This window comes from Paracoccus sp. (in: a-proteobacteria) (assembly GCF_030538695.1).
Taxonomy (GTDB): domain Bacteria; phylum Pseudomonadota; class Alphaproteobacteria; order Rhodobacterales; family Rhodobacteraceae; genus Paracoccus.
The window spans coordinates 54886-101263 of the sequence record NZ_JAUNTN010000014.1 but is presented as its reverse complement, the minus strand read 5'-3'; the positions used below and the strand labels follow the sequence as shown (position 1 = coordinate 101263).

Annotated in this window: 55 protein-coding genes (1 of these 55 cut by a window edge); 29 read left to right on the top strand and 26 right to left on the bottom strand. The window is 64.4% G+C overall.

The window, feature by feature from the left end; genetic code table 11:
* From Q4G24_RS09695 to Q4G24_RS09665, 7 genes are all read right to left on the bottom strand, one after another.
* On the bottom strand, positions 1–437 hold a 437-nt coding region (locus tag Q4G24_RS09695; RefSeq protein ID WP_303366320.1), incomplete at its 3' end, for a sulfite oxidase heme-binding subunit YedZ.
* 648 nt (positions 438–1085) lie between these two features.
* Positions 1086–1961 (bottom strand): protein-methionine-sulfoxide reductase catalytic subunit MsrP, encoded by an 876-nt coding sequence (gene msrP, locus Q4G24_RS09690; protein WP_303366319.1) that lies wholly within the window; start codon positions 1959–1961, stop codon positions 1086–1088.
* A gap of 48 nt (positions 1962–2009) precedes the next feature.
* Positions 2010–4052: a DNA helicase RecQ gene (recQ, locus tag Q4G24_RS09685; protein ID WP_303366318.1), complete on the bottom strand. Its 2043-nt coding sequence runs from the start codon at positions 4050–4052 to the stop codon at positions 2010–2012.
* Positions 4049–4396: an alpha/beta fold hydrolase gene (locus Q4G24_RS09680; protein ID WP_303366317.1), complete on the bottom strand. Its 348-nt coding sequence runs from the start codon at positions 4394–4396 to the stop codon at positions 4049–4051. The genes recQ and Q4G24_RS09680 overlap by 4 nt, the downstream gene beginning before the upstream one ends.
* A 7-nt stretch (positions 4397–4403) precedes the next feature.
* Entirely contained in the window at positions 4404–4697 is a 294-nt protein-coding gene (locus Q4G24_RS09675) for a YggT family protein (RefSeq protein WP_303366316.1), read from the bottom strand.
* A 3-nt stretch (positions 4698–4700) separates the two neighbouring features.
* The gene (asd, locus tag Q4G24_RS09670; protein ID WP_303366315.1) at positions 4701–5888 is read right to left on the bottom strand and encodes an aspartate-semialdehyde dehydrogenase; all 1188 of its coding nucleotides are present in this window, start codon (positions 5886–5888) and stop codon (positions 4701–4703) included.
* A gap of 196 nt (positions 5889–6084) precedes the next feature.
* Positions 6085–6732, bottom strand: coding sequence for a hypothetical protein (locus Q4G24_RS09665; RefSeq protein ID WP_303366314.1), 648 nt, complete (start codon positions 6730–6732; stop codon positions 6085–6087).
* Positions 6733–6857: 125 nt separating this feature from the next.
* Here Q4G24_RS09665 and Q4G24_RS09660 point away from each other — a divergent pair, with 125 nt between their 5' ends.
* The 8 genes from Q4G24_RS09660 to Q4G24_RS09625 all read left to right on the top strand — a co-directional run bounded on the left by Q4G24_RS09660 (position 6858) and on the right by Q4G24_RS09625 (position 13791).
* Positions 6858–7412, top strand: coding sequence for an acyl-CoA thioesterase (locus tag Q4G24_RS09660; protein ID WP_303366313.1), 555 nt, complete (start codon positions 6858–6860; stop codon positions 7410–7412).
* Positions 7413–7468: 56 nt separating this feature from the next.
* Positions 7469–8818 carry an MFS transporter gene (locus tag Q4G24_RS09655; RefSeq protein WP_303366312.1) on the top strand — a complete coding sequence of 450 codons (1350 nt, stop codon included), beginning with the start codon at positions 7469–7471 and terminating at the stop codon, positions 8816–8818.
* Between the two features lie 13 nt (positions 8819–8831).
* On the top strand, positions 8832–9707 hold the full coding sequence (gene mepA, locus Q4G24_RS09650) for a penicillin-insensitive murein endopeptidase (protein ID WP_303366311.1): 876 nt from the start codon (positions 8832–8834) through the stop codon (positions 9705–9707).
* Positions 9680–10582: an esterase-like activity of phytase family protein gene (locus tag Q4G24_RS09645; protein WP_303366310.1), complete on the top strand. Its 903-nt coding sequence runs from the start codon at positions 9680–9682 to the stop codon at positions 10580–10582. The genes mepA and Q4G24_RS09645 overlap by 28 nt, the downstream gene beginning before the upstream one ends.
* A gap of 82 nt (positions 10583–10664) precedes the next feature.
* Positions 10665–11279, top strand: coding sequence for a VUT family protein (locus tag Q4G24_RS09640; protein WP_303366309.1), 615 nt, complete (start codon positions 10665–10667; stop codon positions 11277–11279).
* A gap of 73 nt (positions 11280–11352) precedes the next feature.
* Positions 11353–12087, top strand: a complete 735-nt coding sequence (locus Q4G24_RS09635) for a glycosyltransferase family 2 protein (RefSeq protein ID WP_303366308.1) — start codon at positions 11353–11355, stop codon at positions 12085–12087.
* On the top strand, positions 12084–12392 hold the full coding sequence (locus tag Q4G24_RS09630; RefSeq protein ID WP_303366307.1) for a lipid-A-disaccharide synthase N-terminal domain-containing protein: 309 nt from the start codon (positions 12084–12086) through the stop codon (positions 12390–12392). Before Q4G24_RS09635 ends, Q4G24_RS09630 begins: the two co-directional genes overlap by 4 nt.
* A complete protein-coding gene (locus Q4G24_RS09625; RefSeq protein WP_303366306.1) occupies positions 12367–13791 on the top strand; it encodes a glycosyltransferase family 39 protein in 1425 nt (474 codons plus the stop codon). The genes Q4G24_RS09630 and Q4G24_RS09625 overlap by 26 nt, the downstream gene beginning before the upstream one ends.
* A 33-nt stretch (positions 13792–13824) precedes the next feature.
* Here the strand turns inward: Q4G24_RS09625 and Q4G24_RS09620 are convergent, their stop codons facing one another.
* On the bottom strand, positions 13825–15000 hold the full coding sequence (locus tag Q4G24_RS09620; protein WP_303366305.1) for an acetyl-CoA C-acyltransferase family protein: 1176 nt from the start codon (positions 14998–15000) through the stop codon (positions 13825–13827).
* 146 nt (positions 15001–15146) lie between these two features.
* On the opposite strand from Q4G24_RS09620, the gene Q4G24_RS09615 reads away from it, so the two are divergent.
* A complete protein-coding gene (locus Q4G24_RS09615) occupies positions 15147–15734 on the top strand; it encodes a lytic transglycosylase (protein ID WP_303366304.1) in 588 nt (195 codons plus the stop codon).
* 113 nt (positions 15735–15847) lie between these two features.
* On the opposite strand, the gene Q4G24_RS09610 is transcribed toward Q4G24_RS09615, so the two are convergent.
* From Q4G24_RS09610 to rbfA, 4 genes are all read right to left on the bottom strand, one after another.
* Entirely contained in the window at positions 15848–16441 is a 594-nt protein-coding gene (locus Q4G24_RS09610; RefSeq protein WP_303366303.1) for an outer membrane lipoprotein carrier protein LolA, read from the bottom strand.
* A gap of 124 nt (positions 16442–16565) precedes the next feature.
* On the bottom strand, positions 16566–17459 hold the full coding sequence (gene truB, locus Q4G24_RS09605; RefSeq protein ID WP_303366302.1) for a tRNA pseudouridine(55) synthase TruB: 894 nt from the start codon (positions 17457–17459) through the stop codon (positions 16566–16568).
* Between the two features lie 32 nt (positions 17460–17491).
* Positions 17492–18205 carry a phosphodiester glycosidase family protein gene (locus Q4G24_RS09600; protein ID WP_303366327.1) on the bottom strand — a complete coding sequence of 238 codons (714 nt, stop codon included), beginning with the start codon at positions 18203–18205 and terminating at the stop codon, positions 17492–17494.
* A 37-nt stretch (positions 18206–18242) separates the two neighbouring features.
* Positions 18243–18674: a 30S ribosome-binding factor RbfA gene (gene rbfA, locus Q4G24_RS09595; RefSeq protein ID WP_303366301.1), complete on the bottom strand. Its 432-nt coding sequence runs from the start codon at positions 18672–18674 to the stop codon at positions 18243–18245.
* Positions 18675–18749: 75 nt separating this feature from the next.
* On the opposite strand from rbfA, the gene dapB reads away from it, so the two are divergent.
* Genes dapB through rfbA form a run of 5 tightly spaced genes read left to right on the top strand, consistent with a single transcriptional unit; the run spans position 18750 to position 22903 of the window.
* Entirely contained in the window at positions 18750–19559 is an 810-nt protein-coding gene (gene dapB, locus Q4G24_RS09590) for a 4-hydroxy-tetrahydrodipicolinate reductase (protein ID WP_303366300.1), read from the top strand.
* Between the two features lie 27 nt (positions 19560–19586).
* Complete coding sequence (gene rfbC / locus Q4G24_RS09585) at positions 19587–20141, top strand: dTDP-4-dehydrorhamnose 3,5-epimerase (protein ID WP_303366299.1); 555 nt, start codon at positions 19587–19589, stop codon at positions 20139–20141.
* Positions 20138–21175, top strand: coding sequence for a dTDP-glucose 4,6-dehydratase (gene rfbB, locus Q4G24_RS09580; protein WP_303366298.1), 1038 nt, complete (start codon positions 20138–20140; stop codon positions 21173–21175). Before rfbC ends, rfbB begins: the two co-directional genes overlap by 4 nt.
* A gap of 4 nt (positions 21176–21179) precedes the next feature.
* Positions 21180–22034 (top strand): dTDP-4-dehydrorhamnose reductase, encoded by an 855-nt coding sequence (rfbD, locus tag Q4G24_RS09575; RefSeq protein ID WP_303366297.1) that lies wholly within the window; start codon positions 21180–21182, stop codon positions 22032–22034.
* Positions 22031–22903 (top strand): glucose-1-phosphate thymidylyltransferase RfbA, encoded by an 873-nt coding sequence (gene rfbA / locus Q4G24_RS09570; RefSeq protein WP_303366296.1) that lies wholly within the window; start codon positions 22031–22033, stop codon positions 22901–22903. Before rfbD ends, rfbA begins: the two co-directional genes overlap by 4 nt.
* A 58-nt stretch (positions 22904–22961) precedes the next feature.
* Here the strand turns inward: rfbA and Q4G24_RS09565 are convergent, their stop codons facing one another.
* Positions 22962–23135, bottom strand: a complete 174-nt coding sequence (locus Q4G24_RS09565; RefSeq protein ID WP_303366295.1) for a DUF1674 domain-containing protein — start codon at positions 23133–23135, stop codon at positions 22962–22964.
* 94 nt (positions 23136–23229) lie between these two features.
* On the opposite strand from Q4G24_RS09565, the gene Q4G24_RS09560 reads away from it, so the two are divergent.
* The 7 genes from Q4G24_RS09560 (at position 23230) to Q4G24_RS09530 (ending at position 31672) form a co-directional block, all read left to right on the top strand.
* On the top strand, positions 23230–24456 hold the full coding sequence (locus Q4G24_RS09560) for an RsmB/NOP family class I SAM-dependent RNA methyltransferase (protein WP_303366326.1): 1227 nt from the start codon (positions 23230–23232) through the stop codon (positions 24454–24456).
* Between the two features lie 28 nt (positions 24457–24484).
* Positions 24485–26122: a heparinase II/III family protein gene (locus tag Q4G24_RS09555; RefSeq protein ID WP_303366294.1), complete on the top strand. Its 1638-nt coding sequence runs from the start codon at positions 24485–24487 to the stop codon at positions 26120–26122.
* 32 nt (positions 26123–26154) lie between these two features.
* Entirely contained in the window at positions 26155–27744 is a 1590-nt protein-coding gene (purH, locus tag Q4G24_RS09550) for a bifunctional phosphoribosylaminoimidazolecarboxamide formyltransferase/IMP cyclohydrolase (RefSeq protein WP_303366293.1), read from the top strand.
* Between the two features lie 6 nt (positions 27745–27750).
* A complete protein-coding gene (gene lspA, locus Q4G24_RS09545; protein WP_303366292.1) occupies positions 27751–28332 on the top strand; it encodes a signal peptidase II in 582 nt (193 codons plus the stop codon).
* Positions 28333–28362: 30 nt separating this feature from the next.
* On the top strand, positions 28363–28917 hold the full coding sequence (locus Q4G24_RS09540; protein ID WP_303366291.1) for a DUF3035 domain-containing protein: 555 nt from the start codon (positions 28363–28365) through the stop codon (positions 28915–28917).
* Between the two features lie 155 nt (positions 28918–29072).
* Positions 29073–30374 (top strand): pitrilysin family protein, encoded by a 1302-nt coding sequence (locus tag Q4G24_RS09535; RefSeq protein WP_303366325.1) that lies wholly within the window; start codon positions 29073–29075, stop codon positions 30372–30374.
* On the top strand, positions 30371–31672 hold the full coding sequence (locus tag Q4G24_RS09530; protein WP_303366290.1) for a pitrilysin family protein: 1302 nt from the start codon (positions 30371–30373) through the stop codon (positions 31670–31672). Before Q4G24_RS09535 ends, Q4G24_RS09530 begins: the two co-directional genes overlap by 4 nt.
* Before the next feature lie 21 nt (positions 31673–31693).
* On the opposite strand, the gene Q4G24_RS09525 is transcribed toward Q4G24_RS09530, so the two are convergent.
* Positions 31694–31870, bottom strand: coding sequence for a hypothetical protein (locus Q4G24_RS09525; RefSeq protein ID WP_303366289.1), 177 nt, complete (start codon positions 31868–31870; stop codon positions 31694–31696).
* A 123-nt stretch (positions 31871–31993) separates the two neighbouring features.
* Here Q4G24_RS09525 and mutL point away from each other — a divergent pair, with 123 nt between their 5' ends.
* From mutL to Q4G24_RS09510, 3 genes are read left to right on the top strand one after another with little or no spacing between them, the layout of a single operon-like run.
* Positions 31994–33841: a DNA mismatch repair endonuclease MutL gene (gene mutL / locus Q4G24_RS09520; RefSeq protein WP_303366288.1), complete on the top strand. Its 1848-nt coding sequence runs from the start codon at positions 31994–31996 to the stop codon at positions 33839–33841.
* The gene (locus Q4G24_RS09515; RefSeq protein ID WP_303366287.1) at positions 33838–34527 is read left to right on the top strand and encodes a sulfotransferase family 2 domain-containing protein; all 690 of its coding nucleotides are present in this window, start codon (positions 33838–33840) and stop codon (positions 34525–34527) included. Before mutL ends, Q4G24_RS09515 begins: the two co-directional genes overlap by 4 nt.
* Positions 34528–34554: 27 nt before the next feature.
* The gene (locus Q4G24_RS09510; RefSeq protein WP_303366286.1) at positions 34555–34926 is read left to right on the top strand and encodes a DUF3775 domain-containing protein; all 372 of its coding nucleotides are present in this window, start codon (positions 34555–34557) and stop codon (positions 34924–34926) included.
* 1 nt (position 34927) lies between these two features.
* On the opposite strand, the gene Q4G24_RS09505 is transcribed toward Q4G24_RS09510, so the two are convergent.
* From Q4G24_RS09505 to Q4G24_RS09485, 5 genes are all read right to left on the bottom strand, one after another.
* Complete coding sequence (locus tag Q4G24_RS09505; protein WP_303366285.1) at positions 34928–35581, bottom strand: pseudouridine synthase; 654 nt, start codon at positions 35579–35581, stop codon at positions 34928–34930.
* Positions 35578–36204, bottom strand: a complete 627-nt coding sequence (locus Q4G24_RS09500; RefSeq protein WP_303366284.1) for a LysE family translocator — start codon at positions 36202–36204, stop codon at positions 35578–35580. The genes Q4G24_RS09505 and Q4G24_RS09500 overlap by 4 nt, the downstream gene beginning before the upstream one ends.
* The gene (locus Q4G24_RS09495; RefSeq protein WP_303366283.1) at positions 36201–36593 is read right to left on the bottom strand and encodes a GFA family protein; all 393 of its coding nucleotides are present in this window, start codon (positions 36591–36593) and stop codon (positions 36201–36203) included. Before Q4G24_RS09495 ends, Q4G24_RS09500 begins: the two co-directional genes overlap by 4 nt.
* A complete protein-coding gene (locus tag Q4G24_RS09490; protein ID WP_303366282.1) occupies positions 36571–37026 on the bottom strand; it encodes a GAF domain-containing protein in 456 nt (151 codons plus the stop codon). The genes Q4G24_RS09495 and Q4G24_RS09490 overlap by 23 nt, the downstream gene beginning before the upstream one ends.
* A gap of 128 nt (positions 37027–37154) precedes the next feature.
* A complete protein-coding gene (locus Q4G24_RS09485; RefSeq protein WP_303366281.1) occupies positions 37155–37463 on the bottom strand; it encodes a hypothetical protein in 309 nt (102 codons plus the stop codon).
* A 167-nt stretch (positions 37464–37630) separates the two neighbouring features.
* Here Q4G24_RS09485 and Q4G24_RS09480 point away from each other — a divergent pair, with 167 nt between their 5' ends.
* The 4 genes from Q4G24_RS09480 to Q4G24_RS09465 all read left to right on the top strand — a co-directional run bounded on the left by Q4G24_RS09480 (position 37631) and on the right by Q4G24_RS09465 (position 40152).
* Positions 37631–38149, top strand: a complete 519-nt coding sequence (locus Q4G24_RS09480; RefSeq protein ID WP_303366280.1) for a DUF2478 domain-containing protein — start codon at positions 37631–37633, stop codon at positions 38147–38149.
* Positions 38139–38369, top strand: coding sequence for a sulfurtransferase TusA family protein (locus tag Q4G24_RS09475; RefSeq protein WP_303366279.1), 231 nt, complete (start codon positions 38139–38141; stop codon positions 38367–38369). The genes Q4G24_RS09480 and Q4G24_RS09475 overlap by 11 nt, the downstream gene beginning before the upstream one ends.
* A 61-nt stretch (positions 38370–38430) precedes the next feature.
* Entirely contained in the window at positions 38431–39357 is a 927-nt protein-coding gene (locus tag Q4G24_RS09470) for an AEC family transporter (RefSeq protein ID WP_303366278.1), read from the top strand.
* Positions 39358–39360: 3 nt separating this feature from the next.
* Positions 39361–40152: a crotonase/enoyl-CoA hydratase family protein gene (locus Q4G24_RS09465; protein ID WP_303366277.1), complete on the top strand. Its 792-nt coding sequence runs from the start codon at positions 39361–39363 to the stop codon at positions 40150–40152.
* Here the strand turns inward: Q4G24_RS09465 and Q4G24_RS09460 are convergent.
* The 3 genes from Q4G24_RS09460 to Q4G24_RS09450 form a co-directional block, all read right to left on the bottom strand.
* Positions 40149–40466, bottom strand: a complete 318-nt coding sequence (locus Q4G24_RS09460; protein WP_303366276.1) for a DUF2794 domain-containing protein — start codon at positions 40464–40466, stop codon at positions 40149–40151. The two genes, Q4G24_RS09465 and Q4G24_RS09460, sit on opposite strands and share 4 nt — an antisense overlap.
* Positions 40467–40507: 41 nt before the next feature.
* Positions 40508–40789 carry an I78 family peptidase inhibitor gene (locus tag Q4G24_RS09455; RefSeq protein WP_303366275.1) on the bottom strand — a complete coding sequence of 94 codons (282 nt, stop codon included), beginning with the start codon at positions 40787–40789 and terminating at the stop codon, positions 40508–40510.
* Positions 40790–40885: 96 nt separating this feature from the next.
* On the bottom strand, positions 40886–41524 hold the full coding sequence (locus tag Q4G24_RS09450) for a TetR/AcrR family transcriptional regulator (protein ID WP_303366274.1): 639 nt from the start codon (positions 41522–41524) through the stop codon (positions 40886–40888).
* Positions 41525–41731: 207 nt separating this feature from the next.
* Between Q4G24_RS09450 and Q4G24_RS09445 the strand changes: the two genes are divergently transcribed.
* Positions 41732–43159, top strand: a complete 1428-nt coding sequence (locus Q4G24_RS09445) for a Glu/Leu/Phe/Val dehydrogenase (protein WP_303366273.1) — start codon at positions 41732–41734, stop codon at positions 43157–43159.
* On the opposite strand, the gene Q4G24_RS09440 is transcribed toward Q4G24_RS09445, so the two are convergent.
* From Q4G24_RS09440 to Q4G24_RS09425, 4 genes are all read right to left on the bottom strand, one after another.
* Positions 43156–44397: an adenosylmethionine--8-amino-7-oxononanoate transaminase gene (locus Q4G24_RS09440; protein WP_303366272.1), complete on the bottom strand. Its 1242-nt coding sequence runs from the start codon at positions 44395–44397 to the stop codon at positions 43156–43158. The genes Q4G24_RS09445 and Q4G24_RS09440 overlap by 4 nt on opposite strands.
* The gene (bioD, locus tag Q4G24_RS09435) at positions 44398–45009 is read right to left on the bottom strand and encodes a dethiobiotin synthase (protein WP_303366271.1); all 612 of its coding nucleotides are present in this window, start codon (positions 45007–45009) and stop codon (positions 44398–44400) included.
* Between the two features lie 49 nt (positions 45010–45058).
* Positions 45059–46042 carry a biotin synthase BioB gene (gene bioB / locus Q4G24_RS09430; RefSeq protein WP_303366270.1) on the bottom strand — a complete coding sequence of 328 codons (984 nt, stop codon included), beginning with the start codon at positions 46040–46042 and terminating at the stop codon, positions 45059–45061.
* A gap of 67 nt (positions 46043–46109) precedes the next feature.
* On the bottom strand, positions 46110–46378 hold the 3' portion of the coding sequence (locus Q4G24_RS09425) for a hypothetical protein (protein ID WP_303366269.1). It continues 91 nt past the right edge of the window; only the last 269 of its 360 coding nucleotides appear in the window; its start codon lies beyond the right edge, outside the window; it ends in the stop codon at positions 46110–46112.

Here is a 46378-nt window from a genome sequence, read left to right as displayed (position 1 = left end):
CCCAACAAACAACGCGCAGATGAAGGAGACGTAAGAGCAAGAAGCAGCAGAATCACGAAACCGGCCATGCCGAATCCCAGATAGAGGCGTTTCAGGATGTCCCCCGCCATCTGCCCCCAGCGCAGGCCCATATCCAGAACCACCCAAACGACGACATGCAGCGCGGCATAGGTAAAACTCAGCAGCCCCAGCGCCTGGCGATAGCGGATCAGGTTCAGCCCCAGCCGTCGCAGCGGCGTCACCGCAAGGCTGGCGATCAGGAAATACAGCGCGGTGCGTCCCAAGCGATGTTCGATCATCCGCACCGGGTCCGCCCCCAGCGCCCCGATCAGCGCATCCCAAACCAGCAGCACCAGCGGAATTAACCCGGCCAGCCAGACGCACCAGACCGGCAAGCGGCGCAGACGAGTCAGATAAATGCTTAAAACTTTATGCATCGGTCGTTTGTTGATGGTTTCTTAACCTCTCTACCCTACCCTGCATATCGTAACAGGAAAGGGTTTACCCATGCGCCGCTGCTGGATGGTGCTTTGCGTTTTGCTGGCGGGCCTGCTGCCTGCCGGGGTCGGTTTGCGGTCGATTCGCTGCCGCATCGCGCTTTTCATTGTGGCACTTTTGCGGGGCTTGCCGCGCTGGTCCGTAAAACCTGCCCGGTTGGGATACCGCCAGCTTTACAAGGTGAACGCACCCTCACCCGAATCAGTCGTCTGGATAACGGAACCAGTTCTCCGCTCGCTGACACACGCGGCGTCCGCAGCACTTACCAGTCTCGTGATAATGCAACCCATCAAGCACAGCGGGCGCGTTCAGGCCCGCCATAACCCCAGCATAAAGCGTCGGATCGGATGCGAAAGGCAACGCTATGTCCCTGCGGATGCAAATATGACCTCTATGGCCTTGCCGAAGGATGGCCGCGCCCGCGTGCTGATTGCCCCATTGGGGTGAAGAGACGCGCGTAACCTCAAAGGTGTTTGCCGCATCGAATGTGCGACGTCTGATTGTGCCGTGACATCCCTACAGAACCGCGGGCCGTTGCGGATCAGCACGAGGTCGGGCGAACAGCGTGCCGCCTGAAAGCTGCGCCCTTAGTAATGTGTCGTCAGATCCATCCCGGCATAAAGCCCCGCCACCTGATCGGCGTAGCCGTTGAAGGGCAGCGTGTCCTGGCGCCCGCCCAGAAGGCCCGCGCCGATGACACGCTCCGACGCCTGCGACCAGCGCGGATGATCCACCGCCGGGTTCACATTGGCATAATAGCCGTATTCCTCGGGTTGCATCTGCTGCCAGGTGGTTTGCGGCTGATCCGCCGTCAGGGTGATGCGGACGATCGACTTGATCGACTTGAACCCGTATTTCCACGGCACCACCAAACGGATCGGGGCGCCGTTCTGCTTCGGCATCGGCTGGCCATACATGCCGGTCGCCAGCAGGGTCAGCGGGTGCATGGCCTCATCCAGCCGCAACCCCTCACGATAGGGCCAGTCAAGCTGGCGGCTGCGCTGACCCGGCATTTCCTCGGGGCGCAGCAGGGTTTCAAAGGCGACATGCTTCGCACCCGGTTGCACCCCCACCCGCGCCAAAACCGAAGCCAGCGGAACCCCGATCCACGGAATCACCATCGACCACGCCTCGACACAGCGCAGACGATAGATGCGTTCCTCTTGTGCGGTTCCGGGGGCGATGTCCTCCAGCGCATAGCTGCCGGGGCGATCCACCAGCCCGTCGATCTGCACCGGCCACGGGTCGGTCGTCAGCGCCGGGGCAAAACAGGCGGGGTCGCCCTTACCAAAACCAAACTCGTAGAAATTATTGTAATTCGTCGCATCGGCAAAGCTGGTCGGCACCAGCCCGGACGTCCCCGCCACAGCGGGCGCGGCGGCCATAGCCCCCAAGCCGGCGATAATCTGGCGGCGATTCAGCCATAGGTGGCGCGGGGTGACATCAGACCAGTTCAGCTTCATTGCGGGTCTCCTTTGCGCTGTCTTAACACATCCCGCGCGGTTGTCGTTTCAGCTTTCCGCGATGGCGTCCAGAAACGCCGTGCCGAAACGGTCCAGACGCGCCTCCCCCATGCCCTGAATCCGGGCCAGAGCCACAAGCGTGGCCGGGCGGCGCTCGGCAATCTGGCGCAGAGTGGCCGTGGAACAGGACAGCGGCTTGCTGATTCCATCCGCACCATGGGCCAGACCGCGCTGGATTTCATCCAGCCGGTCGAACAGGCTGCCCGCCGCGCGACCCGCCAGCTTGCGGCGAGCCGGGTGCATCTGCCCCACCTCTCCGGCGATGACAGTCAGGAAATCCGCACCATAGCGTTCCAGCTTTTTCGCACCCACGCCGCTGATCCGGGCCATATCATCCAGCGTCTGCGGGCGGGTCTCGGCCATCTCGATCAGGGTGCGGTCGGGAAAGATCACATAGGCCGGGACACGGGCCGATTCCGCCAGTGCCCGGCGCTTGGCTTTCAGCGCGGACAGCAGCGGCGCGTCCTCGTCCGAAACCAGCGTGCGCACCACCACCGCAGGGGCTTTGCCGCGCCGGATCAGGTCGCGACGCAGGATAACCGGGATCTCACCGCGCAGGACCGGGTGCGCGGCCTCGGTAATATGCAACCCGCCGTGGCGTTCGGGATCGGGACGGCACAGATCCAGACCCAGCATCTGCCGCAAGACGGCCTGCCACTCGCCACGCGACAGCGCCTTGCCCACGCCAAAGGTCGGCAGATGGTCATGGCCCCGCTGCGCAACCTTATCCGTCGCATTGCCGGTCAGCACGTCGATAATATAGCCCGCGCCGAACCATTCTCCTGTGCGCAGCATGGCCGACAGGGCCATGCGCACCGGATCGGTGGCGTCAAAGGTTTCCGGCGGGTTGTCGCAAAGGTCGCAATTGCCGCAAGGGGGGCTGTCCTCACCGAAATAGGCCAGCAGGCGCTGGCGGCGGCAGGCCGTGGCCTCGGCCAGACCCAGCAGGGCGTTCAGCCGCGCGTGGTCCGCCTGTTTCCGGGCGGCATCGGCCAGCCCCTCGTCGATCTGGCTGCGGCGCAGGCGGATGTCGTCGGGACCGTAAAGCGTCAGCGTCTCGGCCGGGGCGCCATCCCGTCCGGCACGACCGATTTCCTGATAATAGCTTTCGATGCTCTTGGGCAGGTCCGCATGGGCGACCCATCGAATATCCGGCTTGTCGATCCCCATGCCAAAGGCGACGGTGGCGGCGACGATCAGCCCGTCCTCGCGCTGGAAACGCGCCTCGACCTCGCGCCGCGCATCGGGGTCCAGCCCGCCGTGATAAGCAACCGCCGGGTGTCCCTCGGCCATCAGCGCGGCGGCCAGAGTCTCGGTTTTCGCACGGGTGCCGCAATAGACGATCCCCGCCAGCCCGCGCCGGTCCGCGACAAAGTTCAGGATCTGCGCCCGTGGCCCGTCCTTGGGCTGAAACGCCAGATGGATATTCGGGCGGTCAAAGCCGCGCAGGAACACCTGTGGCTGCGCCCCCGCGAACAGGCGGGTCACGATTTCTGCCTGGGTTTCGGGATCAGCGGTGGCAGTAAAGGCCGACAGCGGCACGTTCAGCGCCCGCTTCAGATCCCCGATACGCAGGTAATCGGGACGGAAATCATGGCCCCACTGGCTGACGCAATGCGCCTCATCCACGGCAATCGCCGTCACCCCCGCGCGGCGCAGCAGAGGCAGCGTCCCGCCCGAGGCCAACCGTTCGGGCGCCATATACAGCAACCGGATTGCACCCCGGTCCAGCGCCTCGAAGACCTCGCGGGTCTCCTCCTCGGTGTTGCCGCTGGTCAGCGCCCCTGCCGCAACCCCTGCTTCACGCAGCGCCCGGACCTGATCGCGCATCAGGGCTATCAGCGGCGAGATCACCACCGTCACCCCGTCCCGCATCAGGGCGGGAAGCTGATAGCACAGCGATTTGCCACCCCCCGTCGGCATGATCGCCAAGACGTCGCGGCCACCCGCCACGGCGCTGACGATCTCGGCCTGTCCGGGGCGAAAATCGTCGAAACCCCAAACCTGACGCAGAAGGGTTGCTGCGCTCATCCCGCGTCCTCAACCCGGCGCAGGAAATCGTCCACAAGCGCATCAAGCAATGGCTTCTGATGTGACAGCGGCCATTCATGGCCCGCCGCGTCCAGCACCGCAAAACTGGCCCGAGACCAGCCCGAAAAGGCCGCCAGCGCATCCAGAAACCCGTCAAGATCATGGGGAACAGGCACAGCATGGCTGTTTCCCATGACAGGCAAGTCGCAATAAAGCCGTGCGAAACCCGCCTGCGCAAAGGCCCCGTCAAACGCCGCCTTTTCGTCGTAGTGATCCATCAGCCAGCCGTGCAGGAACAGGGCCGCCGGGCGGTCAGCCCCGCCCTCTGTCCACGCCCGCCACATCGCCGCCTCAGTAGCCGACGAACATGCCGATATTATTGGCCAGCGCCTGCCGGACGATAATCAGGATCACGAACACCACCAGCGGCGCGAAATCCACGCCTCCGGTCGCTGGCAGGATGCGGCGAACGGGGCCGTAGATCGGCTCCAGCAGGCCGGAAAGCCCGGTCCAAAGCTGCGCCACAAGCGGCTGGCGCAGGTTCAGCACCTGAAAGTTAATCAGCCATGACATGATGATATGCGCGATCATCACGAACCACAGAATATCCAGAATCAGCATCAAAGCCTGATAAACGGTCAGCATGGATCAAGCCTCGATCAGAATACGCAACATCCGGCGCAGCGGTTCGGCCGCGCCCCACAGCAGTTGGTCGCCAATGGTAAAGGCACCGACATATTCCGGCCCCATGGCGAGCTTGCGGATACGCCCGACCGGAATCGTCAGCGTGCCGGTGACGGCCACCGGGGTCAGGTCGCGCATCGTGTCTTCGCGTGTGTTCGGCACGACTTTGGCCCAGGGGTTATCCTCGGCGATCATCGCCTCGATCTCGCCCACGGGAACATCGCCGCGCAGCTTGAAGGTCAGCGCCTGCGAATGACAGCGCATCGCGCCGATGCGGACGCAGAAGCCATCAACCGGAATCGCCGCCTCGGCCGAGCCGCCAAGCGCGTCGGGACCAAGACCGAGGATCTTGTTCGTTTCGGCCATGCCCTTCCATTCTTCCTTGGACATGCCATTGCCCAAGTCCTTGTCGATCCACGGAATCAGGCTGCCGCCCAGCACCGCACCGAATTGCCGGATCTCATCGCTGCCCAGCATCGCCTGCTGACGGGCCAGAACTTTGCGGTCGATCTCAAGAATGGCGGATTTCGGATCGTCCAGCAGATCGCGGACTTCGGCATTCAGGGTGCCGTATTGGGCCAGCAGTTCGCGCATGTGCTGCGCACCGCCGCCGGATGCCGCCTGATAGGTCTGCGTAGACATCCATTCCACCAGCCCGGCCTTATACAGCGCGCCCACGCCCATCAGCATACAGGACACGGTGCAGTTGCCACCAACCCAGTTCAGGTTGCCCGCCGCCATCGCATCCTTGATCCCCGGCATGTTCACCGGGTCCAGCACGATCAGCGCGTCCTTTTCCATCCGCAGGGTAGAGGCCGCGTCGATCCAGTGGCCGTTCCAGCCATCAGCCCGCAGCTTTGGGAACACCTCGGACGTATAGTCGCCGCCCTGACAGGTCAGGATCGCATCGCAGCGCTTGAGCGTGTCCAGATCATAGGCATCCGCCAGCGGCGCATCGCCCCGAGGGGCCGCGCCACCCGCGTTCGAGGTCGAAAAGAACAGCGGTTCGATCAGGTCGAAATCGCCCTCGGTTGCCATCCGGTCCATAAGAACCGAGCCAACCATGCCCCGCCAGCCGACCAGCCCGACCAGCGGTTTCTTTCCATTTGCACCCAGCATCGCATCCGCCCGTTCATCGAAAAATTGCGCCATACCTAGTGCAAGGGGGGATTCGGCGCAATGGCCGGTTAAGGGATCAGGGATCGGCACATTTTCGTTTGCAGCACCTTCGCTTGTCAGCGCAGCCCGCATCCCAAAAAATCGCGGGACAAGCCTTGGCCGCCGCCATACCGGGGTTCCGCCCTGACGCCATGCCGCGTCAATCAGGGCATGAAACAGGGGTCACACCCTATCGTTGCGGGATCGGGGCCGCGATTTCAGCGCAATTCAAATCGTTGTAAAGTTTGACGAAAGCGGCCCTTGTGTCCTCCGCCGAGGTCCGCCATTGCCCGTTGTCGTCACGATAGCCGACCGTCGAGCCGCTGGCGGCCGGGGCAATGGCCTGCTGCATGATCTCGGCACATTTGGGACGGGTGCCTGCCTCCAGCGCCGCGATGCGCTGGGCCATGGCGTCCAGATCAGCGATCTTGCCTTGCAGATCATCCAGCCGGGTCTGGCTGTCGTCGCCCTCGGTCTCCAGATCGGTCAGTCGGGCGGACAGCCCGCTTGCCTCGATACTGCCGAGCTTGTCCGACAGATCCCTGAGGGAACCCGTCAGGTCTTCCAGCCAGACATCAATGTCCTTGGCCCTGCTCTCCAGCGATTGCAGACGGATACGGGCGGGTTCATCCTGCATGGGCTGCCTGCTGCCGTCTTGCAGCCGGGCCAGCGCCGTTTCACTTTTGGCAAGAGCCTGCTCCAGTTGCGCAATCCTGCTGCCGTGGTTTCGTGTATCCCAAAGGCGCGTCACCGCCGCGCCGATAACAAGCAGGACCAGCCCACCCAGGACCGTCGCCCAAAGCGGTTGATGCCACCACGACTGTTCCGTCTTGCTCATATGCGCTCCTGCTGTATTTACTCCGTTATTATGGCGTATGGCGCAAAGTCAACGCGTCACCGCCGCGTCACCATTGACGCGGGCGGCAGGGGCTGGTTCGGTGGCGGTAAAGACATGAGGTTTTGATGTATCCTTTCGCCCGCCTTGCAAAAGAAATGTTCAAGTTCCGCTCGGCCCCGCCGCTTGGGGTGCTGGACACGCATGTGTCGCATCATATCTGCTGGCCCTGGGATCTGGACCCGTGGATCGAGCTGAACAACGGCCGCACGCTGACGCTTTATGACCTTGGCCGTATCCCACTGGCGCAACGCACCGGGCTGGTTCACATTCTGAAGGAAAAGAAATGGGGGCTGACGGTGGCGGGGAACTCGACCCGATACCGGCGGCGGGTCAAAGTGTTTCACCGCTTTACCATGCTGTCGCGGGTGCATGGCTGGGATCAGCGGTTCGCCTATATCGACCAGTCGATGTGGCGCGGCGGTGAATGTTGCAACCATATGCTGCTGCGTATGGCCTTTACCGGCGCGAACGGGATCGTGCCGCCCGCCGAGGTGATGGCCGCCATGGGGCTGGCAGTGGACAGCCCCGCCCTGCCCGACTGGGTGCAGGCGTGGATCGCGGCGGATGCCGGGCGGCCATGGCCGCCGGTTGTCATGCCAGATGCACAAGGGGCAGTTTAGACTGCGGCGCAGAACCGGGGCGCTGCCCCGGACCCCGGGATATTTAAGGACAAAAGATGGACAGAAAGCGCATCTGGGGTTGGTGGTTCTTTGACTGGGCCAGCCAGCCTTATGCGACATTACTGCTGACCTTTATCTTTTCGATCTATTTTGCCGAGGTCGCGCAGGGGCATTTCATTGCGCAGGGCCTCAGCGCCGAAGCGGCCGGGGCGCGGGCGCAAAGCCTTTGGGGCATGGGCCTGTCGGTCAGCGGGGTGGTGATTGCGGTTCTGGCACCGGTTTTGGGCGCGATTGCCGACACATCCGGGCGGCGGATGCCGTGGATCTGGCTTTTCTCGGGACTGTATGTGATCGGCGCGGCAGGTCTTTGGGGGCTGGTGCCGCATGATCCGGGATTGCGCATGGCGCTGGTGTTCTTTGGCATCGGTCTGATCGGGATGGAGTTCGCCACCATCTTCACCAACGCCCTGTTGCCCGGTATCGCCCCCGAGGATGAGATCGGGCGGGTGTCCGGTTCCGGCTATGCCTTTGGCTATGCGGGCGGGGTGGTGGCGCTGGCCATCATGCTGTTGCTGTTTGCCGAGAACCCGGCGACCGGGCGCACGCTGATCGGGATTGCGCCCATCTTTGGGCTGGATGCAGCGGCGCGTGAGGGGACGCGATTCGTCGGGCCGCTGACGGCGATCTGGTATGTTGTGTTCATGGTGCCGTTTTTCCTGTGGGTGCGCGAACCCGCAAGTGCCGGACGGGTGCGGATCGGGCCAGCGATGCGCGGGTTGTGGGCGTTGATCCGTAGCCTGCGCGACCGGCGCAGCCTTACGGCATGGCTGCTGTCGTCGATGTTTTCCCGCGATGCGCTGAATGCGCTTTATGGGTTCGGTGGGGTCTATGCCGGCACGGTGTTGGGCTGGCCGGTGTTTCTGGCCGGGGTGTTCGGCGTGGTCAGCGCCATTGCCGCCGCCATCATAAGCTGGATCGGGGGTCGCGCCGACCGCCGTTTCGGACCAAAGCCGGTGATTATCGCCTGCACGCTGGTGCTGATCGGGGTCTGCGTGGTGCTGGTCGGAATGGACCGTCATTCGATCTTTGGCATTGCGCTGGCGGAAGGCTCGCGTCTGCCCGATGCAACGCTGTTCGTGCTGGGTGCCGCAATTGGCGGCGCGGGCGGGGCGTTACAGGCCGCCAGCCGCACGATGATGGTGCGCCACACCACGCCGGAGCGTGCCACCGAAGCATTTGGCCTTTACGCCTTGTCCGGCAAAGCCACCGCTTTTCTGGCGCCCGCCACGATTACCGCCGTCACCCTTATCAGCGAATCACAGCGCATTGGCATATCGCCGCTGATCGTGATGTTCCTTCTGGCGCTGGTGCTGTTAAGATGGGTCAATCCGAATGGCGAAAAATAACGGAGCCAGAGCAGTGATCCGCAAAATCCTGACAACCATAAGTGCCGCCGTGCTGGCGACGGGCCTTGCCCTGCCCGCCGATGCACAGCAGCTTGCGAAAGACGTGTTCGGCAGCTTTGCCGCCGCAAACCAGGGGCCGGCATCGCCCATCGGCGGCTATGCGCGGGGCTGCGCCTCGGGCAATGTGCAACTGCCGGAAACCGGGCCAAGCTGGCAGGCTATGCGACTGTCGCGCAACCGCAACTGGGGCCAGCCCGAGCTGGTGGATTTCCTGATCGGCCTGTCCCGCGCCGCGCAGCAGGTCGGCTGGCAGGGGATTTACGTCGGTGACATGAGCCAGCCGCGTGGCGGCCCCATGACCAGCGGCCATGCCAGCCACCAGCTTGGGCTGGATGCCGATATATGGATGCTGCCACCGTCCTCGCTGAGCCTGACGCGAGCACAGCGCGAGAATTTGTCCTCGCAATCCGTTGTCGCCCGCAACGGGATCGAACCATCGGGCCTGTGGTCGCCGCAGCATATGGCGATCATCCGGGCGGCGGCGCGTGACCCTCGGGTGCAGCGGATCTTTGTCGATCCGGTGGCGAAATGGGCCATGTGTCAGACGGAAACCGGCGACCGCAGCTATCTGCGCAAGATTCAGGTGGTGAACAACCACGACTATCATTTCCACGTCCGGCTGCGCTGTCCGGCGGGCAACCGTGCCTGCGACGGTCAGGCCGAGGTGCCTGCGGGCGACCATTGCGGGGCGGCGGCGGATATGATCCGCGACCGTATCGACCCCAGCCGGGTCAAGCCGGTGCCAGCTGATCCCAACTATCGCCACCCGCGCAGCTTTACGATGGCGGACCTGCCGAACCAATGCCAATCCGTCGCAGCCTCGCGCTGATTCTTGCAGCTTTCGGACTGATGGCGGCACCCCCTGCGGGTGCCGTCTCTGTCGATTATATCGCCACCTATGTCTGGTCTGAAAACGACCCGGATTTCGGCGGCTATTCCGCCGTCGAGATTTCCGAGGACGGCGACCAGATCACCGCCCTGTCAGATCGCGGCACCCTGCGCTGGGGCCGGATCGAGCGGGACACGGCGGGCCGGATCAGGGGCGTTGAAACCCTGGGCCAGACCCGGTTGCGCGACAGCAAGGGCCAGCCGCTGAAACCCGGCTGGCAGGGCGATTCCGAAGGGCTGGCGATTGCCCCGGATGGCACGCTTTGGGTCAGTTTCGAGGGGCTGAACCGCATTGCCGGTTACATCACCCCCGCCAGCCCGGCGCGGCGCATCCCGTCGCCGCCCGCCTTTGCCGATCTGATCCCGAATGCCAGCCTCGAATCGCTGGCGATGGAACCGAACGGCTGCCTGCTGACCATGCCCGAGGATTCCGGCAGCCGCGATACAGCCTTTCCGATCTGGCGCTGGTGCGATGATGGCGAGGATGGCGCATGGGATCAGCCCTGGTCGATCCCGCGCGATGGCGACTGGCTGGTGGCCGGATCAGATTTCGGCCCCGATGGACGGTTCTATATCCTTGAGCGCCGCTTTCTTGGCATCCGCGGATTCTCCAGCCGGGTCAGGCGGTTTGACTTTGGCCCCAAAGGCCCCGGCCAGCCGGAAACCGTGCTGGAAACCCGGCCGCTGCATTATGATAACCTTGAGGGGATTTCCGTCTGGCAGGACGATCTTGGCATCCGGCTGACGATGATTTCCGACGATAACTTTCTGTTCATCCAGCGCACGGAAATCGTCGAATACCGCATCCGCGATTGACAGCCCCGCCCAAGGTCGCGTAAGGCCCGCGCTGCCCCATCGGGGGCCGAGTTCTTCCGCTACCTTGTAAAACGGATATACCATGACCCGCTTTTTGCCCGGCATCCTTGCCATGGCCGCCGTTGTGCTGGCCTCGAACATCCTTGTCCAGTTTCACCTTGGCAATTTCATCACCGGCGGCACGCTGACCTATCCGCTGGCCTTTCTTGTCACCGATGTGATGAACCGCGTCTATGGCGCATCCGCTGCGCGGCGTGTGGTGCTGGCCGGGTTCATCTTTGGGGTCATCGCCTCGCTGGTGGCAGCGGGCTTTGGCCAGACCACGCTTCGCATCGCCATTGCATCCGGCACCGCCTTCCTGATTGCGCAACTGACCGATGTGGCGGTGTTCGACCGGCTGCGGGCGCGGGCGAAATGGTGGCAGGCGCCGCTGACCTCCTCGGTCGTGGGTTCGGCACTTGATACGGCGCTGTTCTTCTCGATCGCGTTTTCCACCACCTTTGCCTTTATCGACCCGGCGGCGGATACGGCCTGGGCCACCGAGATGGTGCCGCTGCTGGACTTTGGCCCGAGTGCGCCCTTCTGGGCCTCGCTGGGGCTGGCCGACTGGCTGGTGAAAATGGCGATGGCGGCGCTGTCGCTGGTGCCGTTCCGCATGATCGTGCAATATCTGACCACGCCACGGCAGGCCGCCTGACCGTCACAGAACCGTCACTTGTGAACCTCCTCCGGCTATGCTTTGCCCTGCGCAGACACAGCCGGGGGCAGCATTGCAGGAACCAGTTTTTTCCGTCGTGATTCCAGCGCGTAACGAATCCGGCAACCTGCCCGCGCTGATCGACGGGATCGAGGCCGCCTGCATCCCTTTGGGCCGGTTCGAGGCGCTGATCACCGACGACGGATCGACCGATGACAGCGTGGCCGTGATCCGCGCCATGCAGGCCGACCGCCCATGGCTGCGGCTGCTGCGCCACCCGGTCAGCGGCGGCCAGTCGGCAGCGGTTCACAGCGGGGTCCGCGCCGCCCGCGCCCCGATCATCGCCACGCTGGACGGCGACGGCCAGAACCCGCCCGACCAACTGCCGCTGGTGCTGACGCCCTTGCTGCGTGACCCGGATCTGGCACTGATCGCCGGACAACGTATCGGGCGCAGGGACAGCCTGTCACGGCGGCTGGCCTCACGCATCGGGAACGGGCTGCGCCGGGCGCTGCTGCGTGACGGCACCCGCGACACCGGCTGCGGCCTCAAGGCGTTCCGGCGCGACGCCTATCTGGCGCTGCCCTATTTCAACCACCAGCACCGCTTTTTGCCGGCACTGTTCGCCCGTGACGGCTGGCGCATCGCACATATCGACGTGACCCACGCCCCGCGCCGGGCGGGAGTGTCGAACTATTCCAATCTGCAACGCGCATTGGTCAGCATCCGCGACCTGTGCGGCGTCGCATGGCTGATCGCGCGGCGCAAAACCGTCCAGCCCCTGCCCGAAAAGGAGCGCCCCGAATGATCGACTGGCTGCGCGAAGCGTTTCACGTCCCGACCAATTATGAACTGGCATGGGTCATCTTTGGCCTGCTGGCCCAACTGATGTTCACCTTTCGCTTTGTGATCCAGTGGCTCGCATCGGAACGGGCGCGGGAATCGGTGGTGCCGGTCGCTTTTTGGTATTTCTCGCTGGCGGGCGGGCTGACCCTGCTGGCCTATGCCATTCACCGGCGCGACCCGGTGTTCATTCTTGGTCAAAGCCTTGGCACCTTTATCTATATCCGTAACCTGTGGCTGATCTATGCAAACCGCGCCCGTCAAGCCTGACCCGATCCGGCTGGCCGCCGCCGCCATCCTTGGGCTGACCCTGTATCGGCTGGCGCTGATCCCGTTTTCGTCGCTGGAGCTTTACGTCGATGAGGCCCAATACTGGCTTTGGGGGCAGGAACTGGCCGCCGGAGCCTATTCCAAGCCGCCGCTGGTCGGCTGGCTGATCCGGCTGGCGAATGAGATCACCGGCAGCAACGCACCATGGGTCGCGCGGCTGCCGTGGCCGCTGGTCCATGGCGCGGCGGCGCTGGCGGTGCTGGCGCTGGCCCGGCGGCTGGCCCCGGCACTTATCGCGGCACCCGTCGCGGCGCTGGCCGGGGTCAGCTATGCCACCCTGCCCGCCGTATCCACCGGCAGCCTGCTGATTTCCACCGACAGCCCGATGATGCTGGCCCTGGCGCTGAGCCTCTGGCTGTGGCACCGGCAGGCGCAGGGCGCGGGCCGCGTGGGTGCGGTGCTGCTGGGGCTGGCCATCGCCGCCGGGTTCTGGTCGAAATATGCCATGGCCTTTCCGCTGGTCGGAATGGCGGTCACGCTGGCGCTGTTCCCCGGCTGGCGGCTGCGCTGGTGTGATGCGCTGATCGTCGCGGCTACGGCGCTACTGGCTTTTGCGCCGAATATCGCGTGGAACATGGCGCATGACATGGCCACCGTCCGTCACACGGCGGAAAATGCCGATTATCAGGGTGTCAGCCTGCATCTGGACAAGGGGCTGCGATTTCTGGCCGAGCAATTCGCCGTTGCCGGGCCGTTGGTCTTTGCTGCGTTGCTGCTGGCTTTTGCCAAGGCCCCCGCGGCACTGCGTCCGCTGATCCCACTGGCTGCCGCGCCGCTGCTGATCTGCACCGCGCAGGCGTTCAACGCCGGGGCCAACGCAAACTGGGCCGTTGGCGCCTATGTTCCGGGGGTCACCCTTGCGGCGGCGCTGCTGGCGCGGCGGCGGTGGGCATGGGTGGCATCACTCGGGATCAGCGGAGTGCTGGCACTGGCCCTGCCGCTGCTGGCCGTCTTCGGCGGCCAGATCCGCCTGCCCAACGGCCAGCCGTTGCTGGCCCGCTATCAGGGCTTTGCCGCGCCGATCCGTGCGGCACTGAAACAGACCCCGCATGGTGGTCAACCGGCGCTGGTCGTCGCCAGCGACCGCGATGTGCTGGCGCAACTGTTCTATCAGAACGGGGGCAAACAGAACGAGGACAGGGCGCTGATCCGCGCCCTGCCCCCGAAAAACCGCCCCGCCGACAGCCATTATGAGCTGATCTATCCGCTGACCACGGAACCCGGTCCGGCGCTGTTTATCGGCCGCAACCTGCCCGGCTGCGCCAGCAATCCGCAGGTGCTGACCGGCACAGTCCAGACCGCCACTTTATCAGATGCCTGCCTGAACAGCCTGCGCTAAGGCCCGGCCCCTTGCGGGAACCGGGCCTTGGCGTCAAAGCCGTTCGATGGCGATGGCGATACCCTGACCGCCGCCAATGCACATCGTAATCAGCCCTTTCGAGCCGCCGGTCCGCTCCAGCTCATACATGGTCTTGACCATCAGGATCGCGCCGGTGGCCCCGACCGGATGGCCCAGCGCAATCGCACCGCCATTCGGATTCACCTTGGCCGGGTCCAGCCCCAGCTCCTTGGTGACAGCCAGCGCCTGCGAAGCGAAAGCCTCGTTCGATTCGATCACGTCGAAATCGCTGGCTTTCAGCCCGGTTTTCTCCAGCAGCTTGCGCACGGCAGGGATCGGACCATAGCCCATCACCTCGGGTCGGACACCGGCCACGGCATAGCCCAGAATCCGGGCGCGTGGCTTCAGCCCCGCCGCCTTGGCCGCATCCGCGCGGGCCAGAACCACGGCGGCAGCACCGTCATTGATGCCGCTGGCATTGCCCGCCGTCACGCTGCCGTCCTTTTTGAACACGGCTTTCAGACCCGCCAGCTTTTCAAGGCTGGTTTCCTTGGGGTGTTCGTCGGTGTCAAAGGCGACCACGCCCTTGCGGGTCTTGATCTCGACCGGAACGATCTGATCCTTGAAATAGCCCTCGGCAATCGCCCGCGCCGCCCGTTCCTGCGATTGCAGGGCAAAGGCGTCCTGTTCTTCGCGGGTGATCTCGGATTCACGGGCGACGTTTTCCGCCGTCACGCCCATATGGCCGGTCCCCATCGGGCAGGTCAGCGCGCCGGTCATCATGTCCAGCATCTGCACATCGCCCATTTTGGCCCCGAACCGCGCCGAAGGCACCGCATAGGGGGCGCGGCTCATGGATTCGGCACCGCCCGCAACGGCGAAATCGGCGTCACCCAGCATCAGCGCCTGTGCGGCCGACACAATGGCCTGCGCGCCCGAGCCGCACAGCCGGTTGACGTTCATCGCCGGGGTGGTGTTCGGCACACCCGCATTCAGCATCGCCACCCGCGACAGATACATGTCACGCGGTTCGGTATTCAGCACATGGCCAAAGACCACGGTGCCAATGGCATCCGGGGTCAGACCCGCCCGCTCGATCGCGGCACGGGTCACGGTGCTGGCCAGATCAATCGGCGCCACCGCCGCAAGGCTGCCACCAAAGCCGCCGATGGCAGTGCGCGCACCAGACAGGATCACGATGTCGGTCATGGGGTTTCCCTCCTGAGTCTCATACCGATTCCCGCCACAATAAGCACCCCACAGCGTCAGCGCCAAGCCGCTTGGGCAGGAATACGCGCATTTCCCTTCCGTCACGAATAGGCTAAAATCACCCAAAAAGAACCCGAGGCAGCAGCATGAACAACTATCTGAAACTGGCCATCGTGATGCTGGTGGCCTCTTGCGGGGGCGGGGGCGGCAATTACAAAGCCCCACGCGATCTGGAAAACGCCTGCGCCATTCTGGCCGAGCGTCCCGCCTATTTCCGCGCCATGAAACGCACCGAACAGCGCTGGGGCATCCCTGTTCACGTCCAGATGGCGACGATTCATCAGGAATCAAAGTTCATCGGCAACGCCAAAACCCCGCATCAATATGCGCTGGGGATTATCCCCATCGGTCGGCAATCCAGCGCATATGGCTATTCGCAGGCGCTGGATGGCACCTGGGAAGAATATATGAAGGAAACCGGCAACCGCCGGGCGCGACGCGACAATATCAATGACGCCACCGATTTCATGGGCTGGTATATGGACGGCAGCAGCCGCCGGCTTGGCCTGTCGAAATGGGATGCCGGGTCACAATATCTGGCCTATCACGAGGGCCGCAGCGGCTTTGCCCGCGGCAGCCACAACAGCAAGCCGTGGCTGATGACCGTATCCAATCGGGTGCAGTCCCGTGCGGCAACCTACCGCGGCCAGCTTCAGGCTTGCGGGCGAACGTAAAAAGGGGGCGCTCGCGCCCCCTCTGGCCTGCGGCCATTCACCCCCGAGGATATTTGGATGAAGAAGAAAGCGGCTTCTTCTTCACTTAAATATCCCCGCCGGAGGCTTCTGCCCTAGCGACGGCGCTGTTCGCGGGAAATATCGAACTTGCTGGACGGGATCGAAACGCCCGTAGCCATTTCACCCAGAACGACGGTGGTTTTCATCCCGGCATTATCCGTCACCACCCATTGCCGCAACTGCGTCGGGTTCGAGGTGAAGCGCATCTGGATGTTGCCATATTCAGGATGCGCCGGGTCTTGCGCGGTCACGACGGTGGCGTTTTCCGATTCGGTATGATTCGTCACCATCCGGGCCTGACCCAGATTGACGTTTTCAGCCAGAATGATCGACAGCGGCGTGGTGTTCAGCGGATATTGCTGTTCGGCCCCGTTCGACTTCATGTCGAACACCGCGACCGTCCCGCCGGACGCCATAACCACGGTCGGTTCGTTGTTATATTCGAACCGCACCCGGCCCGGACGCTGGATGAACACCGTCCCGGTCGAGATGGTGCCGTCACCATTCACCTGCGTGAAGGCAGACTGTGCGGTGCGGATGCTGTTCAGATAGCGGCTGATTTCGTTCAGCGGGATTTTCTCGGCCATAGCCGGAACGGCGAGACCAAGGGCGAGGGCGGGCGCAAGGGCGAGTGATGCAAGTTTCATGCGTCCAGTCATGTCCTTTTTTTCAGCGGCTTGCACTACACATGATCGCAAGCCTTTCGTGCCATAACGCCCGCGCAAAGTTGAATGTTCCGGCGCGGGTGTTCACGGTTCCGAAACCGTCGGGTTACAGGTTGAAGACACGGCTCGGGTGCACCTCTGCGCCCATATAACGGCCAACGCAGATGGCCTGACCCTGATGGCTGACCCAGACGGTTTCCCCAAACTCGGCGCTGCCAATCACCTGACCGGGGTTGCCATTGCGGATGCGGGCCGCGCCTTCGGGGGTGGCGCGCATCTCGGGCAGGTCGGTCAGCGCGGCTTGCAGCGGCAACAGGGCAGCTTCGACCGCCGCTTGCGTGCTGCGGTCGATCTGGTCGAAGCCGATGGCATCGGTCAGGTCGAATGGACCGGACCAGATCCGGCGCAAGGTCTGGACATGACCAAGGCAACCCAGATCGCGCCCCAGATCGCGGGCGACAGACCGGACATAGCCGCCCTTGCCGCAGACCATGCGCAAATCCACGCTGCCCTCGCGGGCCGCCACAAGGGTCAGCTCATCAACGTAAAGCGGGCGGGCGGCCAGCTCGACGGCCTCACCCTCACGCGCCAGATCATAGGCGCGGGCACCATCGACCTTGACCGCCGAAACCGCAGGCGGCACCTGCATGATGTCGCCGCGATAGGCCGCCAGCGCCGCTTCGATCGCGGCGGCATCGGGACGGGCGTCGCTGGTTCGCAACACCTGACCCGAGGCATCGTCACTGTTGGTTTCCGCGCCCCAGTTCACCGTGAAGTCATAGCATTTCAGCGCGTCGGTAATCAGCGGCACGGTTTTGGTCGCCTCTCCCAGCGCCACGGCCAGCAGTCCGGTTGCATCCGGGTCCAGCGTCCCCGCGTGACCGGCTTTTTTTGCGTCCAGCGCCCAGCGCACGCGGCCCACAACATCGGTCGAGCCGATCCCTGCCGGTTTATCCACCACCAGCCAGCCGGAAATATCGCGGCCCTTTTTGCGTGCCATCGGAAAGCCCCTTTTACCCGAAAGGCGGCGGATTAGCCGTCCGCGCCGGATGCGTCAACCAACCCGATCACCGGTCCCATCGACCGGCCCCAGTCATTGCGTCGCAGATCCGGCGCATAAAGGCGGCTGATCGAGCCGTCGAAATACAGTGCATCACGCAGGCCCAACCCGTCGCGGAACAGCCGCCCGAACTGATGAAACGTCACCGCCCGGTTCGATATGACGAAATAGGCCGCCTGCCCATCCGCCGACACGCCCACCCCATTGCGGATATAGCGGCTGTCGGAATCAACCAGAAAGCGTGGGTGTAAAGCCCCGTCGATCACCAGCATCGGGCCGGACTGGCTGGCCAGACGGCAATCCGGGCGACTGGCGGCAAAGGCGCGGCTTTCGATCACCTGAAACGGCTTTGCCCCGCCAGTGCAGAACACCCCATTGGGGAGCATCCCGAAATTGCCCTTGCTGGCGGCGGTCACGATGGGGGCCTGCTGTTCACCGTCCTGCACCAGCAGGCCGACGGGCGACAGGTCGGAATGGAACATCCCGGCATTCATCGCAAAGGCGAGCGCCTGCCCTTCGGGCAGCGCGGCGCGGATGCGGTTGAAATTGGCATAGGGTTTGCCACCCGCATCATTCATCCACAACCGCAGATCGGGTTCCTGCGCGGCGGTAACGGTGCAGATGACATAGCCCTGGCCGTCGAAATCCATCCGCTTGCAGGTATCGGCCACGGCGGGCAGCCCCATCGCCACCAGCGCCCCGCAGGCCACACCAAGGCGGCGTTTAATCCTCTGCCACATCGTCGTCGTGGTCTTGTTCGTCGTGATCCCCGACATCGCGGCGCACACGTTCATCCGCGAACATGCGGCGGGTGTCGTCCATGCGGTCGAAGGTCTCGTCCAGCACAAAGCGCAGTTGCGGCGCATATTTCAGCGTCATGCCCTTGGCGACCAGATGGCGCAGTTCCGCCGCGTTGCGCCGCAGCGCCGCCAGCGCGTCCTGCGCATCACGCCCGCCAAGCGGCAGCACATAGGCCGTTGCGACCTTGAGATCGGGCGAGGTCGTGACCTCGCCCACGGTGATCGAATGGCGGTTCAGTTCCGGGTCGTGAACATCGCCGCGCAGCAGCACATCCGACAGCGTGCGGCGGATCAGTTCCCCCACGCGAAGCTGTCGTTGCGACGGGCCGCTGCCCTGATGAAATCGGTTTGCCATGCGCTGACATCTAAGGACTCGCGGGGCGGGCCGCAACGGGCTAGTAAGGCGCAAACTGCAAAAGAGGTGCGCAGAATGGAAAAGCCGGGGATCGTGATTACCGGGGCGTCGGGCCGGATGGGGCAGATGCTGCTGCGCGAGGTGCTGGCCAGCAATCAGGCCCGGCTGGTGGCGGCGCTGGAACGTCCCGGCAGCGACTGGATCGGGCGTGACGCAGGTGTGGCGCTTGGTGGCCAGCCGGTCGGCGTGACCGTCACCGATGACGCGGTGGCCGCGATTGCGCGGGCGCAGGCGGTGATCGACTTTACCGCCCCCGCCGCGACCGTGGCTTTTGCGGAACTGACGGCGCAGGCCCGCGCCGTGCATGTGATCGGTACCACCGGCCTTTCGGCAACCGATCTGGCGGCCTTGAAGGCCGCTGCCCGTCACGCCCCCATCATCCGCGCCGGAAACATGAGCCTTGGCGTGAACCTGCTGACGGCGCTGACCCGGCGCGTCGCTGCTGCGCTTGGCATGGATTGGGACATTGAGGTGGTCGAGGCCCATCATCGCCACAAGGTCGATGCTCCATCCGGCACCGCGCTGATGCTGGGCGAGGCCGCCGCCGAAGGCCGTGGCACCACGCTGGACGCGTTGCGCACCCCTGCGCGTGAGGGTATGACCGGCCCGCGTCGCCCCGGCAGCATCGGCTTTGCCGCCATTCGCGGCGGCGATGTGGTCGGTGAACATGACGTGATTTTCGCCGGCGAGGGCGAGCGCGTCATGCTGCGCCATATCGCCACCGACCGCGCGATCTTTGCCCGTGGCGCCTTGCGTGCCGCGCTTTGGGGACAGGACAAAGGCCCCGGCGAATATGACATGATGGATGTGTTGGGCCTGAACTGAGCCGCTTTTCTGACCGAAAGACCTGCCATGCAAATTGACACGACCGCCCTGCCCGAAGTGCTGATTCTGACCCCGCGCCGCTTTGGCGACGACCGGGGCTTTTTCAGCGAAAGCTGGAACCGCAAGACGCTGGAGGCCGCAGGCGTCCATCTGCCGGATTTCGTGCAGGACAACCATTCCATGTCCAGCGCCACAGGCACCCTGCGCGGGCTGCATTATCAAAGCCCGCCCCATGCCCAGGGCAAGCTGGTGCGCTGCGGGCGCGGGCGGCTGTTCGATGTGGCCGTGGACGTGCGCCCAAACAGCCCGAATTACGGCAAATGGGTCGGGGTCGAGCTGTCCTATGAAAACGGCAAACAGCTTTGGATTCCGGCGGGGTTCCTGCATGGTTTCGTGACCCGCGAACCGGATACGGAAATCATCTATAAATGCACCGATCACTATGCGCCCGAATGTGACGGCGCGGTGCGCTGGGATTCGCTGGGCATCGACTGGGGCGTGGATACGCCGCTGTTGTCGCCAAAGGATGCAGCCGCCCCGGCCTTCGCTGATTGGGCATCACCGTTCGGGGGGCAGGCATGAAGATTCTGGTCACAGGTGGCGCGGGGTTTATCGGCTCTGCCGTGGTGCGGCTGGCGGTTTCGCGTGGGCATGAGGTAGTCAATCTCGACGCGCTGACCTATGCGGCGAATCTCGAAAACGTGGCGGATGCGGCGCGTGATCCGGGCTATGCGTTCGAACAGGTGGACATCCGCGACCGCGCGGCGCTGGATCGGGTGTTCGCCACCCACCGCCCCGATGCGGTGATGCATCTGGCGGCGGAAAGCCATGTAGACCGTTCCATCGACGGCCCGGCGGCGTTTATCGAAACCAACGTCATCGGCACCTTCAACATGCTGGAGGCGGCGCGGGATTACTGGACGCGCGAGGGCAAACCGGACGGTTTCCGGTTCCACCACATTTCCACCGATGAGGTGTTCGGTTCGCTGGGCGAGACCGGGCAGTTCACGGAAACCACGCCCTATGACCCGCGCAGCCCCTATTCGGCATCCAAGGCCGGGTCCGACCATCTGGTGCGGGCGTGGCATGAAACCTATGGCCTGCCGGTGGTGCTGACCAATTGTTCCAACAATTACGGCCCCTATCATTTCCCCGAAAAGCTGGTGCCGGTGGTGATCCTGAACGCGCTGCACGGTCGCCCGATCCCGGTTTACGGCGACGGCGGCAACGTGCGCGACTGGCTGTATGTCGAGGATCACGCCGACGCCCTGCTTCTGGTGCTGGAAAAGGGCGCGCTTGGCCGCAGCTATAATATCGGCGGCGAGAACGAGGCGACGAACATCGACCTCGTGCGCACCATCTGCACGCATATGGACGAATTGCACCCCGAAGGTGCGCCTCATGCCGGTCTGATCCAGTTCGTCACCGACCGCCCCGGCCATGACCGCCGCTATGCCATCGACCCGACGCGGATTCGCAATGAGCTGGGCTGGCGGCCTTCGGTCACGGTCGAGGAAGGGCTGCGCCGCACGGTCGAATGGTATCTGTCGAACCGCGGCTGGTGGGAACCGCTGCTGAACCGCGACGGCGTGGGCCAGCGGCTTGGGAAAGGCTGATCTGATGGCGCGTTTTTTGGTGTTCGGTAAAACGGGTCAGGTGGCGCAGGCGCTGCAACGCCTGTTGCCTGATGCCGTCTTTCTTGGCCGGGATCAGGCCGACCTGAGCGACCCGGCCGCCTGCGCCGCCATGGTCCGCGATTGCGACGCGGTGCTGAACGCCGCCGCATGGACCGCCGTGGACCGCGCCGAAGCAGAACCCGAGGCCGCCCGTCTGGTCAACACCGGCGCCCCCGCCGCCATCGCCGCCGCCTGCGCAGCGCAAGGACTGCCCTTTGTGCATGTCTCGACCGATTACGTCTTTGACGGCAGCGGCGACCAGCCTCGCAATGAGAGCGCCGCAACCGGCCCGCTTGGCGTTTACGGCGCAACCAAGCTGGCGGGCGAGCAGGCGGTCATGGCGGCGCACCCCCGCGCGGTGATCCTGCGCACCTCATGGGTGTTTTCGCAGGACGGCAGCAATTTCGTGAAAACCATGCTGCGCCTCGGGGCCGAGCGTGAGGCGCTGACCATCGTGGCCGACCAGATCGGCGGTCCGACCCCGGCGGCAGACATCGCCGAAGCCATGCTGACCATCGTCCGCACCATGCTGGCCGACCCGGCCCGCAGCGGCGGGATCTATCATTTCAGCGGCACCCCAGACACGAGCTGGGCCGATTTTGCCCGCGCAATCTTTGCCCGCGCGGGCCTGCCCACACAGGTGACGGATATTCCCACCAGCGCCTATCCGACCCCGGCGCAACGACCGCTGAACTCGCGCCTTGACTGCACGGCCATCGCCCGTGATTTCGACATCACGCGCCCCGATTGGCGCATCGGTCTGGACCACGTCCTGACCGCATTGGAGACCCAAAAATGACCCAACGCAAAGGCATCATTCTGGCAGGCGGGTCCGGCACACGCCTTTATCCCATCACCATGGGCGTATCGAAACAGCTTCTGCCGATTTACGACAAGCCAATGATTTACTATCCGATTTCGGTGCTGATGCTGTCCGGCATCCGCGACATCGCCATTATCACCACCCCCGAGGATCAGGCCCAGTTCCAACGCCTGCTTGGCGACGGTGCGCAATGGGGGCTGCGGTTTGAATGGATCGTGCAACCCTCGCCCGACGGGCTGGCGCAAGCCTATCTGCTGGCCGAGGATTTTCTGGACGGTGCGCCCTCGGCCATGGTGCTTGGCGATAATATCTTCTTTGGCCACGGCCTGCCCAAATTGCTGGATTCAGCCGGGGTGCGGGATACGGGCGGCACGGTCTTCGGCTATCGCGTATCCGACCCGGAACGCTATGGCGTGGTCGATTTCGACGCAAACGGCACCGTGCGGGCGGTCATCGAAAAACCCAGCATCCCGCCGTCGCATTACGCTGTCACCGGCCTCTATTTCCTTGACGGCACCGCCTCGGAACGCGCCCGCCAGGTCCAGCCATCAGAGCGGGGCGAACTGGAAATCACCACCTTGCTGGAAACATATCTGCATGATGGCAGCCTGACCGTCGAGCTGATGGGACGCGGCTTTGCCTGGCTGGACACCGGCACCCATGCCAGCCTGCTGGATGCGGGCAATTTCGTGCGCACGCTGGAAAACCGTCAGGGCCTGCAAACCGGCTGCCCCGAGGAAATCGCCTATAACAAGGGCTGGATCAGCGCAGATCAGCTTCGCGCCCGCGCCGAATTGTTCCGCAAGAACAGCTATGGCGAATACCTCGCCCGACTGCTGAGCTGACCTGTCAATTCATGGACAAAAGCCTAAATCTTTTGTCCATAAATATCCATCCGACGGCTCAGAAATCGACGGCGATGCCCTTTTTCTCGTAATCGCCGAAACGGACCGGCTCGGGACCATCGCGGCCGCCATATTCCACCGGCAGATCCAGCGGTTTGGCGGCTTTGCGGCGTGCCTCGGCTTCGGCAAGGGCGCGTTGGGCGGCGGCGGGGATGTCGGGTTTTTCACTCATGGCGCGCTCCCGTAAAAAGGATTAAATGAACCTTATGGTAAAAAACCCGCACCCCCGGAACAAGGCCAAACCCGGCCCCCGCGCCGCCGCGCTGATGTTGCTGCGCGGCGTCCGTGATGGCGCGAGCCTTGCCGATCAGGCCGATATGCTGGACAGCCTGCCCCCTGCCGACCGCGCCCGCGCCCAAAGGCTGGCCCTGACCACGCTGCGCCATCAGGGCCGGGCCGACACGCTGCTGGCCCCGCATCTGCACCGCGCCCCGCGCCCCGACATCCGCGACATCCTGCGGCTGGCCACGGTCGAGATGCTGGAACTGCATGAGGCCCCGCATGGCGTGGTCAATGCCGCCGTGGCCTCGGCACGTGCGCTTGGGCAAAAGGGACAGGCGGCCAGCGGCATGGTCAATGCGGTGCTGCGCAAACTGGCCGATGCGGGCGAGGCATGGGCCGCGCTGCCACCGCAACGCCTGCCGGACTGGCTGCGCAAGCCGTTACTGGCGGCCTGGGGTGCGGATGCCGTCGCGGCGATCGAAGCCGCCCATCAGGCAGGCGCACCACTGGACCTGACCGCGAAAACCAGCTTTCCGCCCGCACTGGCCGCAATGGGCGAAACCCTGCCCACCGGCTCGCTGCGGCTGGCCTTGACACAGGTTTCCACCCTGCCCGGCTTTGCCGAGGGCGACTGGTGGGTGCAGGATGCCGCCGCCGCGCTGGCCGTGCGCCTGCTGGACCCGCAGCCGGGCGAGGTCATTGCGGACCTCTGCGCCGCGCCGGGGGGCAAGACGCTGCAACTGGCCGCAGCCGGGGCAAAGGTCACGGCACTGGACCTGTCGGCAGACCGGCTGGAGCGGCTGCGCCAGAACCTTGACCGCTGCGGGCTGACGGCGGAAATCATTACCGGCGACGCGCTGGACTGGCACCCGGACAGCCCGCCGGATGCAATTCTGCTGGATGCGCCCTGCTCTGCCACCGGCACCATCCGCCGCCATCCCGACCTGCCGCTGATCCGCGACGGCGGCGCCCTGCCTGCGATCACCGCGCTGCAAACCCGGCTGCTGGACCACGCCATCGCGCGACTGCCCGAAGGCGGTCGGCTGGTTTATGCCACCTGCTCGCTGCTGCCGGATGAGGGCGAGGACCAGATCACCGCTGCCCTTGCCCGCCACCCCGATCTGACGGCGGAAATCCCCGAAGCGGCATGGATCGAACCGGGCTGGCGTAGCGCCCACGGCCTGCGGCTGCGGCCTGATTTCTGGCCGGAACGCGGCGGGATGGACGGGTTCTACCTTGCCCGCTTGCGCAAGGGGGGCGGCAGGCCGTAAACCCTTTCGGCAGAAGGAGAGACGCCCGATGTCGGATGACCGCCCGCATGGCTTTACCCGCCCGCCGGAACCCAAGGCGCTTGGCAACCCCACCCGCGGGCAGGACATCGTGGGCGGCGAACTGCGCCTGCCCGGTGGCACGCTGAATGGTGATCCTTTCACGCAAAAGCCGCCCTCGGCGGGCTATGCCGATGAATTGCACGGGTTCCGCTGGCTGGACGATCTGGCCGCCGTCAACACGCCCGCCGCCCGCAGTCTGGCGCAGGCGCGGGTGCTGGACTGGATCGCGGCGCATCCGAACCCCGATGATTCGCGCGAATGGCGGCCCTCGATCACCGGGCGGCGGGTACTGCGCTGGGTGTTTCACGGCGGCATGATCCTGCCGGGACTGGACCGCGACCGCTCTGGCCCGATCTTTGATTCGCTGCATGAACAACTTGCCCATCTGACGACGCATTGGGCCGAGGCCCCCTCTGGTCCCGCCCGGATCGAGGCGCTGGCCGGGCTGTTCATCGCCGCCACCTCGCTGAAAGGGGCGGAAATGCGGGCAGCGGCGGCGCTGAACGGGCTGGCCGATCAGATGGTGGTCATGGCCGACGGCACGCTGCCGTCGCGCAACCCGGAACAATTGCTGGACTGTTTCGCCCTGCTGGTCTGGGTGTCCGAGGCTGCCGCCACCCACGGCATTACCCTGCCACAGCAGATCCGCGACACCATCGACCGCACCGCGCCAGTCCTGCGCAGCCTGCGCCATGCCGATGGGATGCTGCCGCGCTTTCACGGCGGCGGGCGCGGGGCGCCGGGGCGGCTGGATCAATGCCTGCGCGCCGCCAAAGGGCCTGCGCTGACGGAACCCGGCCTTGCCATGGGTTACGCCCGCATGGCAAGGGGCCGCACCACGCTGATGCTGGACGCCGCCGCGCCGCCTTCGGGGCGGGACGCGCGCACGGCCCATGCCTCGACGCTGGGGTTCGAACTGACCGTGGCACGGGTGCCGCTGGTGGTGTCCTGCGGCTCGGGGCGGATGTTCGGCGCGGCATGGTCGCGGGCCAGCCGGGCCACCCCCTGCCATTCGACCCTGTGCGTCACCGGGCTGTCATCCTCGCGGCTGGAACGCGGTGCCAAGGGTGCGGGCGACCGGCTGACCGACCTGCCCACCCGCGTCTGGGCCGGAGAGGCCGATGCCGATGGCAACCTGCTGCCCCCCGACACCGGCCCCGCCCATACCGCCGAGGTCGCGCATCTGCTGGCCGGGCATAACGGCTGGCAGGACAGCCACGGGCTGACCCATATGCGCGAGCTATGGCTGGAACCCGACGGGTTGCGCCTGATGGGCGAGGATTCGCTGGCCGCGCTGAACGACGCGCAGATGGCGCAGCTTCAGCAGGCCACCGGCGGCATGCCGCTGCCCTTTACCATCCGCTTTCACCTGCACCCCGATATCGGCGCGGAAATCGTCGATAACTGGGTAGCGCTGGACCTGCCCGGCGGCGAGCTGTGGCAATTCGGCCATGACGGCGTGGCGGAGCTGTCGCTGGAGCCAACCGCCTGGCTGGACAGCAGCCTGCCGCAGCCCGTCGCCAGCCAACAGATCGTGCTGACCACCGAACTTGCCGCACAAGGTATTCAGATCGGCTGGACCTTCGCGCAGGCAAGGTTTAGCTGAACCCGACCCGAACATAGCCAAAGGCCCCTGACATGACCGACCGCATCCCCCTGACCCGCGCGCTGATCTCGGTTTCCGACAAGACCGGGCTGCTTGACTTCGCCCGCAAACTGGCCGCCCGAGGGGTGGAATTGCTGTCCACCGGCGGCACCGCCAAGACCCTGCGCGAAGCGGGGCTGACCGTGCGCGATGTCGCCGATGTCACCGGCTTTCCCGAGATGATGGACGGCCGCGTGAAAACCCTGCATCCCAAGGTTCACGGCGGCCTGCTGGCCCTGCGCGACAATGACGAGCATCTGGCCGCGATGCAGGCCCATCAGATCGAGGGGATCGACCTGCTGGTGGTGAACCTTTACCCGTTCGAAGAAACCGTGGCCAAGAGCGGCGATTACGCCGATTGCATCGAGAATATCGACATTGGCGGCCCGGCGATGATCCGCGCGGCGGCCAAGAACCACGCTTTTGTGACGACCATCGTGGACGTGGCCGATTACGACGCACTGCTGGCGGAACTGGACGCGAATGACGACGCAACCTCGCTGGCCTTTCGCAAGCAACAGGCGCAGATCGCCTATGCCCGCACGGCGGCCTATGATGCGGCGGTCTCGACCTGGATGGCCGGGGCGATCGGGCAGGACACCCCACGCCGCCGCGCCTTTGCCGGCACGCTGGCGCAACCGCTGCGCTATGGCGAGAACCCGCATCAGGCAGCGGCGTTTTACACCGACGGTTCCAACCGCCCCGGTGTGGCGACCGCCCGGCAATGGCAGGGCAAGGAACTGTCCTACAACAACATCAACGACACCGATGCCGCGTTCGAGCTGGTGGCCGAGTTTGACCCGGCCCAAGGCCCCGCCTGCGCCATTATCAAACACGCCAACCCCTGCGGCGTGGCGCGTGGCGACAGCGCGGTTGACGCCTATCGCCGCGCCTTTGACTGCGACCGCACCAGCGCCTTCGGCGGGATTATCGCGCTGAATCAGCCGCTGGACGGCGACACCGCCCGCGCCATCACCGAGATTTTCACCGAAGTGGTCATCGCCCCTTCGGCCAGCGACGAGGCGCGCGACGTCTTTGCCGCCAAAAAAAACCTGCGCCTGCTGACCACCGGCGGTTTGCCGGACCCCAAGGCGGGCGGGCTGACCTTTCGTCAGGTCGCGGGCGGGTTTCTGGTGCAGGGCCGTGACAACGGCCATGTCACCCCCGCCGATCTGAAGGTCGTGACCGAACGCCAGCCGACCGAAGCCGAACTGGCCGACCTGCTGTTCGCATGGACGATCGCCAAACATGTGAAATCCAACGCCATCGTTTACGCCCGCGATCTGGCCACCGTCGGCATCGGCGCGGGCCAGATGAGCCGCGTGGACAGCACCCGCATCGGTCGCATCAAATCGCAGGACGCGGCGCAGGTGCTTGGCCTTGCCGCGCCGCTGACCGATGGGGCGGCGGTCGCCAGCGACGCGTTCTTCCCCTTTGCCGACGGGATCGAGGCGCTGGCCGAGGCCGGGGCGCGGGCGGTGATCCAGCCCGGCGGCTCGATGCGCGATACCGAGGTGATCGAGGCCGCCAACCGGCTGGGTCTGGCGATGGTCTTTACCGGCCAGCGGCATTTCCGGCACTGACCGCCCATGACGGACGAGACAAAAACCACCCCAAAACCGGTGCCGAAAGCCCCGGCGAAACCGCGCAAGCCCCGCACCAAAGCGGCCCCCCCACCGGGGCTGGCCCCTGCAGTTTGGGCGGCGGCGCTGGTGTTGCTGCTGGATCAGGCGACGAAATATATCGTCGTGCATATCATGCAGCTTGACCGCGTGGGGGCCATTGATCTGATCGACCCTTGGCTGAACCTGCGCATGGCGTGGAATCAGGGGATGAACTTTGGCCTGATGGCCTCGGATCAGAACCTGACCCGCTGGCTGCTGATCGCGGTGGCGCTGGGGATCAGCGCATGGGTTGGCTGGTGGCTGTGGCGCAACCGCCCCGGCAGGCTGGCGCAGATCGCCGCCGGGGTTCTGATCGGCGGTGCGCTTGGCAATGTGATCGACCGGCTGACCTATGGCGCGGTGGCGGATTTCCTGAATATGTCATTGCCGGGCTGGCATAACCCCTACAGCTTCAACGTGGCGGATATTGCCATTTTCATCGGCGCTTTCGGGCTGGTTTTGCAACCGGGCGACAAGACCCGTGACGGCGGCAAGAAACCACGCTAAAAGGGGCGAAACAGTCGGAAGGGACGGCAGATGCGGGCTTTGGCGGTGATTGTGGTGGCAGGTCTTGCCCTTGCCGGGTGCAGCAGCAACCCGCAACTGATGAGCTTTGACGGCACGCAGGAAGGCCCGGATGAATTCGCCATCCTGCCGACCCGGCCCTTGCAGATGCCGCCCGACCTGAACACCCTGCCGCAGCCGACTCCGGGCGGCAGCAACATCACCGATCCGACCCCGCAGGCCGATGCGGTCGCCGCGCTTGGCGGCAACCCGGCGGCGCTGGCGGTGACGGGGGCCGCCCCGGCGGCGGATCAGGCGCTGCTGGCCTATACCGCCCGCGCGGGCCGCGATTCGGCCATCCGCAGCGAATTGGCGGCCGAGGATGAACGCTTCCGGTCCCGCAACAGCCGCCGCTTCTTCGAGATCATGGCCCATAGCAACGTCTATGTCCGTGCCTATCGCCCGCAAATGCTGGACAGCCGGGCCGAGGCCGAACGCTGGCGCCGCGCCGGTGCGCGGGTGCCGTCCTTTGCGCCCTCGGCAGATGACAACCGCCAAAGCGTAACCACAGACCCGTTCCTGCGTTAACGGGCTTGCACTAACCCCGATCCAGTCACCTTGGCGCGAGGTGGCTGGATTTTTCCCGCTGTAAAGGTCAGTTTGACCCGGCAACGACCAGCCGGGAATCTCTGATGCGCCATCTGATCCTGACCTCTGCGCTTTGCGCCGCCGCCCTGCCCGCCATGGTTCTGCCTGCGGGTGCCGAGGACGCGCCGGGCGTGACCCACTTCACCCTGCCCAACGGCCTTGAAACCGTGGTGATTGAGGACCACCGCGCCCCGGTTGTGGTGCAGATGGTCTGGTATAAGGTCGGTTCCGCCGACGAACAGCCGGGCAAATCCGGGATTGCGCATTACCTTGAACACCTGATGTTCAAAGGCACCGACAAGCTGGCCCCCGGCGAATTGTCCCGCACCGTGACCCGCAATGGCGGCATGGATAACGCCTTTACCAGCTATGACTATACCGCCTATTTCCAGCGCATCGCCGCCGACCGCCTGCCCCTTGTGATGGGGATGGAGGCCGACCGCATGGCCAATCTGAAGATCAGCCCCGATGACTGGCTGACCGAGCGCGATGTGGTGATGCAGGAACGCGCGCAACGGGTGGACAGCAACCCGCAGGCGCTGTTCGGGGAACAGCACAGCGCGGTGCAATATATGAACCACCCCTATCGCCGCCCGGTGATCGGCTGGCCGGCCGAGGTGGACGCGCTGACCCGTGACGATGCGATTGCGTGGTATGACCGCTATTACGCACCCAACAATGCCATTCTGATTCTGGCCGGCGACGTGACCCCGGAACAGGCCCGCACACTGGCCGAGGAATATTACGGCAGCATCCCCGCCCGCCCGGATGCGCAGCGCGCAGCGCGCCCGCAAGAACCTGCGCAGCTTGCCCCCCGGCGGCTGGAAATGACCGACGCCCGCGTTTCGCAACCGATGCTGGTGCGCACGGTTCTGGCCCCGGAAAGGAACAGCGGCGATCAGGAACAGGCGGCGGCTTTGACGATTCTGGCCGCGCTGCTGGGCGGGTCGTCGCAGACCTCGGTTCTGGCGCAAAAGCTGATGCTGACCGGCAAGGCGGTTTCAGTCAGCGCAGGCTATGACGGGACCAGCCTTGACCCGACCGAGTTCAGCATTTCCATGGTGCCGACCCCCGAGACTTCACCCGAGGATGCCGAAGCCACGCTGGATCAGGCGCTGGCCGATTTCCTGACCGACGGGCCGGATGCCGCGCAGCTTGACCGGATCAAGGCACAACTGCGGGCCAGCCGCGTTTATACCCGCGATTCGGCACATGGGCGCTCTTATGAATATGGCATGGCGCTGGCCACCGGCCTGACCGTGGATGACGTGGCCGCATGGCCCGATCTTCTGGAATCCGTCACCACCGATCAGGTCATGGCCGCCGCCCGGCAAGTGCTGACCAGCCCGGCCAGTGTCACCGGCTGGCTGTTGCCTGAACAGGAGGCCGCACAATGATCCGCGCTATCGCAACCGCCATTGCCCTGACCCTGCTGGCCGCCATCCCCGCCCGCGCGGTGGATATTCAGCAAGTCACCTCGCCCGGCGGGATCAAGGCGTGGCTGGTGCAGGATGATACCCTGCCCTTTACCGCGCTGACGCTGATGTTTCGGGGCGGCGCTTCGATGGATGCACCCGGCAAGCGGGGCGAGGTCACGCTGATGACCGGCCTTCTGGAAGAAGGCGCAGGGGATCGTGACGCGACCGCCTTTGCGCAGGCCGCCGAGGAGCTTGGCGCAAGGCTGGGCTTCAACAGCGATGACGACACCGTAACCGTCACCATGCAGGCACTGACCGAAAACCGTGCCGCATCCGCTGACCTGCTGCGCGACGCCCTGACCGCGCCGCGTTTCGATGCGGATGCGGTGGAGCGGGTGCGCGGGCAGGTGCAGGCCCTGATCCGGGCCGAGGCCACCGACCCGAACGCCATCGCGCAAAAGGCGCTGGCCAAAGCGATTTGGGGCGACCACCCCTATGGCAGCAGCACCAACGGCACAGCAGAATCGGTTGCGACGCTGACCCGCGATGACCTTCTGGATGCCGCCAGCCGCACGCTGGCCCGCGACCGCGTGGTGATTGGTGCAGCAGGTGACATCAGCGCCGATGATTTGGGCGCGATGCTGGATCATATCCTTGGCGGCCTGCCCGAGACCGGCAGCGCCCCTCTGCCCACCCCCGCCACATGGCAGTCGCAGGGTGGCACCGAGGTGATCGGATGGGACAGCCCGCAGACCGTGGTGGCCTTTGCACAGCCCGGTCTGGCGATGGATGACCCTGATTTCTTTCCGGCTTTCGTCGCCAATTTCATTCTGGGCGGCGGTGGTTTTTCCAGTCGGCTGATGGATGAGATCCGCGACAAGCGCGGGCTGACCTATGGCATCGGCACTTCGCTGGTGACGCAGAGCTATGGTGATAGCTGGTCGGGGGGCATGGCCTCGGCCAATGACAAGGTGGCCGAGGGCGTCAGCCTGATCCGGCAGGTGTGGGGCAGTCTGGCAGAGGGCGTCAGCGATGAGGAATTGTCAGATGCGAAAACCTATCTGACCGGCGAATATGCGCTGCGCTTCAACGGCAACAACCGGATTTCGGGGATTCTGGCCGGGATGCAACTGATGGGCCTGCCGGTGGAATATATCAACACCCGCAATGACCAGATCAATGCCGTAACAGCCGGGGATGTGGCCCGCGTGGCGCGTGACTATCTGGACCCGGCACGGCTGCAATTTGTGCTGGTGGGGCGGCCCGAGGGGATGTGACCTCCCCTCGGAAAACCGGGATTATTTCACCTGAACCGCGCCGGTCGCGCCAAGGGTTGCACCCGCAACCGCGCCAACCGGACCCGCAGCCAAAGCCCCGGCCGTGCCGCCGGTCAGGGCGCGCTCGCCCGCGTTGTGGCCGCAGGCCGAAACCGCCAGAACCATGCCACAAACGGCCAAAACACCAAGTTTTTTCATCGTTACCACTCCTTCAGCCGGACCATCCGGCGCTATGTGAATATAGCCCCTGACCTTGGGTAAAAGTTCCGCGACAAGTCAATTCCAATGGAAAAACCCACCAGCATTGCTAAATATAGCGGCATGACACAGCCCGCCCCCCATATCCGCCCGGTAATCCGCCAGCTTGACGAAGATGCCGCCAACCGCATCGCCGCTGGCGAGGTGGTGGAACGCCCGGCCTCGGCGGTCAAGGAACTGGTGGAAAACGCGCTGGATGCGGGGGCGACACGCATCAGCGTAGACATTGCCGGGGGCGGTAAACGGCTGATCCGGGTCAGTGATGATGGTTGCGGAATGACCGCTGATGATCTGCCGCTGGCGCTGTCACGCCACGCCACCAGCAAGATCGACGGCGGCGACCTGCTGAACATCCGCAGTTTTGGTTTCCGGGGCGAGGCCCTGCCCAGCCTCGGCGCGGTGGGGCGGCTGACGATCACCAGCCGCGCACGGGGCGAAGCCGCTGCCCGCATCAGCGTCGAGGCTGGGCGCATCAGCCCGGTGGCGCCCGCCAGCGCCAACCCCGGCACCGTGGTCGAGCTGCGCGATCTGTTCTTCGCCACCCCCGCACGACTGAAGTTCATGCGCACCGACCGGGCCGAAACGCAGGCGATTGTCGATATGATCCGCCGTCTGGCGATGGCGGAACCGGGGGTGGGCTTTACCCTGACCGATACCGACAGCGACCGGGTGCTGTTTCGCGCCGACCCGGAATCCGGCGATTTGTGGCAGGCGCTGGATGCCCGGCTGGCCCGCGTCATGGGGCGCGATTTCATCGACAACGCCCTGCCGATTGATGCGGAACGCGACGGGCTGCGGCTGACCGGCTTTGCGGCGCTGCCAACCTATTCGCGCGGTGCGGCGGTGGCGCAACATCTGTTCGTCAACACCCGCCCGGTGCGGGATAAAATGCTGATCGGAGCCTTGCGGGCGGGATATATGGACGTTCTGCCCTCGGGGCGACACCCGGCAGCGGTGTTGTTCATCACCTGCCCACCGACCGAGGTTGACGTAAACGTCCACCCCGCCAAGGCCGAGGTGCGTTTCCGTGAACCGGCCATCGCGCGGGGGCTGATGGTCAGCGCCCTGCGGCACGCGCTGGCAGGGGCGGGGCATCGGGCATCCTCGACCGTGGGGACGGCGACCCTGGCGGCGTTTCAGCCGGAAACCCCCGGCAACAACAGCCCCGCCTATACGCCGGTGCGCGCCTATCAGGGCGACTATCGCCCCTCTGGTGCGGTAATGCAGTCATCCTTTGCGATGCAGGTGCCACCTGCGCCCGCTGCCATTCCCGGCTTTGCCGAGGCCCCCAGCGCCCGCGTCGAGCCTGAACCCGACACCCTGCCGGACGCCCCGCTTGGCGCAGCCCGTGCGCAGATCCATGAAAATTACATTATCGCGCAAACCCGCGACGGTATGGTGATCGTCGATCAGCACGCCGCACATGAGCGGTTGGTTTATGAGCGGCTAAAGGCGCAGGCCGAGACGAATGGCATTGCCTCACAGGCGCTGCTAATACCTGAAATCGTTGAATTATCAGACACGGACGCCGCGCGGATCATGGACATTTCCGATGATCTGGCCGTGCTTGGGCTGGTGATCGAACCCTTTGGCGGCGGTGCGGTGGCGGTGCGGGAAACCCCTGCGCTGCTGACAAAACTGGACGCCCCGGCACTGATCCGCGACATTCTGGACGATCTGGCCGATCAGGGCAGCAGCGACCGCCTGAAAGCGCGCGTCGATGCGGTGCTGTCGTCGATGGCCTGCCACGGCTCGGTCCGCTCGGGTCGCCGGATGAGCGCCGAGGAGATGAACGCCCTGCTGCGCGAGATGGAGCGCACCCCGCGATCCGGCCAGTGCAACCACGGTCGCCCGACATGGGTGCGCCTTGGTCTGACCGACATCGAACGGCTGTTCGGGCGCAGCCAATGATTGTTTCCCACCGCCACCGGCTGATCTTTGTGCATATCCCGAAAACCGGCGGCACATCGGTCACACTGGCGCTGGAGCCTTTGCTTGGTCCTGATGACATTGAACTGGCCGACACACCAGAAGGCCGCAAGCGTCGGCGCCGGGTGGATCGCACAAAGGCACAGGGACGGCTGTGGAAACATTCGACGCTGGCCGATATGGAGGGCGTAGTCGATCCGGCAATCTTTGGGCAATATCACATCATAACCACAGTCAGGAACCCGTGGGATTGGGTCGTCAGCCTGTATCATTGGTCGCAGCGGCAGACGTTCAGCCACCCGTCAATCGAGCTGGCCAAAACCCTGCCCTTTGTCGATTACGTCCGCCATCAGAACACACAGGCCATGATGGCAGTGCCGGTTCGGCATTATCTGACCGACGGTCAGGGACAGGAACACCGGGCGCATTTCCTGCGCTTTAACCATCTGGTCGCTGATCTGAACCGGCTGGGTCAGCGGCTTGGCCTGACCCTGCCGCCGCTGCCGCATGTGAACCGCTCTGACCATGCGGATTACCGCCAGATACACACCTCTGAAACCGCTGAGATCATTGCCCGCGCCGCTGCCGGGGATATTGCCCGGTTTGGCTGGCAATTCGGCCCTTTGGATCAGGGCGGCCCATTGACCCCAGCGCAAGGGCGGCAATAATGGAAGTAACACCAAGGGGGGCCGACCATGCTGGAAATCAGTGCCGACAAGATTGCTCATGTCATCATCCGCGCCCGCGAATATGACAGCGGCATCGACGCATGGGCGCATAACGGCCACCGTCGTGGCGATGGCACCCGGACGGAACTGCATGATTTCATTGCCTCGCTGAATGAGGACGAACAGGCCAACCTTGTCGCCGTCATGTGGATTGGGCGCGAGAGTTTTGACGCCGCCGATCTGGCCGAGGCGATCGAGACCGCCAAAGCCGAAAAATCCACTCCGACCGAGGATTACCTGATGGGTGAACCCCGGCTGGCCGATTATCTTGAGGCCGGCATGGATGCGCTTGGCCTTGACCCCGAAGATGAGGCCGACGACCTGCTGAAACCCGTCTGATTCAGAACGGGACCGGTGCGGAAAAGCCCATCTGCACGCCGCTTTCCGGGTGCGCGAAACGCAGGCCTTCCGCGTGCAGCATCAAACGCGGGTGGTCATCCCGCGCGGCACCTGTCGCATAGAGCGGGTCGCCAAGGATCGGGTGGCCAAGCGCCGCCATATGCACCCGCAACTGGTGGCTGCGCCCCGTCACCGGCATCAGCCGCACCCGCGTTTCTGCATCATTGGCCCGAACCACGCGCCAATCAGTCTGTGCCGGGCGGCCGTTTTCGTGATCGACCATCTGCCGGGGCCGGTTCGGCCAGTCCACGATCAGCGGCAAATCGACGCGGCCCGTCCGCGGCTCCAGCCGCCCGGCCAGCCGCGCGACATAGGTTTTCTTTGTGCGTCGCTCCTCGAACTGGCGGGACAGGTGGCGCTGTGCGTGAGGGGTCAGCGCAAAGACCATCACCCCCGAAGTATCCAGATCCAGCCGATGCACCAGCAGAATCGTGGGAAAGGCACCGCGCAGCCGGTTAATCAGGCAATCGGCGCGGTCATCCCCCCGCCCCGGCACAGAGAGCAGGCCGGATTGCTTATCCACCACAAGAATATCCGCATCATCATACAGAACCCGTGGCGGATCAGCGGGCGGAGCATAGGTAAAGCCGCTCATTTCGCCACCAGCCGCACCGCCAGCGCCGCAAACATCACCGCCGCAACCCGGTTCAGGATACCCATATGGCGGCCAAGCACCTGCCCAGCCATGCCCGCGACCAGCCCGTAAAGCATCGTCACCAGCGTGCCGGTCAGGGCGAAAATCAGCCCAAGCCCAAGGATTTGCTGCCAGACCGGCCCATATTCCACCCGCGCGAATTGCGGCAGAAACGCCAGCAGGAACAGCACCGGCTTGGGGTTCAGGATATTGGACAAGGCCCCGCGCCGGATGATGTTCCAAGGGCTGCGGGCCGCGCGGGCGGTCGGATCAACCGGGCCTGCGTGCCAGGATTTCCATGCCAGAAACAGCAGATAGGCGGCCCCCGCATATTTGACTGCCAGCAGCGCCTGAGGATGCGCCGCCATTACCGCGCCAAGCCCGGCCGTCGCCAGCGTCAGGTGGAACAATACCCCCAACCCGACACCGAACCCGGCCAGCGCCCCGGCCTTTGGGCCGCCCTGCAAGCCGCAGGCGCTGGCAAAGAACACATCTTGCCCCGGCGCAAAGTTCAGCGCCAGCCCGCCAAGAATAAAGGCCAGCAATTCAGCCGTGGGGATATTGGCCAGCGTGTCCCAGATCATTCCTGCGCGTCCTGTGGTAAACCGTCCGAAATATCGTAATAATCGCCCTTGTCGGCAGTATGGATATGACGCTCCAGCCGCAGCCCGGTGGGGTCGTCCAGCGCCCCAAGCGCAAGGTCGGTTTGTCCCGCCCCATCACGACGCCAGAACAGCGACGATCCACAAACCGGGCAAAAACCACGCTGCGCCTGCGGAGATGAACGGAACCAGCGGACATCCCCGGTGATGGTCAGCACGGCATCATCAACCGGAAAGGCCGCCCAGACATGGCCCGACCAGCGGCGGCATTGCTTGCAATGGCAGGCCGCGGGGTCCGTCACCCGCCCGTCAAAGCGGAACCGCACCGCGCCGCACAGGCAGCCGCCCTCATGGGTCAAGGAATGTTGCATCCAGAATCTCCTGCAAGGCGCGGGCGTCGTCAGGCGTGAAGGCGTCTGGCTGGTCGCTGTCAATGTCCAGCACGGCAAGCAACCCTTGTGGACCGCGCACCGGGATCACCAGTTCGGAGCGGGTGCTGCTGGCGCAGGCAATATGGCCGGGAAACGCGTCCACATCCGGCACAAGCTGCACTTGCCCGGTCCGTGCCGCCGCACCGCAGACCCCGCGCGAAAACGGAATGACCAGACAGCCATGCCCGCCCTGATACGGCCCGATCTTCAGCAATTCCGGCGCGACCACGCGGTAAAAGCCGGTCCAGTCGAAACGATCGTCGGAATGGTGAATCTCGCAAGCAAGCGTGGCCATCAGGGCAACGAGGTCGTCCTCTCCCTCGGTCAGAGAACGGATACGGGCGGCCAGTTCGGGATAAATTACGCGCATCATGCGCCTGTTTTAGCGCGGGTCCGGGCGCTGCGACAGGGGGGATATACGAAACCCCGCAGCCAACACGGGCTGCGGGGCCGAGACCGGCAAGAGGGGGGTGCCGGATGCTGTTGCCTGCTGCTTACTGCTTAGTTGGCAGGAGCAGGCGCGGTTTCCGCGGGTGCAGGCTCGACCTCAACCTGAACATCGGCAGGGGCCGGGTCGGTGGTCTCGACCGAAACCGCAGGCGCGCTGTCAGCAGCAGGGGCCTCGGTGGTGACGGTTACGTTGGTGTCACCGCCAGCCGTCTCGCTGCCGCCGCCCGAGCCGCCAAGGAAATACCAGGCAGCGGCCGCCGCAACCAGCAGGATCACGATAATCAGCGCGATCGAATTGCCGCCGCCATTCACGGTGGTCTGGTTCACAGGGCGGTTCGGATCGGTGTTATGGTCAGACATCGCTGTCTCCTTGATAAGAACATGCGCCCATGATCCGGCGCGATTGCAATGGTAACGCGGCACAACCATTTCCGTTCCCATGTAAAATTGCACTGGCAATGAACTGCCGATCCGCGCTTGCGCCGCCTGTGGCAAGGGCTATGCTGACGGGCCGAAAGGGACAAGTTATGCTGGCATTTTTCACCCTGTCCGCAGATGCGCGCGGAACCGCCGACCGGCTTCTGACCGTGCTGGCGGAACGGCTGGCGCAGGATCATGCGGTGACGGGCGCGGTTCAGGTCAATGCGGATCGTGGTGCGGATTGCGCCTGCGACATGGACCTGACCATCCTTGGCGCCGACCTGCCACCGATCCGCATTTCGCAATCGCTCGGGTCAGGCTCGACCGGCTGCCGCCTGCTGCCCGAAGGGCTGGAACAAGCCGCCGCCGAGGTCGAGGCCCGGCTGGCAGGTGCGGATCTGGTGATCCTGTCCAAGTTCGCCAAGCAGGAATCCTTTGGCCGCGGTTTTTGCAGCACCATTGCAGCGGCGATACAGGCCGGTGTGCCGGTTGTGCTGCATGTGCCTGCCGAATACCGTACTGCCTTCACCGATTTCGCCGGGGATATGGCCCATGAAACCGCCCCCGAGGCGCTGGAAGGCTGGTGCCGCCGCGTGATCGCCGCCCATGACACACATGACACCTGACCGCGAAATTGACGCCATCGGGCTGCTGTGTCCGCTGCCGGTCCTGCGGGCGCGCAAGGCGCTGTTGGCGATGGCACCGGGGCAGGTGCTGGCGGTGCTGGCCTCGGACCCGGCAGCGGTGATCGACATGCCGCATTTCTGCAATGAATCCGGGCATCTGCTGCTGGACAGCGCCGAAACCGCCCCCGGCATCCGCCGTTATCTGATCCAGCGCGGCTGAGGCTTGCCAAGCCCGCCGCGCCTTGGCAGTCTGCTGGCGCAAACGGGGGGACGGATCAGCCATGCTTGAGGTCTTTTTCAAGACCCTGCCCTTTTTCGGGCTGGTCGGCCTTGGCTGGCTGGCCGGGTGGCGCGGGTTCTTCCCGCCTGCCGCAACCGCCTGGCTGACCCGGTTCGTGTTTTATTTCGCCCTGTCCGCGATGCTGTTCCGCTTTGCCTCGGGACTGGACCTTGCGGTGCTGTTCGACCCGCGCTTTGTCGCGGCATGGATCATCGGCAGCCTTGCCGTCTGGGCCTTGGCACTGGTCGTCGCCCGCGCCCGTCACCTGCCCCTGCGCGATGCGGCAATGGAGGCGCATTGCACCATGACCGGCAATACCGGCTTTCTGGGGGTGCCGATGCTGGTGGTGCTGCTTGGGCCAGCCGCCGCTGGGCCGATCCTGATGGTGCTGGCGCTGGATATGATCGTGTTTTCCACGCTGATCACCGTCATCATGGCAGCGGCGGCGCATGGGCGGCTGTCGCCTTCGATGCTGCGCCCCCTGTTGCGGGGGATCGTCGCCAATCCCATGATCGTGTCGATGGCGGCCGGGCTGGTGTGGGGTGCGGTTCGCCTGCCCATGCCCACCCCAATGGCCGAGTTCCTGACCCTCTTGGGCAATGCCGCCACCCCCGGCGCACTGTTCGCCATTGGCGCATCGCTGGCCGGGCGCAGCATGGGGCGGCTGGCCCCCGCCGCCTGGCTGGCCGTTGCCAAGCTGATCCTGCATCCGCTGGCCGTGGGGCTGCTGGCCTTTGGATTGTTTCACGTGGAACCTTTCGCGGCGGGCGTCATGGTGGCCGCTGCGGCCCTGCCTGTGGCCGGAAACGTCTATATGCTGGCTGAACATTTCGGCACTGGCGTGCAGCGGGTCTCATCCGCCATTCTGATCTCGACGGCGGTCAGCGTGCTAACCGTTCCCCTTGTCATCCACTGGCTAACAGGCTGAACCATGAGTGATTTCAAACATCTGCAAAATCTGCGCGTTGATCTGGGCGGCGATGGCATCGCCACCGTCACGCTGAACCGCCCGACCAAGCGCAACGCGCTGGACGCGGCCAGTATCGAAGAACTGATCGAGGTCTTTGCGACCCTGCCCCGGATCAAGGCCCGTGCCGCGATCCTGCGCGCCGAAGGTCCGCATTTCTGCGCCGGTCTGGATCTGGTCGAGCATCACGACGCCGACCGCAGCCCCGCCGACTTCTGGCAACTTTGCCTGCGCTGGCATGAGGCGTTCAACAAGATGGAATATGGTGGTGTGCCGATCATCGCAGCGCTGAAAGGCGCTGTTGTCGGCGGCGGGCTTGAGCTGGCCAGCGCCGCGCATATCCGGGTGATTGACCCCGACACCTATTTTGGCCTGCCCGAAGGTCAGCGCGGGCTGTTCACCGGCGGCGGTGCGACGATCCGCGTCGGCAAGCTGATCGGTCAGGCACGGCTGGTCGATATGATGCTGACCGGGCGGTTGTATAAGGGGGCCGATGCGGTCGAGGTCGGGCTGGCCCAATATCTGGTGGACGACCCCGAGGCCAAAGCCCTGGAGCTGGCCCGCACCTGCGCCCAAAACCTGCCACTGACGAACTTTGCCATCTGCTCGGCCATTTCGCATGTCCAGAACATGAGCGCATTGGATGCCGCCTATGCCGAAGCCTGCGTGGCCGGTGTGGTCAACACCCAACCCGAAGCCCGCGCCCGGCTGGATGCTTTTGCCAAAGGCACCGGACCAAAGATCAAGCCTGCCTAAACGCTGCGGATCAGCTTGCGTTCCAGCACCCGCAGGACGGTGCGCAAATCGTGGCCCCGCCGCAGGATGCGCCCGTCCATGCCAATCACCGCATATTGCCCCTGCGCCTGTCGCAGCTTGGGGCGCTTTTCGATGCGATACAGCGGGTTTTCGGCGGTGTGACGAAAGACGCTGAACACCGCGACATCGCGCAGAAAAGACATGCCATAGTCGCGCCATTCCCCGGCGGCAACCATCCGGCCATAAAGCGACAGGATCACCGCCAGTTCCTGACGGTCAAAGGCGATGCGGTCCATTGCAGCATAGGCGTTCATGCCCCCAGACTGCGCCCGATGCGGCCCGCTGTCCAGCCCGATCAGTAACAGGCAACCGCCACGACCCGGCCGGCCCGGTCCAGTTCCACATTCAGCCGGTCGGGGCTATAGTCCATCGTCACTGCCGAACCAAAAGGAATGACCCGGTGCGGCGCAGGCAGGGTCAGCCCGTTCAGCGCCTTGCCCGGCTGCCCCACCAGAACCTGCCATTGCGATGCACCGCAGGCATCAGATGCCGGCGGCTGACCGGGCGTGACCACATCAGGCTGCGCACAAGCCGCAAGTGACAGGGCGGCACATGTCAGGAAAACAATCCGCTTCATCATATTATCCCCATATCTGGCCACAGGATAGCAGCACCACCCTGCGCAACCAAAGGAATAATACCTAAAACTTTATGCAACCCGCAGGCCGTGGCGTCAGAAAGACGCAGCCTTGTTGCCCTCGGTGCCATAGGCCGACAGGAACATCCGCACCGCCCCGTCACAAACCCGCCGCGACTGCTTTTCGTCCACACTGTCGGGACCAAGCAGGCAAGCGCGGTCGTGAATCGAGACCGAACACAGCTCGACGAACTGATCTGCGGCCAGCGCCACATCGTCCATCTTCAGCTCACCTTTTTCGACGCATTTGCGAAAATATTCGGTGAGCTGACTGCGTAGCAGCATCGCGCCATTCTCGTAATATTCGCGGGCGAGGGTCGGAAACCGCTCGGCCTCACCAATGGCCAACCGAAAGATCCGCACCCCGAACTCACTCACCAGATGCGCCGCGATCATCTGCGCAATGAACGGCAGAACCTGCGTCACCGGCAGGTCAACATCGACCAGCGCCCGCGCATTGGTGGTTTCCCGGCTGATCTCGGACCGGAAGATTTCCATGAACATCAATCGCTTGTCGGGAAAATAACTATACAGCGTCGCCTTGCTGACACCTGCTTCGCGGGCAATATCATCAACGCTTGCGCCCTCAAATCCGTCACGCAGAAAAACCTTGCGCGCACCTTCGACGACCTGATCGAACTTTCGTCCTTTCGTGATCTGAATATCTTTGGACATGGTCGTTCTCAGCTTGTTAATTTGACCTTGGCGGTCACAAATCAGACATATGGGACATAATAGAGGCCCCTTAACAGACAAATCCAGACGAATCTATCAGGGATTGTTACATCAGTTCAAGATAATCCCGATAGGAGAGTTACATCACCGCGAATCATTTCCGAACCGTTACCATCCTGACACAATGCGCAACTGTAAGAGGCTGATATGACACATCAACACACGTCTTTCCGTGATTCAGTGGACCAGATGTTCACCCGCGCGGCAAAGCTGATGGACCTTGATCCGGGGCTGGAGGAGAAGATCCGCGTCTGCAACTCGACCTATAAAGTCAGCTTTGGCGTGCGGCTGCGCGGGGCCATTCACACTTTTGTCGGCTATCGCAGCGTCCATTCCGAACATCACGAGCCGGTCAAGGGCGGCATCCGCTACGCCCTGAACGTCAATCAGGATGAGGTCGAGGCGCTGGCCGCACTGATGACCTATAAATGCGCCATTGTGGAATTGCCCTTTGGCGGCTCCAAAGGCGGTTTGTGCATCGACCCCCGCGCCTGGGACGAGGACGAGCTGGAGCGCATCACCCGCCGCTTTACCTATGAATTGTCACGCCGCAATCTGATCTCGCCCTCGCAGAACGTCCCGGCGCCGGATATGGGGACAGGCGAGCGGGAAATGGCATGGATGGCCGATGCCTATAAGCGCCTGCACCCCGATGACATCGACGCCCGCGCCTGCGTCACCGGCAAGCCGATCAACTTTGGCGGCATCGCCGGCCGGGTCGAGGCCACCGGGCGCGGCGTGCAATATGCGCTGCGCGAAGCCTTTCGCCACCCGGCGCTGATTGCCAAGGCAGGGCTGTCCGGCGGGCTGGAGGGCCAGCGGGTGATCGTGCAGGGGCTTGGCAATGTGGGCTATCACGCCGCCAAATTCCTGTCCGCCGAGGACGGCGCCCGGATCACCTGCGTGGTTGAACGCGACGGCGCGGTGCTGAACGCCTCAGGGCTGGACATCGACGCGCTGCGCAACCACATCCGCACCACCGGCGGCGTGCGCGATTTCCCCGGCGCGGATTACCTGCCCCACAGTCAGGCGGCGCTGGAAACCGATTGCGACATCCTGATCCCTGCCGCCATCGAGGGCGTCATCCATGCCGGCAATGCCGACGCCATCAAGGCCCGCCTGATCGTCGAGGCCGCCAACGGTCCCGTCACCGCCGAAGCCGACGAAAAGCTGCGCAATCGCGGCGTGGTCATCATTCCTGATATGTATGCCAATGCCGGCGGGGTCACGGTCAGCTATTTCGAATGGGTCAAAAACCTGTCCCATATCAATTTCGGCCGGATGGAGCGCCGTCAGGAAGAAGCCCGCCACCGCCTGCTGGTCGATGAGCTGGAGCGCCTGTCGGCGGATCGCGGCCTTGGCTGGACGCTTTCCGAGGATTTCAAACACAAATACATCAAGGGCGCGGATGAGCTGGAGCTGGTCCGGTCGGGCCTTGATGACACCATGCGCACGGCGTTTCAGACCATGTTGGCGACCATGGATAATGACGGGCGCATCCCCGACCTGCGCACGGCGGCCTTTGTCGTCGCCATTGACCGGATCGCGTCCAGCTATCGTTCACTTGGGCTTTAAGGGCGGTTGTAATCGCGGATCGCGGCATAGCAGCGGTCCAGATCATCGCCGGTCACGCAATAGGGCGGCAGCAGATAGATGCTGCTGCCCAAGGGCCGGATCAGCAAATCGCGATCAAGAAAATGCGCCCGCAGCCGTGGCCCGTCCTCGGCCATGTAACCCGTGCCCCCTGCCAGATCCAGCGCGGCAATCGTCCCGCATTGGCGCAGGTTGGCAAAACGCGGATCATCGGCAAATGTCGCCAGCCGTTCCGCCTGCATCGCGGTCAGCGCGTTGATCCGGGCCTGAACCGGCTCATCTTGCCAGATGCCGATATTGGCCAGCGCGGCGGCGCAGGCAATCGGGTTGGCGGTATAGCTGGACGAATGAAAGAACGTCCGGCTGCGGTCACTGGAATAATGCGCGTCGAAAATCGCACCCGTTGCCAGCGTCGCCGCCAAGGGGATCGCGCCCCCGGTCAGGCCCTTGGATGTGCAAAGAATATCCGGCGCAACCCCGGCCTGACCGCACGCCCAAAGCGTCCCGGTGCGCCCCCATCCGGTCATCACCTCATCCGCAATCAGCAAGACGCCATGCCGGTCGCATACCGCGCGCAGCCCGGTCAGAACCTCGGGGCCATAGATCAGCATACCGCCCGCACCAAGCACCAGAGGTTCCACAATCAGCGCCGCGATATTACCCCGCTGGCAAAGTGCCTCGAACGCCGCCAACGTGTCACCATTGCCGGGAAAAGGGATCTGATCCACGTCGAACATCAGCGGGCCATAGGCGGCATTGAACACCCGTCTTTCGCCCACGCTCATCGTGCCGATGGTGTCGCCATGATAGCTGTGTTCCATCACCACGATCCGCCCGCGCGGCTGGCCGGAATGGTGCCAGTAACCCAGCGCCATTTTCAGCGCGACTTCGACCGCCGTTGATCCGCTGTCGCTGAAGAAAACATGGTTAAGACCAGCCGGCGCAAGGCTGACCAGAGCCTCGGCCAGCGCCTCGGCAGGCTCATGCGTCAGACCGGCAAAAATCACCTGATCCAGCCGCTCGGCCGTGTCGCGGATCGCCGCCATAATCGCCGGGTGGCGGTGGCCATGCGTCACCACCCACCAACTGCTGACCGCATCCAGAATCCGACGGTCGCCCGCGAACAGGAATTGCGCCTCGGTCCGGGTGATGCGCGGCGGCGCGGGGTCGGTAGCGTGCTGGGTGAACGGGTGCCAGACAGGGCCAGAAGGGATCGCCATTCAGCAAAAATCCTTGGGATCAAAGGCGGCGCGCATCGCGGTTGCCAGCGTATCAGGCGTCAGCGGGTCCAGATGCGGCAAGCGGCCAAGCACCCGCACCCCGGTCAGATCAGCGATGGTGCGGATATTGTCAGGATTATCCGGCCCGATAAAGACCAGCCCATGCAGCAGCACCCCCCGCGCCCGCAGCGATTCCGCCGCCGTAACCGTATGGCTGATGGTGCCAAGCCCGGTGCTGGCACACAAGATCACCGGGATCTGCCATTCCGCAAACAGATCCGCGAACAGCAGCCTCCGGGTCAGCGGCACCAGCACCCCGCCGGCCCCCTCGATCACCAAAGGGTCAGCATCTGGCGGGATCAGCCGGGCCGGGTCGATGGTCACGCCGTCCAGCTCTGCCGCGCGATGCGGCGACAGCGGTTCGGTCAAGAGATATGCTTCCGGCAGGATTGGCACCCCGGTCAGCGCCGCCACCCGTTCGGAATCGCGCCCGTCCGCCAGCCCGGATTGCACGGGCTTCCAATAGGTTGCGCCAAGCATCCCGGTCAGACCCGCCGCGAAAACCGTCTTGCCGATCCCGGTTCCGGTGCCTGTGATCACAAAATGCGCCATGAAGCCCCCGGCCCGGCCGCCAGCAAACCGAACCCTTCAGGCCAAGGGCTCAATGCTCCCCCGCCACCATCGGTTGCAGACCCAGCTTGGCGAACAGCTTGCTATCCACATCCTCATCCGGGTTGTCGGCGGTCAGCAGCGTGTCACCCACAAAGATCGAGTTCGCCCCGGCAAAGAAGCACAACGCCTGCATCTCATCCGACATTTCGGTGCGGCCTGCAGACAGGCGCACATGGCTGCGCGGCATCATAATGCGGGCCGTTGCGATTGTGCGCACGAAATCAATCGGATCAACCGGGGCAGCATCGGCCAGCGGCGTCCCCTCAATCGGGATCAGCATGTTGATCGGCACGGAATCGGGCGGTTCGGGCAAGTTGGCCAGCGTCACCAGCATATCCACGCGATCCTGCTGCCCCTCGCCCAAGCCAAGAATCCCGCCCGAGCAAACCTTGATGCCGCTGTCGCGCACATTGGCCAGCGTATCCAGCCGCTCGGCAAAGGTCCGGGTTGTGATCACATTCGAATAATGCGCTTCCGAAGTGTCGATATTGTGGTTGTAATAATCCAGCCCCGCCCCCTTCAGCCGCAGCGCCTGATCCTTGTCCAGCATCCCCAGCGTCATGCAGGTTTCCATACCCAGCGCCTTGACCCCCTCGACCATGGCGACGATCTGTTCCATGTCGCGTTCCTTGGGACTGCGCCAGGCCGCACCCATGCAATAGCGCGTGGCCCCGGCGTCACGAGCCTTTTGAGCCTCGGCAATCACGCGCTGAACTTCGATCAGCTTGGACGCCGACAGACCCGATTTGTGATGCGCCGACTGGCTGCAATAGCCGCAATCCTCGGGGCAGCCGCCAGTCTTGATCGACAACAGCCGACTCATCTGCACGCGGTTGGGATCGAAATGCTGGCGGTGGACGGTCTGCGCCTGAAACAACAGATCCATGAAGGGCAGGTCAAAAACGGCGCGGGCCTCCTCGGGCGTCCAGACCTTGCGGGCCGCCGTTTCGTTCAATTCCGCCTGTTGCAGCATGTCGTCCCCCCTGATGGTCGCCAAGGGGTAACAGGTCGTTCCAGCCCTGTCCAACCCGTTAGCCCTATCACCCTTTGCGCTGCCCCCGCTCGGCCTCGGCCATCTGCCGCAGCACTTCGGCCCGGCCAAAGGCGCGGGCAGACTGGCTGCGCATCGCCTCGAACCGAGGGGTCAGCCGGGCGATCTCGGCCTGCGTCTGGATCTGCGCCAGCGTCAGCCGCTGAGTCGCGCCCATCACCTCGCGCAGATCAGCAAGAGAATGAACCGCGCGGCCCGACACCCGGTCAAGCTGACCCTGAATCTGCCCGCCCTGCTGTGCAAGCACCTGCATATTCT

Excerpts from the sequence above, each read along its gene's own strand:
- msrP (WP_303366319.1), bottom strand. The coding sequence starts at position 1,961 with ATGAAGCTGAACTGGTCTGATGTCACCCCGCGCCACCTATGGCTGAAT.
- recQ (WP_303366318.1), bottom strand. The coding sequence starts at position 4,052 with ATGAGCGCAGCAACCCTTCTGCGTCAGGTTTGGGGTTTCGACGATTTT.
- Q4G24_RS09680 (WP_303366317.1), bottom strand. The coding sequence starts at position 4,396 with ATGTGGCGGGCGTGGACAGAGGGCGGGGCTGACCGCCCGGCGGCCCTG.
- Q4G24_RS09675 (WP_303366316.1), bottom strand. The coding sequence starts at position 4,697 with ATGCTGACCGTTTATCAGGCTTTGATGCTGATTCTGGATATTCTGTGG.
- asd (WP_303366315.1), bottom strand. The coding sequence starts at position 5,888 with ATGGCGCAATTTTTCGATGAACGGGCGGATGCGATGCTGGGTGCAAAT.
- Q4G24_RS09665 (WP_303366314.1), bottom strand. The coding sequence starts at position 6,732 with ATGAGCAAGACGGAACAGTCGTGGTGGCATCAACCGCTTTGGGCGACG.
- Q4G24_RS09660 (WP_303366313.1), top strand. The coding sequence starts at position 6,858 with ATGTATCCTTTCGCCCGCCTTGCAAAAGAAATGTTCAAGTTCCGCTCG.
- Q4G24_RS09655 (WP_303366312.1), top strand. The coding sequence starts at position 7,469 with ATGGACAGAAAGCGCATCTGGGGTTGGTGGTTCTTTGACTGGGCCAGC.
- Q4G24_RS09645 (WP_303366310.1), top strand. The coding sequence starts at position 9,680 with ATGCCAATCCGTCGCAGCCTCGCGCTGATTCTTGCAGCTTTCGGACTG.
- Q4G24_RS09640 (WP_303366309.1), top strand. The coding sequence starts at position 10,665 with ATGACCCGCTTTTTGCCCGGCATCCTTGCCATGGCCGCCGTTGTGCTG.
- Q4G24_RS09630 (WP_303366307.1), top strand. The coding sequence starts at position 12,084 with ATGATCGACTGGCTGCGCGAAGCGTTTCACGTCCCGACCAATTATGAA.
- Q4G24_RS09625 (WP_303366306.1), top strand. The coding sequence starts at position 12,367 with ATGCAAACCGCGCCCGTCAAGCCTGACCCGATCCGGCTGGCCGCCGCC.
- Q4G24_RS09620 (WP_303366305.1), bottom strand. The coding sequence starts at position 15,000 with ATGACCGACATCGTGATCCTGTCTGGTGCGCGCACTGCCATCGGCGGC.
- Q4G24_RS09615 (WP_303366304.1), top strand. The coding sequence starts at position 15,147 with ATGAACAACTATCTGAAACTGGCCATCGTGATGCTGGTGGCCTCTTGC.
- Q4G24_RS09610 (WP_303366303.1), bottom strand. The coding sequence starts at position 16,441 with ATGAAACTTGCATCACTCGCCCTTGCGCCCGCCCTCGCCCTTGGTCTC.
- truB (WP_303366302.1), bottom strand. The coding sequence starts at position 17,459 with ATGGCACGCAAAAAGGGCCGCGATATTTCCGGCTGGCTGGTGGTGGAT.
- Q4G24_RS09600 (WP_303366327.1), bottom strand. The coding sequence starts at position 18,205 with ATGGGGCTGCCCGCCGTGGCCGATACCTGCAAGCGGATGGATTTCGAC.
- rbfA (WP_303366301.1), bottom strand. The coding sequence starts at position 18,674 with ATGGCAAACCGATTTCATCAGGGCAGCGGCCCGTCGCAACGACAGCTT.
- dapB (WP_303366300.1), top strand. The coding sequence starts at position 18,750 with ATGGAAAAGCCGGGGATCGTGATTACCGGGGCGTCGGGCCGGATGGGG.
- rfbC (WP_303366299.1), top strand. The coding sequence starts at position 19,587 with ATGCAAATTGACACGACCGCCCTGCCCGAAGTGCTGATTCTGACCCCG.
- rfbB (WP_303366298.1), top strand. The coding sequence starts at position 20,138 with ATGAAGATTCTGGTCACAGGTGGCGCGGGGTTTATCGGCTCTGCCGTG.
- rfbD (WP_303366297.1), top strand. The coding sequence starts at position 21,180 with ATGGCGCGTTTTTTGGTGTTCGGTAAAACGGGTCAGGTGGCGCAGGCG.
- rfbA (WP_303366296.1), top strand. The coding sequence starts at position 22,031 with ATGACCCAACGCAAAGGCATCATTCTGGCAGGCGGGTCCGGCACACGC.
- Q4G24_RS09565 (WP_303366295.1), bottom strand. The coding sequence starts at position 23,135 with ATGAGTGAAAAACCCGACATCCCCGCCGCCGCCCAACGCGCCCTTGCC.
- Q4G24_RS09560 (WP_303366326.1), top strand. The coding sequence starts at position 23,230 with ATGTTGCTGCGCGGCGTCCGTGATGGCGCGAGCCTTGCCGATCAGGCC.
- Q4G24_RS09555 (WP_303366294.1), top strand. The coding sequence starts at position 24,485 with ATGTCGGATGACCGCCCGCATGGCTTTACCCGCCCGCCGGAACCCAAG.
- purH (WP_303366293.1), top strand. The coding sequence starts at position 26,155 with ATGACCGACCGCATCCCCCTGACCCGCGCGCTGATCTCGGTTTCCGAC.
- lspA (WP_303366292.1), top strand. The coding sequence starts at position 27,751 with ATGACGGACGAGACAAAAACCACCCCAAAACCGGTGCCGAAAGCCCCG.
- Q4G24_RS09540 (WP_303366291.1), top strand. The coding sequence starts at position 28,363 with ATGCGGGCTTTGGCGGTGATTGTGGTGGCAGGTCTTGCCCTTGCCGGG.
- Q4G24_RS09535 (WP_303366325.1), top strand. The coding sequence starts at position 29,073 with ATGGTTCTGCCTGCGGGTGCCGAGGACGCGCCGGGCGTGACCCACTTC.
- Q4G24_RS09530 (WP_303366290.1), top strand. The coding sequence starts at position 30,371 with ATGATCCGCGCTATCGCAACCGCCATTGCCCTGACCCTGCTGGCCGCC.
- Q4G24_RS09525 (WP_303366289.1), bottom strand. The coding sequence starts at position 31,870 with ATGAAAAAACTTGGTGTTTTGGCCGTTTGTGGCATGGTTCTGGCGGTT.
- mutL (WP_303366288.1), top strand. The coding sequence starts at position 31,994 with ATGACACAGCCCGCCCCCCATATCCGCCCGGTAATCCGCCAGCTTGAC.
- Q4G24_RS09515 (WP_303366287.1), top strand. The coding sequence starts at position 33,838 with ATGATTGTTTCCCACCGCCACCGGCTGATCTTTGTGCATATCCCGAAA.
- Q4G24_RS09510 (WP_303366286.1), top strand. The coding sequence starts at position 34,555 with ATGCTGGAAATCAGTGCCGACAAGATTGCTCATGTCATCATCCGCGCC.
- Q4G24_RS09505 (WP_303366285.1), bottom strand. The coding sequence starts at position 35,581 with ATGAGCGGCTTTACCTATGCTCCGCCCGCTGATCCGCCACGGGTTCTG.
- Q4G24_RS09500 (WP_303366284.1), bottom strand. The coding sequence starts at position 36,204 with ATGATCTGGGACACGCTGGCCAATATCCCCACGGCTGAATTGCTGGCC.
- Q4G24_RS09495 (WP_303366283.1), bottom strand. The coding sequence starts at position 36,593 with ATGCAACATTCCTTGACCCATGAGGGCGGCTGCCTGTGCGGCGCGGTG.
- Q4G24_RS09490 (WP_303366282.1), bottom strand. The coding sequence starts at position 37,026 with ATGATGCGCGTAATTTATCCCGAACTGGCCGCCCGTATCCGTTCTCTG.
- Q4G24_RS09485 (WP_303366281.1), bottom strand. The coding sequence starts at position 37,463 with ATGTCTGACCATAACACCGATCCGAACCGCCCTGTGAACCAGACCACC.
- Q4G24_RS09480 (WP_303366280.1), top strand. The coding sequence starts at position 37,631 with ATGCTGGCATTTTTCACCCTGTCCGCAGATGCGCGCGGAACCGCCGAC.
- Q4G24_RS09475 (WP_303366279.1), top strand. The coding sequence starts at position 38,139 with ATGACACCTGACCGCGAAATTGACGCCATCGGGCTGCTGTGTCCGCTG.
- Q4G24_RS09470 (WP_303366278.1), top strand. The coding sequence starts at position 38,431 with ATGCTTGAGGTCTTTTTCAAGACCCTGCCCTTTTTCGGGCTGGTCGGC.
- Q4G24_RS09465 (WP_303366277.1), top strand. The coding sequence starts at position 39,361 with ATGAGTGATTTCAAACATCTGCAAAATCTGCGCGTTGATCTGGGCGGC.
- Q4G24_RS09460 (WP_303366276.1), bottom strand. The coding sequence starts at position 40,466 with ATGAACGCCTATGCTGCAATGGACCGCATCGCCTTTGACCGTCAGGAA.
- Q4G24_RS09455 (WP_303366275.1), bottom strand. The coding sequence starts at position 40,789 with ATGAAGCGGATTGTTTTCCTGACATGTGCCGCCCTGTCACTTGCGGCT.
- Q4G24_RS09450 (WP_303366274.1), bottom strand. The coding sequence starts at position 41,524 with ATGTCCAAAGATATTCAGATCACGAAAGGACGAAAGTTCGATCAGGTC.
- Q4G24_RS09445 (WP_303366273.1), top strand. The coding sequence starts at position 41,732 with ATGACACATCAACACACGTCTTTCCGTGATTCAGTGGACCAGATGTTC.
- Q4G24_RS09440 (WP_303366272.1), bottom strand. The coding sequence starts at position 44,397 with ATGGCGATCCCTTCTGGCCCTGTCTGGCACCCGTTCACCCAGCACGCT.
- bioD (WP_303366271.1), bottom strand. The coding sequence starts at position 45,009 with ATGGCGCATTTTGTGATCACAGGCACCGGAACCGGGATCGGCAAGACG.
- bioB (WP_303366270.1), bottom strand. The coding sequence starts at position 46,042 with ATGCTGCAACAGGCGGAATTGAACGAAACGGCGGCCCGCAAGGTCTGG.